Below are 56,739 nucleotides of genomic sequence, written 5' to 3'. Positions count from 1 at the left end.
CAAAGACCCAGGGCACGCGCTGATGGTGGCGGTGGCGGTGCTCATCGTCACTTGCCCCTGTGCGTTGTCGTTGGCCACCCCGGTGGCGATGTTGACGGCAGCAGGTACGCTGGCGCGGCAGGGCGTGCTGGTGCGCAACCTGCAAGGGCTGGAGGCCCTGGCGCAGATCGATACGGTGGTGTTTGACAAAACGGGCACGCTCACGCGCGATGCGATGGCATTGCACACGGTGCGGCTGGCGGGTGGCGATCTGGATCGGGCAAGTGCCTTGTCGTTGGCTGCCGCGTTGGCGCGGCAGTCCTTGCATCCGGCATCGCGTGCCCTGGTGGAAGCTGCTGGCGCGGACGATGGTCGTTGGCTGGTTTCCCATCTGGAAGAGCAGGCAGGGCTCGGTTTGAGTGCTGATGTGCAAGACCGCACGGGGCAATGCCCGCCACGCCGCGTGCGCCTGGGCTCTGCCATTCATGCCGGTGTGATGGCGCGTGAGCCTGGTGCTACCGAATTCGCAGAAGATGCGGACGGCGCTGCGCTGTGGGTCGTCTTGGCCGAAGAGCGCGGTGAGCCAGGCCACGCGCAGACGCTGGAAATGGCCCGGTTTGGATTGGTTGAAGACCTGCGCGCAGAGGCCGCCACGGTGGTGCGTGCGCTGGCCGATGCGGGCCTGGGTGTGCAGATGCTGTCTGGCGACCGCCCAGAAGCGGTGCAGCGCGTGGCTGCGCAGGCGGGTATCACCGAGGCCCGCGGGGCTTGTACGCCGCAAGACAAACTGGCGGCGCTGCAAAGCCTGCAGGCCCAGGGCCACCACGTGGCCATGGTGGGCGATGGCTTGAACGATGGCCCTGTGATGGCGGGAGCCCACGTGTCATTCGCTTTTGGCCGTGCTGTTCCCCTGGCGCGCTCTCGGGCAGATTTCGTGGTGCTGCGGGACAGTTTGACTCAGGTACCCCAGGCAGTGCTGCTGGCGCGCAAAACCTTACAGATTGTGCGGCAAAATCTATGGTGGGCCGCTGGGTACAACGCTCTGTGTGTTCCTTTGGCTGTGGTGGGCTGGATGCCTGCCTGGCTCGCGGGATTGGGCATGGCGCTCAGCTCGCTGTTGGTGGTGCTCAATGCCGCCCGCCTTTCCAAGGGATTGCCAGAGGCGCCGGGTGGCGCTCATGGCGATCCGTCGCCTTCTATTTCGCAGGCAGCAGGGGGTTCATCTGCTGCCGTGTCGTCATTTCAAACTGCGGAGCCCGCCTGATGGACATCCTTTATTTATTGATTCCTCTGTCTGTGGTTCTGGTGCTGATGATCCTGGCCGGCCTGTGGTGGGCCGTGTACCGCGGACAGTTTGAAAGTGTGGAACAAGAGGGGGAGCGCATTCTCCGAGACGGTTGACTTTCGTCAATAACCGCAATGGCAGTCTGGTTAAAACTTGTATCGCAATACAAAGAGGTGTCCGATGGATTTTCCAAAAACAAATGCTGCGCATTACAACGACACGGTCGTGCGTCAGTTCTCAATCATGGCCGTGGTTTGGGGGGTGGTCGGCATGCTGGTGGGCGTCATCATTGCCGCCCAGTTGGCATGGCCAGAACTCAACCTAGGCATTTCATGGCTTAGTTATGGCCGTTTGCGCCCACTGCATACCAATGCGGTGATTTTTGCTTTTGGTGGCTGCGCTTTGTTCGCCACCAGCTACTACGTGGTGCAGCGTACCTGCCAGGTTCGGTTGTTTGCGCCGGCCCTCGCATCGTTCACGTTCTGGGGTTGGCAGTTAGTCATTCTGGCTGCCGCCATCAGCCTGCCGCTGGGTTACACCTCCGGCAAGGAATACGCTGAACTGGAATGGCCTATCGACATCCTGATAACGCTGGTCTGGGTGTCCTACGCCATCGTGTTCTTTGGCACGGTGGGTACGCGCAAGGTCAAGCACATCTACGTGGCCAACTGGTTCTTTGGCGCCTTCATTCTGGCTGTGGCATTGCTGCACCTGGTGAACAGCGCTGCAGTGCCCGCAGGCTTCATGAAGAGCTACTCGGCCTATGCTGGCGTGCAGGATGCCATGGTGCAGTGGTGGTATGGCCACAATGCCGTGGGCTTCTTCCTGACCGCAGGCTTCCTGGGCATGATGTATTACTTCATCCCCAAGCAGGCTGGTCGCCCTGTGTACTCGTATCGCCTGTCGATCGTGCACTTCTGGGCCCTGATCTTCACTTACATGTGGGCGGGTCCTCACCATCTGCACTACACCGCGCTGCCTGACTGGACGCAGTCCGTCGGTATGGTGTTCTCGCTGATTTTGTTGGCTCCCAGCTGGGGCGGCATGATCAACGGCATCATGACCCTGTCGGGCGCATGGCACAAGCTGCGTGACGATCCTATCCTGCGCTTCCTGATCGTGTCCCTGTCGTTCTACGGCATGTCCACGTTCGAAGGTCCGATGATGTCCATCAAGACCGTCAACGCACTGAGCCACTACACCGACTGGACCGTGGGCCACGTTCACTCTGGTGCCCTGGGCTGGGTGGGTCTGATCTCCATGGGCTCGCTGTACTACCTGGTGCCCCGCCTGTTTGGCCGCGAAAAGATGCACTCCATCAAGGCGATTGAACTGCACTTCTGGATGGCCACCATCGGTATCGTGCTTTACATCGCTGCAATGTGGATTGCCGGTGTGATGCAAGGCCTGATGTGGCGCGCTGTGAACCCTGATGGCACGCTCACCTACACCTTCGTTGAAAGCGTGAAGGCTACCTATCCCTTCTATGTGATCCGTGTGGCCGGTGGTCTGCTGTATCTCGGCGGCATGCTGGTGATGGCATGGAACGTGTGGGCAACTGCAATCTCTGGCCGTTCGGTCAAGGTGGCTATCCCCGCCGTGAACACTGCCCACGCTTGAGCCTCAAGGAGCTAACCCATGTCTCAAAACAACAAGCAAGCTTCTGCCGGTTTCAGCCACGAGAAGATTGAAACCAACAACTTCTTGATGATCGTGCTGATCCTGGTGGTGATCGCCATTGGCGGCCTGGTGGAGATCGTGCCCCTGTTCTTCCAGAAGTCCACCACGGAAGCTGTGAAGGGCGTGGAGCCCTACACAGCCACCCAGCTGATTGGGCGTGATGTGTACATCCGTGAGGGTTGCTACAACTGCCACTCGCAGATGATTCGCCCCTTTCGTGCAGAAACCCTGCGCTATGGTCACTACTCGGTGGCGGGTGAGTTTGTGTACGACCACCCCTTCCAATGGGGCAGCAAGCGCACAGGTCCTGACCTGCATCGCGTGGGCGGCAAGTACAGCGACGAATGGCATCGCATCCACTTGAACAACCCACGTGACGTGGTGCCTGAGTCCAACATGCCTGCCTACCCCTGGCTTGAGAAGACCCTGGTCAATCCGGCCGATTTGGCTCCTCGCATGAAGGCGCTGCGCACTGTGGGCGTTCCATACACCGACGCGCAAATCACCGCAGCCGCTGATGAGGTCAAGGGCAAGACGGAGTTGGATGCACTGATCGCCTATCTGCAAGTCATGGGCCGCGCGCTCAAGTAAGGGAGGGTTGGCATATGGACATCACCACCATGCGCATTGTGGCCACGCTGGCTTCAATGGTCTGCTTCATCGGCATCTGGGTGTGGGCCTACATGGGCCGCAACCGTGCCAAATTTGATGAGGCTGCTCGCTTGCCCTTTGAGCAAGAATGAACTCCACCAGAATGAGAAAAACCCATGAGTGACTTCACCAGCAATTTCTGGTCGGTCTTTGTGACCGCGCTGACCCTGGTCGGCATCATTGGCTGCGCCGTGCTGCTTTGGATGGCAGGCCGCAAGAAGGTCGTATCAACGGCCGACAACACTACAGGCCACGTCTGGGATGAAGACCTGGTGGAAATGAACAACCCCCTGCCGCGCTGGTGGGTGTGGATGTTCGTTCTGACCATCATCTTTGGCTTGGGCTACCTGGCTGCCTACCCAGGTTTGGGTAGTTCAGCCGGCAAGCTTGGCTGGACCCAGAAGGGCGAATATGAGGCAGAAGTGGCCAAGGCCAACAAGGAGTTGGAACCCCTGTACGCCCGCTTTGCATCCATGACCCCTGAAGCGATTGCCGTGGACACGCAAGCCAAGGCCATCGGTGAACGCCTGTTCATGAACAATTGCGCTCAATGCCATGGTTCTGACGCCCGCGGCAGCAAGGGTTTCCCCAACTTGGCCGACGGCGACTGGTTGTACGGTGGCACACACGACAAGATCCTGGAAACCTTGCAAAAGGGCCGCATTGGCAACATGCCTCCCATGGCTGCTGCCGTAGGTTCTCCAGAAGATGTGCGTAACCTGTCGCACTATGTGCTCAGTCTGTCGGGTAGCCCCCACGATTCTCTGCGTGCTTCTTTGGGCAAGTCCAAGTTTGGTGCTTGCGCCGCCTGCCACGGCATGGACGGCAAGGGCAATCAGGCTTTGGGTGCGCCCAACCTGACTGACGACATCTGGCTGCATGGCTGGGGTGAAGCAGCGATTACCGCCATGATCAACAATGGCAAGGTCAATCAGATGCCTGCACAGGCAGACAAGTTGACCGAAGCGCAGATCAAGGTGCTGGCCTCGTATGTTTGGGGATTGTCAAACAACAAGGCGCAGTGATGCGAACGCGGGGCGGTGCCTGAGGGCGCCGCCCCTTTGTTGTTTCTGAAGTTTTGGATTAAGTAGAGAGCGCCACCATGAAGCCACCCAGCGAGTCTCCTCGCAAGGTTATTCCTATCGCTCCTGTTGCCGCAGATGGTTCGGAAGTGCCCAGCAGCCAGGTCGAGATCGTCTCCCTGTACGAAGCGCAAAAGAAGATCTACCCGCGATCCATCAGCGGAGTATTTGCCCGGTGGCGCTGGGCGATGGTGTTTCTCACACAACTGGTGTTTTATGGCTTGCCCTGGCTGGAGTGGGGGCAGCGCCAGATGGTGCTCTTCGATTTGGGAGCGCGTCGCTTTTATATCTTTGGCTTGGTGCTGTACCCGCAGGACTTCATCTACCTGACGGGTTTGCTGATCATTTCAGCGCTCTCGCTGTTCCTGTTCACCGCCGTGGCCGGGCGTTTGTGGTGTGGCTTTTCATGCCCGCAAACGGTGTACACCGAAATTTTCATGTGGATCGAGCACAAGATCGAAGGTGATCGCAGTGCCCGTTTGCGCCTGGATGGTGGGCCTTGGACTTTCGAGAAGATCCGCAAAAAATTCTTCAAGCAGATTGTCTGGATCACCGTAGCCTTGTGGACAGGCTTTACTTTTGTGGGCTACTTCGTGCCGATCCGCGAATTGGGTGTGGAGTTGCTGGCATGGCAGGGTGGTTGGCAGATTTTCTGGGTGCTCTTCTACGGGTTCGCTACCTATGGGAACGCTGGCTTCATGCGCGAGCAGGTGTGCAAGTACATGTGCCCTTATGCCCGCTTCCAGAGCGCCATGTTTGACAAAGACACTTTGATCGTCAGCTATGACGTAGAGCGTGGCGAGCCTCGCGGCCCACGTAACAAGACGGTGGATTACAAGGCGAAAGGCCTGGGCGATTGCATTGATTGCACGTTGTGTGTTCAGGTGTGTCCGGTGGGCATCGATATCCGCAAGGGTTTGCAGTACGAGTGCATCGGTTGCGGTTTGTGCGTTGATGCGTGCAATACCGTCATGGACAAGATGAAGTACCCACGCGGGTTGATTCGCTTCACTACCCAGAATGGTGTGGTCAAACGCTGGACCCAATCGCAGATGTTGCGGCGTGTGCTGCGTCCCCGCGTCTTGGTCTACAGTGCCGTGCTTGTCGCCTTGTGTGTGGCGATGTTGGCGAGCCTGGTGACGAGAACACCGCTGAAAGTGGACGTGGTTCGCGACCGGGCCGCCTTGTCGCGCATCGTGGCTGGGGGTAAGTTGGAAAACATCTACCGCATTCAGATCATGAACGCTACCGAAACTCCGCAGCGCTACCGCATAGATGCCAAGGGTCTTGAGGGACTTGAAGTTGTGTCTGAAGTTTCGGTGGAGGTCGATCCCGCTCAGTCTCGCTGGGTTGCTGTGCGATTGCAGGTGCCTTATGGGTCTGCTTCACCTGGGTCTCATCCCATCACCTTTGAAATTGGTGCCGAGGGTGGCGGTGCCCACGTGGCAGAAAAAACCGTATTTTTGGTTCCCAGGTAGTACCGTTCTCATTCAACGTACAAGCCTGACTTAATGGAGTTTGCTATGTCTACTGTTTCTTCCTCAGCCACGCCAGCTGCAGCCCCATGGTGGAAGTTTGGCCATGTGTGGCTGGTATTGGCTGGCCCTTTGGTGGTCATTGTTGCGGGGTTCATTACTTTGTGGCTTGCGATGTCGCGCCCAGATCCTGTGGTCGCGGAGGATTACTACCAGCGAGGTATTGACATCAACAAGACCCTGGAACACCCAGAGAAGAGCTTGGCACCTGCGATGAAAGGGCGCAATCACGCTGCGACCCCGCCAGAAGCGCAGCCGAGGTGATTGTGAAGTCACTCTGGTTCACTGAATTTCGCAACGACCCAATACAAGACCGCAAGGAAACAGCACGATGTGGACACAGCGCCTGATGTGGATTGCCTGGCCAGCCTTTTTGGTGGCAGGTGTGATTGAGATGCTCGTTTTTGCGATGGTGGACCCGCAAGACCTTCACTGGTTCGGGCAGCCCGTCACCTTGTCGAGAACAGGCGTCTACACCTTGGCGTTCTTTGGGTTCTGGGCGCTCACCATGGTGTCCAGCGCGCTCACCACCTTGCTTGCGATGTCTCCCTTTGAGCTGAATCGTTGCCCGGTGCCAGACGAGGAGCGCCCTGACGATTGCCGCAAGCATCCCTCCTGCACTTGAATAAAAAATGCCGCGCTGTATGGCGCGGCATTGTCGGAGGCGTCAGCGAAGTGCTCGTCAGTTGTCCGGCACCTCTGTCGAAAATTTTTCAGTGGCAGGCTTGTTGGTTGTTCACGATGCGGCGTAGGGCATCGGTATCTAGAATGCGGACATGTCTTTGCCGCACTTCCACGGTGCCTTCTTCCACGAACTTGGAGAACGTGCGGCTCACGGTTTCAAGCTTGAGGCCGAGATAACTGCCGATTTCTTCTCGCGTCATTCGCAATACCAGCTCAGATTGGGAGAAGCCTCGCGCGTGCAGGCGCTGCACCAAATTGAGCAAAAACGCCGCCAGACGCTCTTCTGCACGCATGCTTCCGAGCAGAAGCATCACGCCATGTTCACGCACGATTTCACGGCTCATGATTTTGTGCACATGGTGTTGTAGTGCAGTGACTTCGCGCGAGAGCTCCTCTATGCGATCAAACGGCATGACGCAAACTTCTGCGTCTTCCAGAGCTACGGCGTCGCAGGTGTGATGGTCATTCACGATGCCATCCAGGCCAATGATTTCCCCGGCCATCTGGAATCCTGTGACTTGATCGCGACCATCTTCTGTCGCCACGCAGGTCTTGAAGAAGCCCGTGCGAATGGCATACAGCGAGGTGAAAGCTTCTCCATTACGGAAAAGCGTTCCGCCGCGCTTGATCTTGCGCCGCACGGCTACCACTTCGTCGATGCGTTGCAGCTGCTCTTCGTTGAGCCCCACAGGCATGCAAAGCTCACGGAGATTGCAGTTGGAGCAGGCGACTTTGATGGTGAGCGGATTCATGGCGCAGAAACCAGTTGGTTGTTCGAGCATATCGTGCTCGACGAGAGAGGCCGAAGTGCCTCGCACAGTGCTTAGAAGCGGATGATATGCATCAAATTGTCGCTCCACCAGCAGCGGGTTCACTTGATTCAAGTCAAGGACGAAGAGGGTAAGGTGCGGCACAGTAACCGAGTACGCAAGGATATCTCATGACCGCTGTTACCCCAGAACTCCTTACCCGGTTTGATGTGCCGGGTCCCCGATACACCTCTTATCCAACGGCAGACCGTTTTGTGGAGGCTTTTGGTCAGGAGGACTATGCCTTGGCGTTGGCCCAAAGGCATTTGGGGACAGGCTCTAAAGCCATGCCGTTGTCGCTGTATGTGCATATCCCATTTTGCGAGTCGCTATGCTACTACTGCGCTTGCAACAAGATCATTACCAAACACCATGATCGTGCTGATGTCTATTTGCGGTACCTGAGCCGCGAAATTGATTTGCACACGGCCCAATGTGGCGTGGGACAGGTGGTCAGCCAGTTGCATCTGGGCGGTGGGACCCCCACGTTCCTGTCTGATGATGGGCTGCGTGAGTTGATGTCCATGCTCAAGCGCAGCTTCACTCTGGCTCCCGGTGGGGAATATTCCATCGAAGTGGATCCTCGCACGGTCAATGCAGAGCGTCTGGCGCTGTTGGCAGAGTTGGGTTTCAACCGGTTGAGTTTTGGCGTCCAGGACTTCGACTCTGAAGTCCAAAAGGCAGTACACCGTGTTCAGCCCGCAGAGCAAGTTTTTGCTTTGGTCGAATCTGCACGCACCATTGGGTTTGACTCCATCAACGTGGACTTGATTTACGGCTTGCCACGCCAAACCCCTGAGTCATTTGATCGGACGTTGTCACAGATTGCCCAGCTTCGACCCGATCGCATTGCGTTGTACGCATATGCACATCTGCCTGAGCGCTTCAAGCCCCAGCGTCGCATCATTTCAGCGGAGTTGCCCACAGCAGGTGCCAAAGTCGCCATGCTTTCGCGTTCGCTGGATGCATTTATTGACGCTGGCTATGTATACGTCGGCATGGATCATTTCGCTTTGCCTACTGATGCGTTGGCCATTGCAAAACGGCAGGGGCGCCTGCACCGCAATTTCCAGGGATACAGCACCCAACCCGATTGCGATTTGATTGGGCTGGGCGTGTCAGCGATTGGACGCATTGGGGCGACCTACAGCCAAAACGCCAAGACCCTGGATGAGTATTACGATTTCCTTGACCAGGGTCGCCTGCCAGTCGTTCGGGGGCTGGCATTGAACCGGGATGACTTGGTGAGACGCGCTGCGATCATGGCGTTGATGTGCCAAGGTGAACTGCTGATTGAGCCGATGGAGCAGGCATGGCTGATCGACTTCAAAAAGTACTTTGCTGCTGAACTGGACCGTTTGAAGGACATGGAAACCCAAGGTCTGGTGGAGTTGGGCAGTGAAGGGGTTCGAGTGACGCCCATGGGCTGGTTCTTTGTGCGCGGTATTGCGATGGTCTTTGATCGTTACCTGCAGGCCGATCGCACCCGCGCCCGCTTCTCCCGCATCATCTGAGCAGGGCTACGAACAGCATGTCGGCTACTGTTGCATGGACCGCCCTGGTCATGGGTTTGGTGGGTGGTAGCCACTGCTTGGCCATGTGCTCTGCTCCGTGCGCTGCGGTGGTGGGGGCAGGGCGCAAGCCGGAAGGCTTGACTGCGCTTGAGCAGCCTATTCAATGGACAAATAAAAAGCCTCGTTCCGTCCAGCCGTGGTTGCGCACAGGGGTTTTTCATGGGGGGCGCATCGTTGGGTATGCGGCGCTGGGTGCCATCGCGGCCTGGGCCATGGACAGTTTGGCTTGGCTTACACAGCAAACCATGGCACTTAGGCCTTTGTGGACCCTGACGCACGTGGCCATTCTGGCGTGGGGGTTGATGATGCTGATCCAGTCGCGACAGCCAGCCTGGATTGAACAGGCGGGCCGTTCAGTCTGGGGGCGTGTCCAGCCGCTGCTTGGTTCGTCAACAGGTGTGGCCAGTGCTGGCGCATTGTGGGCATTCATGCCGTGCGGTTTGCTCTATTCGGCCTTGCTGGTGGCGGCACTCAGCGGCGGGCCTTTGCAGGGTGCTTGGACCATGGCGCTGTTTGCTGTGGGCAGCGGTCTTTGGCTCGTGGGTGGCCCCTTGGCCTGGCGGTGGGTACGGCAGCGTCTGGGTTCACTGCGGGGTGACTGGGGCACGCGCATCAGTGGCGCTCTTCTCTGCGGTGTCGCCGTGTGGGCGTTGTGGATGGATTTGGTATACAAGCCCTCGCTCTGGTGCCGTTGAGGTGTTCATAGGCCTGAGGCAGCAGCGTTTTCAGGACCGAGCGTGTCGAAGGGCGACCGTGCGCATTGACGTTCGAGCCGCTCCGCATTCCTTTGTGTGGTGAGCCCGCGCTCTGCATACGTCAGGAGCGATTACATCGCAGCTAACGTGAACCAATCTCTCCCTTGTTAAGAGGCTGTCTGCACTGAGCATGCAAAAGACATTTGCATCCGAGGCGAGACACCACGTTCCTCAAGGAAGCATCAGAAGTGGTGATAATGGGCCCCAACAATTGTGGTTCTATTGTTACCTTTTGCTTCCTATTCCCGGGCTGTTGTGAATACGTTCGTTCTCATCGATATAAGCCAATTGCGTATTGGCATGTATATCCAGTTGGATCTGGGCTGGATGCACCATCCCTTTCCGGTGAGCAGCTTTCGTATTGGTTCGGCAGAGCAGATTGCCACTTTGCGCGAATTGGGGCTCACAAGCGTCAAAGTTCTTCCTAAAAAGAGCGATCCAGAGTTTCGCGATGGGTTGCTGGCCACCCCCGCAGATTCATCTGGCAATGCAACTGATGGCTCGGCGGACTCCAGCGGCGCGCCTGCAGAACAGCCCACTTACTCCTCGCCAGGCGAGTCGGCAGCGTTGCGCCGCAGAATGTTGCTCGCAGCTCAGAATGCGTCGCTCCTCGCTTGTGACCGGCGGTTTCGCCAGGCTACCAAGCAATACATGTCGATGGAAAAGCTGGTGGCCCAGCAGCCCCAGCTGGCTCAGGCAGAAGGGCAGTCGCTGGTTGCCGAGTGCGTTACAGACCTTCTGGAAAATGGGGATTCGGCCATTCGCCTTCTTTCCGAGGGGGTAGGAGAACCCGGGGCCTTGCACCCCGTCAATGTGATGGTTCTCAGTCTGCTGCTGGGCAAGGCACTCGGGATGAAAAGCGCCGAGCTTCATGATTTGGGAGTTGCAGCGCTGTTGCATGACATCGGCAAGGTCGGCATGCCGTTGAGCGTCGCTTTTGCCTCACCCGCCATGACGCCCGCAGAGCGTGTGAAGTATGAAAGTCATGTCGCTGCATCGGTCGCTCTTGCCACCCGCATGGGATGGGGCAAGGAAGTCCTCGCGACGATTGCCCAGCACCACGAAATGGTGGATGGTTCTGGATTCCCGCTGCAAAGGCGTGCTTCGGAATTGGGGCGCTCCAGCCAGGTGGTGGCCCTGGTCAACCACTACGACCGCATGTGCAGTCCGGTCGGGGGCGGAGGTCTGACCCCCCACGAAACCCTGTCGATCATTTTTGCGCAGCACAAGGCACGGTTCGATTCTGTAGTGCTCGGCGCTTTCATCCGCATGATGGGGGTCTATCCCCCGGGCTCCATCGTCCAATTGGTGAACGACCGTTATGCCATCGTGGCCTCGGTCAATTCCTCGCGCCCCCTGCGCCCTCGGGTGATCGTGCATGACTCGCGCGTTCCCAAAGACGAGGCTCCGATCTTGGACCTGGAGTCCGTCCCTGAGCTGGGTATTCGTCGCAGCTTGAAGCCATCTCAGTTGCCCCGTGATGCGCTGGACTATCTGTCTCCACGCAAGCGCATCTGCTATTTCTTTGAGCGTGCCGTGAACTCCGACGCTCCTGACACAGAGGCCCAGGCGTCGTGACTTATTCCTTGCCGCAGTCCTGGCTGGACGCGATGCTGGAAGCGGTTTGCCTGGTAGATGAGACCTCCCTGCACATTCTTGCCGCCAACCACGCTGTAGCTGAGCTGGTGGGTAAGCCCGTCCACGAATTGGTAAACACGCCCGTTCAAGGCTTGGCAGCCACTCCACAAGACTTTGCGTTTTGGTCTCAGCCGGTGCAGTCCCTGGCAGAAGGCATTCATTCAGAGACCAGCGTGTTGCATGCCAGCGGTGCCCTCGTGCCTGTGGAGCGAAGCGTACGCGGAGTGACCCTCCCAAATGGAGGAGGGGCTCTCCTCCTGACCATGATAGATCTGACGGCGCAACGTTCTACCGAGCGAGAGCTGGAGACTTTGCTATCGGAATTAAGGGCTACCCTGGACTCCGCGGCAGATGGCATGCTGGTGTGCGCCATGGATGGCAGCATTCGAGCTTTCAACCAGCGGTTGGTCAACATCTGGCGCATCCCTGCGGAGCTGCTCACGCGACGTGATGATCCGGCCGTTTTTGCGCACATGGCAAAACAGGTGCGTGAGGCAGAGCTGTATTCCGAGCGGTTGCGGGAGATTGCTGCCGATCCGATGCAGGAGAGCTCGGACATCCTTGAACTGACCGAAGGCACCGTGCTGGAGCGCCGCTCGGTACCGCAGTTCAGTCATGGTCTGCCGGTGGGCAGGGTGTATTCATTCCGTGACGTCACGCGTCAGGCGGAAACGCAGGCACATTTGCGTCTGGCTGCCCGGGTGTTCGAATCCAGTCTCGACGCCATTTTCATCGCAGACAGCCAGCACCGTATCCTGCGCATGAATCCTGGTTGCCTGAAGCTGATTGGCTCGGCAACAGAGTTGCACGTGGGCCAGCCCGCAGTCTCGCTCTTCGAGCTAGAAAGTCCAGACCGCTGGATGACTGACGTGAAAGCGGGATGGAAGACATCGGGTTTCTGGGAGGGGGAGCTTTGGCTGCCGCGGGTCGGCTTGCCGCCTTGTGCGGTGCAGCTTTCCTGGGTCGTCGTGTACGACGATGGCGGGAAGGTCATGCAGAGCATTGGCTTCATGCGCGATCTGACTGCCCAGCATAACGCTCAAAAGCGGATCAAGGAGCTCGCTTACACCGATGTCCTCACGGGATTGCCCAACCGATTGTTGCTGTCACAGCGCGTGGAAACCGCGATTGCGGATGCGCAGGAGCAGTCTGATGGCTTCGCCGTGTTGTTTTTGGATCTCGATCGTTTCAAGATCATCAACGATTCGTTGGGGCATCCCTTTGGTGACCGGGTTCTTCAGCTGGTGGCGGAGCGACTGCAAACCTGCCTGCGCCAGACCGACATGCTCTGTCGGCTGGGTGGAGATGAGTTTGTGATCTACCTGCATGGAGGAAATGCCACGGTGGCCGAGGGTGTCTCGCGGCGCATTCTGGATGAGATGCTGCGGCCGTTCACGCTGGATGACATGGGTTTCTCCATTCAGTGCAGCATCGGTATTGCGTTGTACCCGCATGATGGCTTGTCACTGGACGATCTGATCAAGCAGGCAGATACGGCCATGTACCGCATCAAGGACAGGGGGCGCGGGAGCTATGGCTTTTACCAACCCCAAATGAATGCCAACTTGCTATCTCGCATGAAGCTGGAGCATTCCATGCGGCAGGCATTGGGATTGGATCGCATGGCTGTGCATTACCAGCCTCAGGTCAATCTGGAGACAGGTCGCATCACGGGTGCCGAAGCCTTGCTTCGGTGGCGGGATCCGGATCTTGGTGCGGTGTCTCCTGCAGTGTTCATTCCTTTGGCGGAAGAGTGTGGCTACATCGTTGCTTTGGGCGCCTGGGTCATGGAGCAGGCCATCCGTCAGTGCGCCGGATGGGTGGAGTTGGGGCACCCCATGGTGGTGTCGGTCAACGTTTCGGCACTAGAGTTCAGGCAGCCTGACTTTATCGATCGGCTGACTGCGTTGCTGGCCACGTACCAGCTCCCGGCTCATTGGCTGGAATTGGAGTTGACGGAAAGCATCCTGCTCCAGGATGCGCATGAGACAGAGCAGCGTCTGAGAGTGCTGGGGGACCTGGGTGTGCGCCTGGCGATTGATGACTTCGGAACGGGGTACTCCAATCTGGGCTACCTCAAGAAGCTGCCTATCCAGAAGCTCAAGGTGGATCAGTCCTTCGTGCGTGGTTTGCCTGAAGATGAGGGCGACCGTGCCATCGTGGGTGCCGTCATCAGCATGGGGCATGCACTGCGCATAAAAGTGGTGGCTGAGGGGGTGGAAACGTTGGCCCAAAAAGAACTGCTGCAGCAAATGGGCTGCGACCAATTCCAGGGTTTTTTGTGTGCCCCGGGCCTTACGCCCGAGGATTTTGGTGAACTGGTGCTCAACCCTGAGCTGGTGCAGCAGCGGATTCAGGGTTGATCAGTTCCCCGGCGCTGCGCCCGGGATCGCTGCGCATCGCAGCGAGCCCACCTATGTAGTCAGAGCCCGCGCGGTCGATGACCCATCAGGACGCGAAGGCGCCCTTCCAGAACATGTAGGCGGCCAAGCCGAAGAGCAGGCTGGCAAACACCCGTTTGAGCTTTTTGACCGGAAGGTTATGGGCTGCCTTGGCCCCCAGAGGGGCAGTGAGCACGCTGCAGGTGGCAATGACGCCCAGAGCAGGTAGCCACACGTAGCCCAAAGAACCTGCAGGCAAAGAGGTAACCGACTGGCCGCTGATCACATAGCCCACCACGTTGGCCAGCGCGATGGGAAAACCAAGGGCAGCACTGGTGGCAACCGCATTGTGGATGGGTACGTTGCACCATGTCATGAAGGGCACGCTGACAAAGCCACCCCCTGCACCGACCAGCCCAGACAGAAAGCCGATGAAGCCACCAGCGCCCAGTTGGCCTGCGGTTCCAGGCATCTGGCGAGTGGGGGCAGGCTTCTTGTCCAGAAACATCTGCACTGCTGAGAAACTCACAAACAGGCCAAAGAAAACGGCGAGGAAGCTGCCTTTGAGCAGTGCGAACACACCGAGGCTGGCCACAAAGCCACCCAGCACAATGCCTGGAGCGAGCTTGGTGACGATGTCCCAACGCACGGCTCCACGCTTGTGGTGTGCACGCACGCTGGATACCGAGGTGAACACGATGGTGGCCATCGATGTGGCGATGGCCATCTTGACGGCCAGGTCTGGTGCCACCTGCCTTGCGCCCAGCAGGTAGGTCAGAAAAGGCACCAGCAGCATGCCGCCACCAATGCCCAAGAGCCCCGCCAGGAAGCCGGTGCACAAACCCAATAAACCCAGCTCAACAATCAATAGGGGATCCAGCATCGAAGAATCACAGGAGGGGCATTGAAGGGGCGTAGAGGCCGCACCCGGGATGATGAGTGGGACCACCAGCCAGGAAGAAGGTGTCTGCGAATGCCACCGAACCGGCATCCTGAACCGGGGGTTCAGGTGGGCGAGGGCAGCCTGACGTTGGGTTCATCTGACGCGAGACGATCACGCTCATCAGGCGATGTACCAAGCCCGTGCTCAGTGAGCATTGGTTCAAGGAAATATAAAGCCCGGCAGCACCGCAGACCCTTGCATTGTAGGCGCTTGGCTATCGCCCTGCAGGCGGATAGGACAGTACCGCGGCGGCGTTCGGGCCGGGTCGCTGGTGCGTACCCAAGATCCAGTCAAATGGTGCATCACCCTGTGACGGTGGGTCAGGGGGAATGCAGAGCGTGGCGATGACCTTGCCCAACGGGGAGGGAATTACAGCAACTGTCCGTCTTGCCCGAGAGCCTGATCCAGCCGACTCAGCAAGCTCTGCAGGCGCAATGTTTCTTCTTCAGTTGGAGCGACTGCAGAGGTGGGTGCTGCGGCTGGCGCAGGTTGCGCGGCTGCCTGGGCTGCGGCGGCATCACGGTCGGCCACTTCAAAAGCCAGGTTCAACGCCGCCAATACAGCAATGCGCTCGCGTGCACGCACCTTGCCTGCATCGCGGATTCGGGTCATGGCCGTGTCCACCCGTTCCACGGCGTCCAGCAAACGTGATTCCTGTCCGTCTGGGCAGGCCAGCAGGTAGCTTTGCTGCAGGATTTGGACCTCGATTTGCTTCATTCGGCGTCCTTGTGGACAGGGGTGACAGGGGCGTTGGCAGGCAGCCGCTCGAGCAGTGCGTCAATCCGGGCGCGAGCCGCGTTCAGGCGCGATTTCAGGGAGTCGCGTTCCTGCGTCAGGGCGCTGACCTGATCTGCCAACAAGGCATTGGTGCGTTGCAACTCGGCGTGGCGCAAGAGCAGGCGCTCGACACGCTCGGCGATCTGGTCGGTGGTGGAGGGTTCAGCCATAGAGATCGCAATTGTAGGGTTGTCTTTTTCGGACGGGGTGCCGCAAGGTTTTAAAATCCGACGGTTGGTGCTCGCAGGCTGGTTCACAGACTGCAGTTCAACGGGAAGCAGGAAGGTAGCCCCATCGCCGTGGCAAGCCCCACCTGCGCTGCCCCCGCAACGGTCAGCAGACGGATCGCCCGATCCCCTCTCCACTCACACGCCACTGGGAGCCTTGAACAAGCCCTGGGAAGGCATTGGAGGGTGCTCTGCCAGCCCGGATACCGGCCAACATGGTGGTTGCCAGCGTTGATGAAAGACGCTGCGCAGCCGTATCACCCAGACGCTGGCGGGGAGGCCGGCACGGGTTATTTGATGATTGCGTTCCCATCATGAAGTACTTCACACCGCGCGCCCGCACCCAGGCGTTGTCGTTCTTGCGCCCCCGTCGGCTGGCTTTGGCCTGTGCAGGGCTGTGCGTTTTCACGGCCCAGGCCCAGGTCAACATGGCAGATTCCGCGCTGCTGGCGCAGAACCTGCGCGCGCCTTCCTTGTCTGAAACCGTCGTCGCTGCCACCCGCATGCAGCAGCCTTTGTCCGACCTGGTGGCCGATGTGTCCATCGTGGACCGCGACAGCATTGAGCGCAGTGGCGCCACAGGCCTGGGTGATTTGCTGGCCCGTCTGCCCGGGGTGGAAATGTCCCGCAATGGCGGCCCTGGCACGACCACCAGCCTCTTTTTGCGTGGTGCCGAATCACGTTTTACCGCCGTGTACATCGATGGTGTGCGCATGGACTCGCAATCCACCGGCGGCGCCGCGTGGGAATCCATTCCGCTCGGACTGATTGACCGCATCGAAGTGCTGCGCGGCCCGGCAGGCGCGGTGTACGGCTCGGACGCCCTGGGCGGCGTGATCCAGATCTTTACCAAACGCGGAGAAAAGGGCTTTGCGCCGTTTGTGTCGGTAGGCGTAGGCAACCGGGGCACCACCAAGCTCGAAGCTGGTGTCAGCGGTGCCAGTGGCACCGTGGACTACGCACTGGGCCTGCTGCGTGACGAGAGCGATGGCTTCAACGCCCGCCCCATCGCTGGCCAGAACCCTGACAAGGATGGCTACCGCAATACCGCCGGCAATGCCCGCGTGGGCGTGCAGCTCAACAGCGTGCACCGCCTCGAAGGCACGCTGATGGTGGGCGACACCAACAGCGGCTACGACAGTGGCCTGGGGAAGGATGACCGCGCCCTGCGCACCATGCATGCGCTGGGCCTCAATTGGCAGGCACAGTGGAGCAGCGCCTACAAAACCAAGTTCAGCGTGACCGATTCGCGCGACGAATACGAAACCAAGCCCTCGGTGTACCTGTCGGACACGCGCCTGCGCGGCTACCTGTTCCAGAACGAATGGCGCGAGGGTGCGCACTTGGTCACAGCCGCGCTGGAGCGCCGCGAAGACCGCCTGGAAAACAACCCCATCGACCGCAGCCGCTCACAAAACGGTGTGGCGCTGGGCTATGGCTACAACGCCGGTGGGCACACGGTGCAGGTCAATGTGCGCCACGACGAAGACAGCGAGTTTGGTGGCAAGGGCACCGGCAGCGTGGCCTATGGCTACGCCATCACGCCCCAGTGGCGCGCCACGGCATCGGTGGGCACGGCCTTCCGTGCGCCCACGCTGTACCAGCGTTTCAGCCAGTACGGCGTGGCTTCACTGAGCCCCGAGACAGCGCGCAACGCAGAGCTGGGCTTGCGCTATGCCCAGGGCAGCAGCAGCTTCTCTGTGGTGGCCTTTCGCAACCGGGTGCGTGACCTGATTTCGTTCGCCGGGGCGGGGCCTTGTGCCTCCACGTTTGGCTGCTATGCCAACACGGCCCGCGCCGAATACAAGGGCGTGACCTTTGCGGCTTCGCACCGCATCGGCCCCGTGCAATTGCACGGCTCGCTTGATGTGCAGCGCCCGCGTGACCTCGACACCGGCAAGCAACTGGCCCGCCGCGCCAAGCACCACGGCACCTTCGGGGCCGATACCGTGGTGGCTGGCTGGACTCTGGGGGCCGAAGTGCAGGCCTCGGGCCGCCGCTTTGACACGGTGGCCAACACCAACGTGCTGGGCGGCTACACCCTGGTCAACCTGTACGCCAGCACCCGCATTGCGCGTGATTACACCCTGCTGGCCCGAGTGGACAACCTGACCGACAAGGACTACCAGCTGGCCCGCAACTATGCCACCGCGGGCCGCACGCTGTTTGTGGGCCTGAAGTGGGCGCCGCAGTGACACCCGCAGTTCCGTTGCAGGCCGCTGCCCGCTGCCCCGCCTTGCTGATTGCTGCCCCGGCCTCGGGGCAGGGCAAGACCACGGTGACGGCGGCGCTGGCGCGCTTGCATACGCGCCGGGGCCTGCGTGTGCAGGTGTTCAAGTGCGGGCCAGACTTTCTGGACCCGCACTGGCACCAGTTGGCCAGTGGCCAGCCTGTGCACCAGCTGGACCTGTGGATGAACGGCGAGGCCGACTGCCGCCAGCGCCTGCATGCTGCGGCGCAAAGCAACGACCTCATCCTCATCGAAGGCGTGATGGGCCTGTTTGACGGCACCCCCAGCGCGGCCGACCTGGCACAGCACTTTGGCGTGCCGGTGCTGGCGGTGGTCGATGCATCGGCCATGGCGGGCACTTTTGGCGCGCTGGCCTTTGGCCTGCAGCACTACCGCCCCGGCATGCCCTGGGCGGGTGTACTGGCCAACCGCGTGGGCAGCGAGCGGCATGCGCAGATGCTGCGCGATGGCCTGCGTGACAGCGCCGACTGGATGGGCGCGCTGATACGCGTGAGCCATGGCGATGCCCCCGCCGCCAGCAAACAGGGCGCCGCCTTGCTGCCCGAGCGCCACCTGGGCCTGGTGGCCGCGCACGAGCTGGCCGACAGCGCCCAGCGGCTGGACGCAGCCGCCGACGCACTGGCCGCCACCCCGCTGGGCCAGATGACCCCGCAAGACCTGCAGCGCTGGGCGGTGGACTTCCCCGCGCCTGACAACACCACGCCTGTGCCCGCCTTGCTTGCGGGCCGCACCGTGGCCGTGGGGCGTGATGCCGCGTTTTGCTTTACCTACGCGGCGAATCTGCAAACGCTGGAGCAACTGGGCGCGCGCGTGGTGTTCTTCTCGCCGCTGGATGATGCCGCCTTGCCCGAATGCGACGCCGTGTGGCTGCCCGGCGGCTATCCCGAGCTGCACACCGAACGCATCGCAGCCAATGCCGGCATGAAGGCCAGCCTGATGGCCCATGTGCTGCAGCGCAAACCCCTGTGGGCCGAGTGCGGCGGCATGATGGCACTGTTCGAATCCATCACGTTGACGGACGGCACCCAGCACCCTGTGTGGGGCCTGCTGCCCGGCCATGTCACGGTGCACAAGCGCCTGGCCGCGCTGGGCCCGCAGCAACTGGTGGTGGATGGGCACACGCTGCGTGGGCACACCTTCCACTATTCCACCGCGCAAAGCGATGCACCTGTGGCGTCGCGCACCTCGCGGCCTGATGAGCCCGTGGCGGCCGATGCGGGCGAGGCGCTGTACCACCTGGGCAGCATCCACGCCAGCTATTTCCACGCCTGGTTCCCCTCCAATCCGGTGGCGGTGGCGCGGCTGCTGGGTGGGGCCGTGGCATGAGCAGTGCCGTGCTGCAACCCTGCCGCTCCGAACTGATCCTCGGCGGCCAAAAAAGCGGCAAGTCTCGCCGCGCCGAGCTGCTGGCGCGTGACTGGCTGGCCCAATCGCCCGCGCACAACGCGCTGCTTATCGCCACTGCCCAGCCGTGGGATGGCGAGATGCGCGAGCGCATTGCCCGCCACCAGCGCGACCGGGCCGAGCGCGTGCCCGGCCTGCAGACGCTGGAAGAACCCCGCGACCTGGCGGCTGCCCTGGCAACGCACAGCACCGCGCACACGCTGGTGGTGGTGGATTGCCTCACGCTGTGGCTGACCCACTGGCTCATGCCTGCAGGTGATGAGGATCTGGATTTGAAGCAAAAACAGGCTCTGGCGCTTGACTGGAAAGCGCAAGCAGCTCACTTTTTGATAGCGATTGAGCAAGCCCCAGGCCCTGTGGTGCTGGTGGGCAATGAGATTGGCCTGGGCGTCATTCCCATGGGCCGCGAAGTGCGCGCCTTTGTCGATGCGCTGGGCGTGCTCAACCAGCAAGTGGCGCAGGCGTGCGAGCGCGTCACGCTGATGGCGGCCGGCTTGCCGCTGACCTTGAAAGAACCCTTGCGATGAAACCCACCCCCGTGCGCCGCATTTTGATGGTGCTGGCCATCGTGCTGTTGTTGCTGGTGCTGATGGTGCTGATGGTGTCGCTGGCGCGCGCGCAGGGCGCTGCGGCGAATGCGTCGCCCATTGCCACGGGCGTGCGCGTCACAGACGACCGGGGCCGCACCGTGGCTTTGCCCCAGGCGCCACTGCGCATCGTCAGCCTGCTGCCGTCGCTGACCGAAACCGTCTGTGCGCTGGACCAGTGTCACCGCCTGGTGGGCGTGGACCGTTATTCCAATTACCCTGCCAGCGTGCAGAAGCTGCCCAAGGTGGGCGGTGGGCTGGACCCCAACATCGAGGCCATCGTGGCCCTGCGGCCCGACGTGGTGGTGATGTCCGTCTCATCCCGCGCAGGCGAGCGGCTGGAGGCGCTGGGTGTGAAGGTCGTCACGCTGGAGCCCAAAACCCATGCCGACGTGCAGCGTGTGCTGGCCACCATGGCCCGCCTGCTCGGCCAGCCCGACGATGCCGCGCGCAAGGTGTGGCGCGTGATCGACGCTGCTGTGTCTGCCGCCGCCCAGAGCCTGGCGCCCGAGGCCCGCAACACCCGCGTGTACTTTGAAGTGAGCCGTGGCCCCTACGGCGCGGGCGAGTCGTCGTTCATTGGCGAGACGCTCACGCGCCTGGGCGTGAAGAACATCGTGCCCGCATCGCTCGGGCCCTTTCCGCGCCTGAACCCCGAGTTTGTGGTGCGCGCCAACCCCGACCTCATCATGATGGGCAACCGTAGTATGCAGAACATGGTGCCGTACCCAGGGTGGGACACCATCAAGGCCGTGCGTGAGCAGCGCCTGTGCGTGTTTGGGCCGGACGATTCGGACACCGTGGTGCGCCCCGGCCCCCGCATGGCCGAGGCCGCCCGGCTGATGGCCCAGTGCATCAACGACAAGATGGCCCGCCAGCCCAGGCCCGTGGCGGCCCGGCCATGAGCGAATCCACCATGCCCCCAGCCGCTGCCCGCAGCCCCACGCCCCACGCCCGCATTGCCACGGCACGCCAGCGCGCAGCCTGGCTGTTGCTGGGCTTGATGGCGCTTTCCGTGCTGCTGGCGGGGCTGGGCGCCAGCGTGGGCAGCACGGGTTTTGACAGCGTGCTGCGCCTGGCCGACGACCCCCTGGCCGCTCGCATCGTGTGGGACATTCGCCTGCCGCGCAGCCTGGGCGCCTGGCTGGCGGGGGCCTTGCTGGGCCTGGCAGGCGCCGTGGCACAGGGGCTGTTTCGCAACCCGCTGGCCGATCCGTTTTTGCTGGGCAGTGCCTCGGGCGCATCGCTGGGTGTGGCTTCAGCCCTGGCGTTGTTTGGCGTGGCGCCAGCCACGGTGTGGCTGGCCAAGCTGGGCCTGACGGGCGCTGCCTTTGTGGGCGCCGTGTTGGCCGTGCTGCTCACGCTGCAACTGGCGCGCGGCGTGCAGCACACCCTGCGGCTGCTGCTGGCCGGGGTGATCGTGGGCGTGGTGCTGGGCGCCGTCAAAGACCTCATCACGCTGGCCGCGCCCGACATCATTCCGTCCATGCAGGGCTTTAACCTGGGCAGTGCGGGCTTCATGGGCTGGGCCTCATGCGTGCTGATGGCTGCGGCCTGGTGCGTGTGCGCTTTGGCGGCCTGGGTGTTCAGCCGCGCGCTCGATGGCCTGAGCCTGGGCGAGGCCACGGCCGCCAGCCTGGGCCTGCCGCTGGCCCCCATGCGTCTGGCGCTGGTGGCTGTGCTGGCCCTGGCCACCGGCACGGCCGTGGCGCAGACGGGGCTGATCGCGTTTGTGGGCTTGGCTGCGCCGCACCTGGTGCGCTCCATGGCCAAAGTCACCCACGCCTGGCTGGTGCTGCTGGCCAGCCTGATGGGCGGCGTGCTGCTGATGGGTGCCGACGTGCTGGCGCGTTGGGTGATCGCCCCGCAAGAGCTGCCGGTGGGCGTGCTCACCGCCGTGCTGGGCGGTGGCTACCTGCTGTGGCTGATGCACCGGCGCACCGGCCAAGGGGGCGTGCTGTGACCATGTTGCATGCTCCTCAATTGATAGCTATCCACGCCCACCAGATGGGCGCTAGCGTGGGTCCGTGTCCTGTGCTGCAAGACATTCATCTGCCGCTGCTGGCGGGGTGCTGGACGAGCATCGTCGGCCCCAACGGCGCCGGCAAATCCACCCTGCTGCGCGCACTGGCGGGGCTGATGCCACACACCGGCACGGTGCACCTGCTGGGCCGCGAGCTGGCCGACTGGCCCCGGCGCGACAAGGCGCGGGCGCTGGCATGGCTGGGGCAGAACGAAGCGGCGGCCGATGATCTCACCGTGTATGACGTAGCCATGCTGGGCCGTCTGCCGCACCAGCCCTGGCTGGCTCCGCCCAGCGCCGCCGACCACGCCGCAGTAGAGCAAGCCCTGCGCGCCACCCACGCGTGGGATTGGCGCCAGCGCACGCTGGGCGGCCTCTCGGGTGGCGAGCGCCAGCGCGTGCTGCTGGCCCGCGCCTTGGCCGTGCAGGCGCAGGTGCTGCTGATGGACGAACCCCTGGCCAACCTCGACCCCCCCCACCAGGCCGACTGGCTGCTGCTGGTGCGCGCCCTGGTGGCCGAAGGCAAGACGGTGGTGAGCGTGCTGCACGAGGTATCGATGGCGCTGCAGGCCGACCATGTGGCCGTGCTGGCGCGCGGGCGCATCGTGCACCACGGCGCCGCGGCAGACCCCGACACACACCGTGCGGTAGAGCGCGTGTTTGACCACCGCATTGCCATCCACAGCGTGGCCGGGCAATGGATGGCGCTGCCGCGCTTGCATCCCACGGCTTCGCCGCATTCCCCCGATTTGAACGAGAACCCCACCCATGCAAATTGAAGCCGCCCCCACCGAGAAGCGCTACGAAAAACCCGAGGGCGAACGCCGTGGCCTCATCATCGTCAACACCGGCGATGGCAAGGGCAAAAGCACCGCAGCCTTTGGCCTGGCCCTGCGCGCCCATGGCCGGGGCAAGGCCGTCAAGATCTACCAGTTCATGAAAGTGCCCACCGCCCGGTTCGGCGAGCACCGCATGTTCGAGCAGATCGGCATCCCCATCGAAGGGCTGGGCGACGGCTTCAGCTGGAAGAGCCAGGACTTGGAGCATTCCGCCCAACTGGCCCGCGATGGCTGGGAAAAGGCCCGCGCCACCATCATGGGGGGCGAGCATTTCATGGTGGTGCTCGATGAGATCACCTACCCGCTGATTTACGGCTGGCTGCCGCTGGAAGGCGTGCTGCAAACCCTGCGCGACCGGCCCAAGGACGTGCACGTGGTGCTCACCGGCCGCCGCTGCCCCGAAGAGATCAACGAGCTGGCCGACACGGTGACCGAGATGAAGCTCATCAAGCACGCCTTCAAGGCAGGCGTGCCTGCACAGCGCGGCATTGAGGACTGAGCTGAGGTTTCGGCTTCGCACCCGGCAGCCTGGTGCGGTGCCGGGGCGTGCCAGTGACCGTCAACAGGCTTTTACAGCCCGTAGAACCCCTTGATGAAATCCCAGGCTTCTTGCGGGTCGTCGGTATAGAGGAAGAGGCCCAGGTCTTGGGGCGAGATCGTGCCTTCTTCGACCAAGGCCTCGAAGTTGATGAGCTTCTTCCAGAAGGCGGTGCCAAACAGCACGATGGGCACCGGTTTGGCTTTGCCGGTTTGCACCAGCGTGAGCACTTCAAACAATTCGTCGAGCGTGCCAAAACCGCCGGGGAAAGCCACCAGAGCTTTGGCGCGCATCATGAAGTGCATCTTGCGCAGCGCGAAGTAGTGGAACTTGAAGCTTAGCGACGGCGTGATGTACGGGTTGCCGTTTTGCTCATGGGGCAGGGCGATGTTCAGGCCCACGTTCATGGCACCCGTGTCGTGCGCGCCGCGATTGGCCGCTTCCATGATGCCGGGGCCGCCGCCGGTGCAGATGTACAGGCGTTCGGCTTCAGGCTTGCCATTGCTGTATTGCGCCACCAGGCGTGAGAACTGGCGGGCCAGGTCGTAATGGCGGGCGTTGCGCACGTCGCGCTTGGCCAGTGCGATGCGGGCTGCGTCGCCGCTGGCCTCGGCATCGGTCAAGCGCTGCTGGGCTGTCTCCGGGTCTACAAACCGGGCGCTGCCGAACACCACTACGGTGCTTTCAATGCCTGCTTCGGCCTGCCCCAGGTCGGGCTTGAGCATTTCGAGCTGGAAACGGATGCCGCGCGTTTCCCGGCGGAAGAGGAATTCAGGGTCAGCAAAAGCAATGCGATAGGCGTCGGCTTGCAGCGGGTTTCCGTTGGTGGTGTGTGCGTGCAGCTCTGCCCAGGCATCGGCCAGGCGGCGTTCGTTGAGTTGGGTGTTGGCTTCCATGGTTTTAGCGTCGGATAGGGTCACAAAAGGAATGGCGAGTGCTTTGGCGCGCGGCCTGCTTTGATAGTGAAAAGTGACGTCAAGGCAGGTGTGTCAAGCGCGATATGCTATCAAAAATGTAGCGTTGTGCAGCCCCACGATGGTGAGCAGCAGTGAGCCCAGCAAGTGAGCAGCGGCGGTGCCCAGGGCCAGCAGGTAGCGCTGCTGTTGCAGCATGCCCACCACTTCGGCAGAAAAGCTGGAGAAGGTGGTGAGCGCGCCCAGAAAGCCGGTGACCAGCGCCAGGCGCCAGGCCGGGTCCAGCTGGGGCAGGGCCTGGAACACGGCCACACACACACCAATGAGGTAACCCCCGATGAGGTTGGCCACCAAGGTGCCCCAGGGGATCAACCCGCCGGGGCTGAGCCACAACCCCAGGCGCCAGCGGGCCAGTGCACCCAGGCTGGCACCGATGCAAATGGCAAGGGGAGCGATCATGGCGCGATTCTAGTGCTCAAGCGGGGGTGGATTCAGCACAATTTCGTGCCGCAAGCTCGTCCATCAAGCGCAAGGCGCTATCAAATCAGGAGCTTTTGCGCGGGCTACCGGCCGGGGCGCTGAGGTTGGGGGGCACGTTGTCATTGGCCTGCCGCGCACGAAACAGCGCCGCGCGCATCAGAAAAATCGTGCTCACCGGCACGGTGATGGACACGAAGGCGGCAATCAGCAGGGCGTGCAGCGCCAGCTCGCCGCTTTCCATCGAAAAGTACAGCACTGAACCCCACACAATGCACCAGCAGGCCAGCGTCGAGATGATGGCCGGTGCGTGCACCCGCTCGAAGAAGGTGGGCAGGCGCAGCAGGCCGATGGTGCCCAGCAGCGCCAACCCGGCGCCCAGCAGCACCAGCGCCGCCACCAGCCATTCGGCCCACAGGGGCAGGGCAGCCACGGCAGCGGGGCTCATTCGATCACCTCGCCACGCAGCAGAAATTTGGCCATGGCCATGGTGCTCACAAAACTCAGCAGCGCCAGCAGCAGGGCGGCTTCAAAGTAGTTCTTGCTGCTGTAGTGCAGGCCCAGCACCAGCATCAGCAACATGCCGTTCAGCGCCATGCAGTCCAGCGCCAGTACGCGGTCTTGGGCCGAGGGGCCTTTGAGCATGCGCAGCAGCGCGCAACCCATGGCCAGCGCCAGCATGATGAGGGCCAGCGGCAGGGCCCATTGCAGCACGGGGGTCATTCAAAAATCTCCATGAGGGGGCGTTCGTAGCGCTGTTTGACATGGGCGATGACGGCCTCGGGGTCGTCCAGCTCCAGCACATGCAGCAGCAGGGCGCTGCGGTCCAGCGCCAGCTCTGCCCAGGCCGTTCCGGGGGTGATGCAGACGATCATGGCCAGCGTTGCCAGGGCGTTGGGGTCGCGCATCTCCAGGGGAATGCGCACGAAACCCGCAGGGTGCTTTCGGGAACTGGGCCGCAGCAGCAGCCGCACCACCGCCAGGTTGGACTGGGTGGTATCAACCACCACCGTGCAGGCCAGCTTGAACGCAGCCCAAGGGCTGTGGATGTGCACCGGCAGCGGGCGCAAACCGGCCGTGAGGCGGGGAATGGCCAGGGCCAGCAGCGTACCAAGCAGGATGTGCCCTGCACTCATCGAACGGTTGAGCAGCAGCCACAGCACCAGCAGCGCGATGGAAAGCACAGGCGTGGGCAAGAGGGCGTGGACGATGCGTTTCATGGCCTGGTTTCTTGCTGCGACCCTGCGGGTGCGGCCGTGGGGTTGGGAACGGGCTGGGCAGACATGACGGCACGGATGTAACCCGCCGGTGCATGCAGCGCGTTGGCGGTGGCCTCGGTGTAGCGCAGCACGGGCCCGGCCTTCCAGGCCAGGGCTGCACACATCAGCACCAGCAGGGCCACTGGCAGGCCTTCCATCACCAGCAGCTTGGGTGCAGCGCGGTCGTGTGCTGACCAGAAATGCAACACACCCACCCGTGTGAGCGCCACCAGGGCGAACAGACCCGACACCAGCATCAACCCCACCATGACCCAGCTGCTCATGGCCAGCGGGGCACCCGCCGTGCCCAGGCCCAGCGGATTGAGCAGGGCGTGGATGAGCGCAAATTTGCCGATGAAGCCCGACAGCGGCGGCAGCCCCGCGACCACCAGCGTGCAGGTGATGAAGGCCAGCCCCAGAAATGCGGCCGCAGCGGGAATGACCTCGCCGATCACTTCCTGTTCATCGTCATCCAGCGGCGCAGAGGCGCTGTGCACCAGGTCGGCCGAGAGGAAGGGGGCGTCGTCCTTGCGTTCATAGGGGGCCACGCTGAAGCCGTCGTTGCGCCAGCGCTCAATCAGGTCGGTGAGCAGGAACAGCGCACTCACGGCCACGGTGGAGCTGAGCAGGTAGTACAGCAGGCCCCCGGTGAGCTGGTTGTGGCCCATGCCCACGGCCGCCAGCAGCGTGCCCGATGAACTGATGGCGGCAAAGCCCGCCAAGTGCCCCAGCCGCTGCGAGCCCAGCATGCCCACCGCGCCAAATGCCATGGTCACCATGCCGCCACCCACCAGCCAGGCACTGCCGAACTGGGCCGATGGGCCGGCATCGGGGCTGAACAGCAAGGTCCACAGGCGCAGGATGACGTACACGCCCACCTTGGTCATCAGCGCAAACAGTGCGCCTACGGGGGCGGTGGCGGCGCTGTAGGCGGGCACCAGCCAGAAGTTGAGCGGCCACAGGGCTGCCTTGATGAGAAAGGCCACGCCCAGAATGGCGCAGGCCGCGTGCAGCAGCCCCCGGTCGGTGCTGGCCACACCAGCGATGCTGCGGGCAAGGTCTGCCATGTTGAGCGTGCCGGTGATGCCGTACAGCATGGACGCGCCAATCAGGAACAGCGAAGACGCCGCGAGGTTGATGGCGATGTAGTGCAGGCCCGCAGACACGCGCGGGCGGCCCGAACCGTGCAGCAGCAGGCCGTACGAAGCGGCCAGCATGATCTCGAAAAACACGAACAGGTTGAACAGATCTGCCGTGAGAAACGCCCCGGCCAGCCCCATCAGCTGTAGCTGGAACAGGGGGTGAAAATGCACCCCGGCCCGGTGCCAGCGTGCGCTGGCGTAGGCGGCTGCTGCCAGTGCCACGCTGTAGCACAGCACCAGCATCATGGCCGAGAGCCTGTCCAGCGCCAGCACAATGCCAAAGGGCGCCGGCCAGTTGCCCGGCAGGTAGATACCCAGGCTGCCCGGCATGCCTGGTTGCTTTGCTTGCAGCAACAACAGCACGGCGACCAGCAGCCCCAGCGCGGTGGAGCCCAGGTTGAGGGTCACCTTGCTGCGCTGCTGCTCTTCGCGCAGCAGCAGCATCAGCCCCGCCGTCAGCAGTGGCAGCACGATGGGAACCAGGATGAGGTGCGGCATCCAGTGCGAGGCCACAAAAGAGAGGATGGCGTTCATGGTTGGCGCCCTCCGGGGCTGGCTAGTCCGGATGGAGAGGGCTGCGCCGTGCCTTGTCCTTGCCCCTCTGGGGTGGAGCGAGGAAGGGCGTCGTGGTATGAGTCCTGGTAGGAGTCATGCCAGTCGCCCGCATCTTCGGCGTGTGTGCCATCCACATGGTCGGTGCCCGCCAGGCCGCGCGATGCCAGCAAGACCACCAGGAAAAGGGCCGTCATGGCGAAACCGATGACGATGGCCGTGAGGGCCAGCGCCTGGGGCATGGGGTCGGCATAGTGCGCCAAGTCTTGCGGCAGGCCGGGCTGCAGCACAGGCTCCTTGCCGATGGCCAGGCCCAGCCGCCCCATGCTGAAGATGAACAAATTGACCGCGTAGGACAGCAGGGCCAGGCCCATGATGACCTGGAAGGTGCGGGGACGCAGCAGCAGCCAGACACCCGAACCAGTGAGTACCCCGATGGCCAGGGCCAAAACCATTTCCATCATTGGCCTCCTTGGGGATGGGGTGTGAAAGGCGCGCGGGCCGCTGAGGACCCAACCGGTGAATCCATCGGTGGAACTGTTGTTGTGCTCGTGGATGCCGCTTCGGCGGCCTCGGCTTCGTCTGCCTGCACGCGCGCGTGGAATCGGTGGCTACGCACCGATTGGTGGGCAATGGCCGTGAGGATGAGCAGGGTGGAACCCACCACCAGTGTGAACACGCCAATGTCAAAGAACAAGGCGCTGGCAATGTACACCTCGCCCACCCACGGCCAGTAGAAGTGGGCGGTGTGGCTGGTGAGGAACGGATAACCAAACCACCAGGAGCCCAGCCCCGTGGCCAGGGCCACGAGCATGCCGGTGCCAATCCAGCGGCGGGGGTAGAGCGCCAGATGGGCTTCCACCCAGGTTGTGCCTGAAACGATGTATTGCAGCAGCAGCGCTACCGAAAACAGCAGCCCGGCCACAAAGCCGCCGCCCGGCTCGTTGTGCCCGCGCATGAACAGGTAGACCGCCACCAAGGTGGCAAAGGGCAGCAGCAGCCGCACCAACACGGCAGGCACGGTCAAATAGCCCACGGCGGTGTCGGCGGTCTGGCGTGGGTTGGCCAGATCGGTGGCCACATCGGGCGGCAGCGCGCGCTGTTGTGGTGGCAAGTCCATGACTTCACGCGCGGGCCGGAAGCGCCGCAGAAGGGCATACACCGTGAGGGCCACGATGCCCAGCACGACAATTTCTCCGAAGGTGTCGAAGCCCCGGAAGTCCACCAGCATCACGTTGACCACGTTGGTGCCCCCGCCCTCGCTCAGTGCCCGCTCCAGGAAGAAGGTGGAGGTGCTTTCAGGGAAGGGGCGGCTCATCATGGCCAGCGCCAGCACCGTCATGCCCCCACCGGCCGCTATGGCCAGGGCCATGTCACGCCAGCGGCGCAGCAGGGTGCGTCGCTCCTGCGCTTGTGAGGAGGGGCGCAGATTTTCGTCACGCTTCGGTAACCAGCGCAGTCCCAGCAGGATCAGGATGGTGGTGACCACCTCCACCACGATCTGTGTGAGTGCCAGGTCGGGCGCAGAGAACCACAGGAACGTGATGCACACGCAAAGCCCCGCAGCCCCGGCCAGCGTCAGGGCCGCCAGGCGGTGGTATTTGGCCTGCCATGCAGCCGCCACGGCGCAGGCACCGCCAATCATCCACAGCACCGCAAAGACGGGTGACAGTGGCAAGCCAGCGCGGTCGCCAATGTGCAGGCCGCGCAACCAAAGTGGCCAGCTGCTGGCCACCACGGCAGCAGCGACCAGCCACAGCATCTGCCACTGCAGCCGCTTGGTGGACAGGGCGCGGCGGCCATTGCGCCCGCCCAGGCTCAGGCGCGCCAGCGCACCCGCAAACAGGCGTTCGCCGTCAATCCGGTGCATCAGCGGTGGTGCGTCGAGCGTGCCTTTGGCGCGTTGCCAACGCAACAAGGCATACAGCACGATTCCGCCTGCCAGTGCCACCAGGCTCATCACCAGCGGCATGTTCACCCCATGCCAGATGGCCAGGCTGTATTCAGGCAAGTCGCCGCCCACCACGGGCCGTGCTGCCGCTGCCAGGAAGGCGCCGACCGACCATGCGGGCAGCGTGCCCACAATCACGCACACCAGTACCAGCAGTTCCACGGGCACGCGCATCCAGTGCGGGGGCTCGTGGGCCGTGAGGGGAAGATCGGTGGCGCGTGGGCCCCAAAACACGTCTACCGTGAAGCGCAGCGAATAGGCCACGCTGAACATGCCCGCCACCGTGGCGGCCACGGGCAGCAACCACTGCAACCAGGGGGTGGCGTCTACCAGCACAGCCTCGGCAAAGAACATCTCTTTGGACAAAAAGCCGTTGAGTAGCGGCACCCCCGCCATGGCGGCACTGGCCACCATGGCCAGCGTGGCGGTGATGGGCATCATGCTGCGCAGGCCCGACAGGCGGCGGATATCGCGCGTGCCGGTTTCGTGGTCAATGATGCCCACGGCCATGAACAGCGACGCCTTGAAGGTGGCGTGGTTCATGATGTGGAACACGGCGGCCACGGCGGCCAACGGGCTGTTCAGGCCCAGCAGCAGGGTGATGAGGCCCAGGTGGGAGATGGTCGAATAGGCGAGCAGCCCTTTGAGGTCGTTCTGGAACATGGCCGCATAGCCGCCAATCAGCAAGGTGCACAAGCCCGCACCGCCCACCAGCCAGAACCAGGGCTCGGTGCCGCTGAGCACCGGCCACAGCCGTGCCAGCAAAAAAACCCCCGCCTTGACCATGGTGGCCGAGTGCAGGTACGCCGACACGGGGGTGGGCGCAGCCATCGCACGCGGCAGCCAGAAGTGAAAGGGGAACTGCGCGCTCTTGGTGAGTGCGCCCATCAAAATCAACACCAGCGCCGTGAGGTACAGCGGATGCGCCTGGATTTTGGCGGCCGAGGCCAGCACTGTGTCCAGGTCATAGCTGCCCACGATGTGGCCGAGCACCAGCATCCCCGCCAGCATGCACAGCCCGCCCGTGCCGGTGACCGTGAGCGCCATGCGGGCGCCTCGCCTGGCGTCTTTGCGGTGGTGCCAATACCCAATCAGCAAAAATGAGAACAGGCTGGTCAGTTCCCAGAACAGAGCGATCTGGATCAGGTTGCCCGACAGCACCACGCCCACCATGGAGCCCATGAAGGCAAGGAAGAACGAGAAGAAGCGAGGCACCGGGTCGGCCGCGGACATGTAGTAGCGCGCATAGAGCACCACCAGGCTGCCCACCCCCAGAACCAGCAAGCAGAACATCCAGGCAAACCCGTCCAGCCTCAGCGTCAGGTTCAGCCCGAGCTGGGGAATCCATTCAATGTGCTGAATCAGCACGCCGCCATTGGCAATGTCTGGAAAGTACAGAGCCGCCTGGATGGCGCAAAACACCGCGACGAGACCCGCCAAGGTGGACTCGGTGTTCCGCGCATTGGTCGGCAGGATGGCAGCCAGCAGGCTGCCAATGAATGGGAGGAGTACGAGGGTGGTCAAAGACATGCGCGGCCCATTCTATAAGGTAGGCATTCGCACTGAAAAAATAGGGCGGTATGGGCTTGGGCCATTGCTCCGCCCGAGCAGTCACGGCACTGCGAAGCTGCGCGCACCACGTCGCACGCACGATCTCGGAACCCTCGCGGAAAGGAGCGAGGCTTTCTTTTGACGCAGTACGGGCTGCTACGCCCTGAGTTCAGGGCTTGGGCTGCGCAGCAGGTGACTGGCTTGCAGGCTCGGCGGCCTGACTTGCGGGCGAAGCACTTTTGGATGGTGCCTGCCGTGGTGCAGTGCCTTCCTTGCTCTTGGCTTTGGCTTGTGCCCTGGCCCAGGCTGCCGCGTTGAAGCGTTTGCCTTGCACGGTCAGCCCGCCTGCCGAGAACTTGGTCGCAGTCTTGTCGCCGATACCTTTGACGCGCTCAATCAAGTCAGTCCAGTCTTTGAACTCGCCCTTCTCGCGTTCGGCCAGGATCCGCTGGGACAAGCCCGGGCCAATGCCATTGATGCCGTCCAGGTCTGCCTCGGTGGCCTGGTTCACATCCACGGCAGCAAAGGCCGCGGCAGCAAAAAAGAAAGCAACGCAAAAGAAGAGTTTTTTGAGCATGGTGATCGGCCTGAAAACGAAAACTGACAAGGAGCGTGCTGGTACGCCGGGCTCAGAGTTCTTCCACCCGGCGTGCGGGGTAGCTGTCCCAAGTCTGGCAACCGGGGCATTGCCAGAAATGCTGGCGGGCTTCAAAACCACAGGCGGCGCAGCGGTAGCGAGTCAGGGGCTTCACCGCATGTTCCAGAGCGCGCTGGATCTGTGGGTGGAATTCTTCATGTTCCAGCTTCTCTGCCGACAGCCATTTGGCCGCCGCGACCAGGGAGCGCTCCTTGTCCAGGTGCTGCACATACCTCACCCGCGCGGTGGCTTGGGTGGCGTCATTGGCGGCTTCCATGGCCACAATGCTTTCCAGAACATCCAGGCTGGGTGATTGCTCGTAGTGCGCTACCAGCCGTGCGAGCACTTCTGCCTGGCGGCCAGTGGCGTTGCCAGCCTCCACCATCAGAGGGGCTGCCAAGGGCAGGGCGGCAGGGGCCCGTTCGCCCAGCGTCTGCAGGGTAGCCAGCACGGCATCCGGTTGGCCCATCAGTTGCTGTAGCCGTGCCAACTCAATGCGGGCCCGGGCAGCGTCGGGCGCAGCCGCAATGGCTTGTTCAAGCAGCGCCTTCGCACCTGCACGATCACCTTGCACGCTCAGCGCCAGGGCTTGCTCGCAGAGGTAATGGGCTTGTCGGGTGCTGAAGTCGCCCTGGTCTGCGGCATGCATTTTTTGAGCAATGCTGGCTGCGTGCGACCAGTCGCGTGAACGTTCGTAAATGGCCAGCAAGGCAAGCCGTGCCTGGGCCTCGAAGGGCGTACCCTCCAGGCGGTTGAGGGCGTCCTCGGCGCGGTCGAGCAAGCCGGCCTTCAGAAAATCAAGGGCCAGGGCATGCTGGGCACGCTCCCTGTCGGCAGGTGTCAGGTCGCCACGCGAGAGCAGGTGCTCGTGCACACGCACCGCCCGGTCGTACTCACCACGGCGGCGAAACAGGTTGCCCAGCGCAAAGTGAAGTTCCGAGGTGTCGGGGTCGTTCTGCACGGCCTCGATGAAGGCATCAATCGCTTGGTCCTGCTGCTCGTTCAGCAGAAAGTTCAGGCCCTTGAAGTAGGCCTTCGGGGCTCTGCGGTTTTCTGCACGCAGCTGGCGCAGATCGAACCGCGAGGCCAGCCAGCCCAGCACAAAGGCCAAGGGCAGCCCCAGCAGCATCCAGGTTGCATCAAATTCCATGAACGGGCGGGTATTCGTTAGGTGCAGGGGGAACTGCTGGAGCAGACGCTGTGGTCTGCGCAGGGGGCGTGGTTGCCGCCGTTTGCTGCGCCTTCAGCGCGATGTTGCGATGCCGCCACCAGCGCGGCACCATGCCCAGCACCCCGGTGACCAGCCCCGCTGCAAACGCAGTCAGCACCACCAACACCAGTGGCGCCCGCCATTGCGTGCCAAAGAAGAAGTGAACGGTGGCGTCTTGCTGGTTGTTCAGCGCAAACGCAAACAGGGTAAAGAAAATGGCCGCTTTCAGCAGCCACAGCAGGTATTTCATGGCGTCCCCGGTGGTGCGGAGATTCTACGTGCAGCGCCTGGGCTGACTGTCTGGGCCGCCTCAGCGTTATTTTCGAGCGCTGTGGAGAAGTATGAATGCTCAAAATTTAATAGAAATTGCCTGCAGCGCCCGTGAATAAAGCGCGAGGTGCTATGAATTTTGATGCTGCTTGCGTGCCGTGCCGTGTAGTGGCATGGGGCCTGAGTGCCAGATCTGCCGCGCTTTGCCGGACTGCCCGTACCGCGTGTGGTTTTCGCAGCGCTGATCTTTGAACAGGTTCTTGGGGCTGCTCAAGGTTGCACGTCGAGGGGCTGGGTGCGCCGGTCTACCGCTTCGCGCAGGGCTTTGCCTGGCTTGAAGTGGGGTACGCGCTTTTCAGGGATCGCCACGGCTTCGCCGCTGCGTGGATTGCGGCCCATGCGAGGAGGGCGGTGATTGACGGAAAAACTGCCAAAGCCCCGAATCTCGATCCGATGGCCTTTGACCAAGGCTTCGCCCACGGCGTCCAGGATGGTCTTGACGGCGAATTCAGCGTCCTTGTGCGTGAGTTGGCCAAAGCGGGCGGCCAGTTCTTCGACGAGGTCAGAGCGGGTCATGGAGTCTTGGGGCATCGCGTTATCCAATGAGAACGGGCGCATAAGAAACCCACCACGCCGGGAAATTTGAGGTTTCCCGAGCGGCGGGCACTTGTGCGCCCGATGTTGCCAGCTGGCCGGTTACCCGGCCAGAAGCGGCTTTACTTTTCCGAATTGTCCAGCTTCGCGCGCAGCAGGGCGCCCAGGCTGGTCGTGCCGGCGCTTTCGCGGCTCGATTGCTGGCTCAGGCTGGCCATGGCTTCTTGCTGGTCAGCTTGGTCCTTGGCCTTGATCGACAGCTGGATGTTGCGGGTCTTGCGATCCACGTTCACCACCACGGCTGTGACTTCGTCGCCTTCCTTCAGCACATTGCGGGCATCTTCCACGCGGTCGCGGGAGATTTCCGAAGCGCGCAGGTAGCCGACGATGTCGTCGCCCAGGTCGATTTCAGCGCCACGGGCGTCCACGGTCTTGACCTTGCCGGTCACCGTTTGGCCCTTGTCGTTCACGGTCACGAAGGTCGTGAATGGGTCGCCGTCGAGCTGCTTGATGCCCAGGGAGATGCGTTCGCGGTCCACGTCCACAGCCAACACGATGGCTTCGACTTCCTGGCCCTTCTTGTAGTTGCGAACAGCGGCTTCGCCGGGCTCGTTCCAGGACAGGTCGGACAGGTGCACCAGACCGTCGATGCCGGCAGCCAGACCCACGAACACGCCGAAGTCGGTGATGGACTTGATCGGGCCCTTCACGCGGTCACCGCGCTTGGTTTCCTGAGCAAACTCTTGCCATGGGTTGGCCTTGCACTGCTTCATGCCCAGGCTGATACGGCGCTTGTCTTCGTCGATTTCCAGAACCATGACTTCGACTTCGTCGCCCAGCGAAACCAGCTTGGCGGGAGCGATGTTCTTGTTGGTCCAGTCCATTTCAGACACGTGCACCAGGCCTTCGATGCCGGGCTCGAGTTCGACGAACGCGCCGTAGTCGGCAATGTTCGTGATCTTGCCGAACAGGCGGGTGCCTTGGGGGTAGCGGCGGTTCACGCCCATCCATGGGTCGTCGCCCATTTGCTTCAGACCCAGGGACACGCGGTTCTTTTCGGTGTCGAACTTCAGGATCTTGGCCGTGATTTCCTGGCCAGCGGTCACCACTTCCGATGGGTGACGCACGCGGCGCCATGCCATGTCGGTGATGTGCAGCAGGCCGTCGATGCCGCCCAGGTCAACGAATGCACCGTATTCGGTGATGTTCTTGACCACGCCTTGAACGATGGAGCCTTCTTTCAGGGTTTCCATCAACTTGGCGCGTTCTTCGCCCATGGAAGCTTCCACCACAGCGCGGCGGCTCAGCACCACGTTGTTGCGCTTGCGGTCCAGCTTGATGACCTTGAATTCCATGGTCTTGTTTTCGTACGGCGTCAGATCCTTGATCGGACGTGTATCGATCAGCGAACCGGGCAGGAATGCGCGGATGCCGTTGACCAGAACGGTCAGACCGCCCTTGACCTTGCCGCTGGTCGTGCCAGTGACGAATTCGCCGGATTCCAGGGCCTTTTCCAGGCTCATCCAGGAAGCCAGACGCTTGGCGGTGTCACGCGACAGGATGGTGTCGCCGTAACCGTTTTCGATGGAGCCGATGGCCACCGAAACGAAGTCACCGACTTGGACTTCAACTTCGCCCTTGTCGTTCTTGAACTCTTCCAGCGGCACGTAGGCTTCGGACTTGAGGCCAGCGTTCACGACCACGAAGTTGTGCTCAACGCGCACGACTTCAGCGGTGATGACTTCGCCTGGGCGCATTTCCGTACGCTGCAAGGATTCTTCAAAAAGGGCGGCAAAAGATTCGGACATGTGTTTCCTTGCCACAAACAGGATTCCGGTAGCACCATTGCTACCGTTTTTATAGCTGCTTGCGGTGGTTTTTTGCGGTGTGACCGCGGGTTAAGTTAAAAAAAACCAAACCGCCTGTGCGCTGACGCGCGGTAGGGGCGGAATGGGCTTGGCAGGGCCTTGCGACCCGCCTTGTCAGCCTTGCGCAGGGGCTGCGAAAGGTTGACGCTCCAGCCACCAGTTCATCACCTGATTGACGGCTTGTTCAATCGTCAAAGTGGAGTTGTCCAGGACCAAAGCATCTTGCGCTGGCTTGAGAGGAGCCACGCTGCGGGAACTGTCCCGTGCGTCGCGCGCTTCCAAATCGGCACGAAGGTCATCGATGTTAGCTTGAAAACCCTTTGAAATCAACTGTTTATACCGCCGCTCGGCCCGGCAGGCTGCACTGGCAGTCAAAAACACCTTCAAAGGGGCGTCTGGGAAGATCACGGTGCCCATGTCGCGCCCGTCTGCCACCAGACCGGGCAGGCGCTGGAAGCTGTGTTGCAGATCTACCAGCGCCGTGCGAACGGAGGGCAGGGCAGACACGCGTGATGCGTTCATGCCCGCCTCTTCGGTGCGTATGGCATCGGTCACGTCTTCATTGCCCAGATAAACACGGCCACCGTCAAAGCGCACTGGCAAGCTCTTGGCCAATTGGGCGATGGCTGTTTCATGGGCTGGATCAATCACCAAGCCCGCCTGGAGTGCTGCGTAGGCCGTGATGCGGTACATGGCCCCTGAATCGAGAAAGTGGTACCCGAGGCGCTTGGCAACTTCTGCCGCGACGGTGCCCTTGCCGGAAGCGGTAGGGCCGTCAATACAGATCACTGGAATGCGCTGAGCGGGCAGCACAGCGGTGCCGAGGAAGGCCTCGAAGTAATCCGGGAACGTCTTGGCCACGCATTTGGGGTCTTCAATGCGCACCGGCAACTGGGCTGGGTTGAAGGTCGCCAGTGAGAAGCACATTGCCACCCGGTGGTCGTCATAGGTGTGGATGCTTGCGGCTTTCCAGTGCTCAGTGCTGGCAGGTGGCGTGATCAGGATGTAATCGGCGCCTTCCTGCACGGTGGCCCCCAGCTTGCGCAGCTCATTGGCCATGGCCGCAATACGATCGGTTTCCTTGACGCGCCAGCTGGCAATGTTGCGCAAGGTGGTGGTGCCCGTGGCGTAGAGCGCCATCACGGCCAGGGTCATGGCTGCGTCAGGGATGTGGTTGCAGTCCAGATCAATGGCCTTGAGGGGCCATGCACCCCGCTGCACCTCCAGCCAGTTGGGGCCGCCGGTGACTTTGGCGCCCATGGCCTGGGCTGCTTCCACAAAGCGGATGTCGCCCTGGATCGAGTCCAGCCCCACGCCTTGAATCTTGATGGAGTTTGAGGCTTCAGCGCTTGATGCTATTGCGCCAAGTGCTATGAAATAGCTAGCAGAAGAGGCATCCGCCTCCACGTAGATGCTGCCGGGCGACTGGTACTGGCTGCCTGCAGGGATGGTGAACCGCTGCCAGTTGTCGTGGTGGACCTGAATGCCGAACCGCGCCAGCAACTGCAGGGTGATGGCGATGTAGGGCTTGGAGATTAGCTCTCCCACCACTTCAATGTGTACAGCGGTCTGGGTGGCGACCAAGGGCAGCGCCATGAGCAGCGCTGTGAGGAACTGGCTCGACACATCCCCACGCACCTGGATGGGATGGTTCAGTGCCAGTGCAGGAACTCCGTTGCTGTGCGCGATGCGCAGCGGAGGGTAGCCGGGATTGCCCAGGTAGTCGATGTGGCAGCCCAGTTGCCGCAGGGCATCCACCAGGTCGCCAATGGGGCGTTCGTGCATGCGCGGCACGCCCGAGAGTTCAAACTCGCCACCCAGCAGCGCCAGCGCAGCGGTCAGTGGGCGCATGGCCGTGCCTGCATTGCCCATGAACAGGCTGCAGGGCGACACGGGTTTGCGTCCACCCAGGCCGGTAATGCGCACCGTGCTACCTGATTCTTCGACTTCGCAACCAATCTGGCGCAAGCCGTCCAGCATGACGCGCGTGTCGTCTGATGCCAGCAAGTCGTACACCGTGGTGGTGCCCAGGCTCAAAGCGGAGAGCAGGAGAACCCGGTTGGAGATGCTTTTGGAGCCAGGCAGCAGCACTTCACCCGCAGCCGCATCCAGCGCGGGGAGATCAAGGAAAGCGGTAGTGAACATTTAAGGTTGCTTGGATGTGCGTTGTGCACCCATGCGCCAGTGGGCGCGGGTTTCGCTGGCCAGGGTGAGCATGTCTTCCAGTGCCTGGGCGTTGCCACTGGAGATGGCTTGTTCCAGCTGCGCCAGCGCTTGCTGAAAGAGCTTGGATTGCGCCAGCAGCTCATCACGGTTGGCCAGCATGATGTCGCGCCACATCTTCGGCTCGCCAGCCGCGATGCGTGTGAAGTCCCGGAAACCAGGGCCGGCCAATGACAGGTAATCGTCCCCCTCGGGCTGGCCGGTGAGGGTGTTCATCATCGCGAATGCCAGCAGGTGGGGCAGGTGGCTGACGGCAGCAAAAGCGCTGTCATGCGACTCAGGCGACATGCTGCTCACCCGGCAGCCAATGGCTTGCCACACTTCTTGCGCCTGCAGCAACTGCGCGGTGAGTGTGCGTTCCGTCGGGGTCAGGATGACCTGGCGGCCGTAATACAGCTCAGCGTCTGCATGTTCCACCCCTGCCACTTCGCGGCCGGTGATGGGGTGTGCTGGCACGAAGGAACCCACCTGATCACGCAGCGCACGCCGTGCAGCCTGCACCACGTCGGCCTTGGTTGAGCCCACATCCATGATCAGCATCTGGGGGGTGACCAAGTGCTTGATGGCCTTGAGCGTGGCTTCGGTCGCAGCCACAGGCACAGCCACCAGCACGATGTCAGCGCCTGCCACGGCGAGCAGGGCGGAGGGAGCCTCTACATCGATGACGCCGAGCTGGCGAGCCCGGTCGGTGGTGGAGGGCGACTTGCTGTACCCCACGACGCGCTTCACCAGCCCCGCCTTTTTCAGCGCCAGTGCGAAGGAGCCGCCCATGAGGCCGCAGCCGATCAATCCCAGTTGTTCAAACATGGATCGACTCTCCTCACGCAGTGACCGGGTAGGTACCCAGCACTTTGTAGAAGGCGCACAGGCTGCGCAGTTCTTCCAGCGCCCGGCCTACATGGGGCTGTGCGGGATGCCCGTCCAGGTCGATGTAGAAATAGTATTCCCACTGACCGGTGCGCGCGGGGCGCGACTCAAACCGAGTCATGGATACCCCATGGTTCTTCAGCGGCACCAGCAGGTCATGCACAGCTCCGGGCCGGTTGGGCACCGAAACAATCAGGCTGGTGCAATCTTTGCCGGAAGGTGGTGGGGTCTGCAGCGTGTGCGGCAGGCAAATGATGGCAAACCGCGTGCGGTTGTACGCATCGTCCTGGATGGCGTGCGACACGATGTGCAAGCCAAACTGACTGGCAGCCCGTTCGCTGGACAACGCGGCCCAGGCTGGATTGGTGGTGGCCAGGCGTGCGCCTTCGGCATTGCTGGAAACAGGGCGGCGCTCTGCATGCGGCAAGTGCTTGGAAAGCCATGCCTGGCATTGGGCCAAGGCCTGGGGGTGCGCCAACACCGCTTCGATGTTGTCCAGAGAATTGGTAGTGCGCAGCAGGTTGTGGCGCACCAGCAAGCTCACCTCGCCCACCACATGGGTGGGGGTGTGCAGGAACAAATCCAGTGAACGAGTGACCACGCCTTCAGTGGAGTTTTCAACACCCACCACACCGTACTGGGCGCTACCCGCGGCGGTGGCATGAAAGACTTCGTCGAAGTTAGCGCAATACATCAAGTCGGCCGCGCCGCCAAAGAACTCGATGGCTGCCTGCTCGCAGAAAGTGCCTTCTGGCCCCAGCACGGCGACACGCTGGGGCGATTCAAGCGCCAGGCAGGCCGACATGATTTCGCGCCAGATGGCTGCCACATGCGCGCCCTTGAGTGGGCCTGGGTTGGCTGTGGTGATCTTTTCAATGACCTGGGCAACGCGATCTGGCCGGAAGAATGGCGTGCCTTCGCGCTTCTTGACCTCGCCCACTTGCTCGGCCACCAGCGCCCGCTGGTTCAGCAGCGAGAGCAGTTGCTGGTCGATGGTGTCGATCTGCACGCGCAGGCTGGCGAGATCAGGGGATGCTTGCGGAGTATTCATGGGTGGGGGCGTGGGTGGCAGCCGCTCAGGCGTGCTTTTGTTCAAATTCTCGCATGTAGGTCACCAGCGCCTGAACGCCCTCCAGGGGCATGGCGTTGTAGAGGCTGGCACGCATACCGCCCACGGACTTGTGGCCCTTGAGTTGCAGCAGACCGCGTTCGCGGGCTCCGGTCAGGAATGCCTCGTTGCGGCTTTCATCGCGCAGGAAGAACGGGATGTTCATGCGCGAGCGGCAGTTCACTGCCACTTTGTTCACGTAAAACTGGGAGTTGTCGATGGCGCTGTAAAGCAACTCGGCCTTGGCAATGTTGCGCTGCTCGATGGCGGCGATGCCCGCCAAACCACCTTCGCGCTGGCGCTTGAGCCACTGGAAGGTGAGGCCGGCCATGTAGATGCCCCAGGTGGGCGGTGTGTTGTACATCGACTGGTTGTCCGCGACGATCTTGTAATCGAACGCGCTGGGGCAGATCGGCAGGGCGTGCCCGAGCAGGTCTTCGCGCACAACCACCAGCGTCAGGCCGGCGGGGCCGAGGTTCTTTTGGGCGCCGCCGAACGCGACCCCCACGCGCGACCAGTCCACACCGCGCGAGGCCACGTGGGAAGAGAAGTCGATGACCAACGGTGCATCGCTACCCAGGCTCTGGAGATCCGGCAGTTCATGAAACTCCACCCCGTGGATGGTTTCATTGCTGCACAGGTGTACATAGCTGGCGCCCTTGCTCAGTTGCCATGTTGATGGCGCTGGCAGGGTGGTGAACCCGGACTCTTGTCCCGAGGCCGCAATGCGCGATTCCGATGCGTACTTGAGCGCTTCTTTTTGAGATTTTTGGCTCCAGCCGCCCGTCACCACAAAGTCCACCGTCGCTGCGCGCGAAAGATTCAGCGGAACGATGGCGTTTTCCGCCAAGCCACCGCCTTGCATGAACAGGATCTTGAAATTGGCAGGTACGGCCAGCAGTTCGCGCAGATCGGCTTCGGCCTGCTCGTAAATCGAGATGAATTCCTTGCCCCGGTGGCTCATCTCCATCACGCCCATACCACTGCCGTGCCAGTTGAGCATTTCAGCAGCGGCTTGTTCAAGGACTTCGGCAGGGATGGCGGCCGGGCCGGCGGAGAAGTTGTAGGGGCGGTTCATCGGTTAATGATAAAAAGAGCTTCCGGCGCTTGCTGAGTAAGCGGTAGAAGCTCTGATTTTGATAGCAATTGCAGCCAAGGCTAAAAGCCGTGGCTGCGGCTTGGCGGTCAAGCCTCAGGCGTTGTGCCGCCTTCGCTGGCGTTACCGCCTTCAGATTCATCACCAGCCTCTGTGGCTGAATCCGGCGCGTTGGCATCGTTTTCCACAATGCGCTGCAGGCCGCTGAGCTTGGAGCCTTCGTCCAGTGCAATCAGCGTCACGCCCTGCGTGGCGCGGCCCAGCTCGCGGATCTCGCTCACACGGGTGCGCACCAGCACGCCCTTGTCGGTGATCAGCATGATCTCGTCGTCAGCATGCACCAGCGTGGCGGCAACGACCTTGCCATTGCGCTCGCTTTGCTGGATGGCGATCATGCCCTTGGTGCCACGGCCGTGGCGCGTGTATTCGACGATGCTGGTGCGTTTGCCATAGCCGTTTTCGGTGGCGGTGAGCACGCTTTGGCTTTCGTCTTCGGCCACCAGCATGGCGATCACGCTCTGGCCTTCTTCCAGCATCATGCCGCGCACACCGCGCGCCGCACGGCCCAGCGGACGCACATCGTTTTCGTCAAAGCGCACGGCCTTGCCGCCGTCGCTGAACAGCATCACGTCATGTTTGCCATCGGTGAGGGCCGCGCCGATCAGGTAGTCGCCGTCATCCAGGTTCACGGCAATGATGCCGCCCTTGCGGGGGTTGTTGAACTCGTCCAGCGCTGTCTTCTTCACGGTGCCCATGCTGGTTGCCATGAACACAAAGTGGTCGGCAGGGAAGCTGCGCATGTCGCCGGTGAGCGGCAGCACCACGTTGATCTTCTCGCCGTCTTGCAGGGGGAACATGTTGACGATAGGGCGGCCACGCGATCCACGCGAGCCTGCTGGCACTTCCCACACCTTGAGCCAGTACAGGCGGCCGCGGTTGGAGAAGCACAGGATGTAGTCGTGCGTGTTGGCGATGAAGAGCTGGTCGATCCAGTCGTCTTCTTTCGTAGCCGTAGCCTGCTTGCCGCGGCCGCCACGCTTTTGGGCGCGGTATTCGGACAGGGGCTGGCTCTTGATGTAGCCGGTGTGGCTCAGCGTCACCACCATGTCGGTGGGGGTGATCAGGTCTTCGGTGGAGAGGTCCTGCGCACTGTATTCCACGATGGAGCGGCGTGCGCCCAGCTTGTGCTGGCCGAACTCCTGCTTGATCGATGTGAGCTCTTCGCCAATGATGGTCGAGACACGCTCGGGCTTGGCCAGGATGTCCAGCAGGTCTTCAATGACCGCCATGACTTCCTTGTACTCGGCCACGATCTTGTCTTGCTCCAGGCCCGTGAGGCGCTGCAGGCGCATCTGCAGGATTTCCTGTGCCTGCGTTTCAGACAGTCGGTACAGGCCGTCCTGGCCCATGCCGAATTCTTTTTCCAGGCCCTCAGGGCGATAGTCGTCGGCGTTGATCACGCCGCCATCGGCGCGCGTGCGGGTCAGCATCTCGCGCACCAGTTTGCTGTCCCAAGAGCGGGTCATCAGCTCAGCCTTGGCCACTGGGGGGGTGGGGGCGTTGCGGATGATGGCAATGAAATCGTCAATGTTGGCCAATGCCACGGCCAAGCCTTCGAGTACGTGCCCGCGATCACGGGCTTTGCGCAGCTCGAACACCGTGCGGCGTGTCACCACTTCGCGGCGGTGCTGCAGGAAGACGCTGATCAGGTCCTTGAGGTTGCACAGGCGGGGTTGGCCGTCAATCAGCGCCACCATGTTCATGCCGAATGTGTCCTGCAGCTGCGTCTGCTTGTACAGGTTGTTCAGCACCACCTCGGGCACTTCGCCGCGCTTGAGTTCGATCACCAGGCGCATGCCGGATTTGTCCGACTCGTCCTGGATGTGGCTGATGCCTTCGATTTTCTTCTCGTGCACCAGCTCGGCCATGCGCTCCTGCAACGTCTTCTTGTTGACCTGGTAGGGCAGCTCGTCCACGATGATCGCCTGGCGCTGGCCACGGTCGATGTCCTCGAAGTGGCACTTGGCACGCATCACCACCTTGCCGCGCCCGGTGCGATAGCCATCCTTCACACCATTGATGCCGTAGATGATCCCGGCCGTGGGGAAGTCAGGCGCGGGAATGATCTCCATCAGCTCATCAATGGAAGCATCCGGGTTGCGCAGCATGTGCAGGCAGGCATCCACCACTTCGTTCAGGTTGTGCGGTGGAATATTGGTGGCCATGCCCACCGCAATACCTGCTGACCCATTCACCAGCAGGTTGGGCAGCTTGCTGGGCAATACCAGCGGCTCTTTTTCGCTGCCGTCGTAGTTGGGGCCGAAATCGACCGTTTCCTTGTCGATGTCGCCCAGCATTTCGTGAGCAATTTTGGCCAGGCGGATTTCGGTGTACCGCATGGCAGCGGCGTTGTCGCCGTCCACCGAGCCGAAGTTGCCCTGACCGTCCACCAGCATGTGACGCAATGAGAAGTCTTGCGCCATCCGCACGATGGTGTCGTACACCGCCGAGTCTCCGTGGGGGTGGTACTTACCAATCACGTCGCCAACGATACGGGCCGACTTTTTATAGGGTCGGTTCCAGTCGTTGTTGAGTTCGTGCATTGCGTAAAGCACGCGCCGGTGCACCGGCTTCAAGCCGTCTCGTGCGTCAGGCAAGGCCCGGCCTACGATCACGCTCATCGCGTAATCGAGGTAACTGCGCCGCATTTCTTCTTCAAGACTGATCGGCAGGGTTTCTTTGGCAAACTGGGTCATTTGGACGGCGGAGGCAGCAAAGGAGAGCCATTTTAGGCTTAGATGCTTGTAGCGCCCGAGCAACATATGAGGGCTATTGCGGTTTTGTCCTACGGTGCCTTATGAAGTAGAGCCGCTTTTCGCCTGTTACGTATGGCACAATCGTTTCAACGTTTTTGGTGGTGGTCACCCTAAGCGTCCTGATTCGCAGCGCGGCTGCGGCTTTTTCCCCAAGAGGAGAACCATGAAGAAACTGAACAAAGTGGCGATGTTGTTTGCCTCTGCAGCGCTCGCAACCGCCGCTGGCGCACAAACTGTAGACAACTGGAAGAACGGTTCCGGCGATCTGGTCTGGAAGAACGGCACCAACGAACTGTGCTGGCGCGATGCCAACTGGACGCCTGCTACGGCAGCTCCTGGCTGTGACGGCGCTATCGCTGCCAAGCCAGCTGCAGCCCCTGCAGCCGCACCTGCAGCAGCCCCTGCAGCTCCCGCCGCCGCGGCTCCTGCCGCAGCAGCCCCCGCTGTTGCCGCTCAAAAGGTTACCTACGCTGCTGACGCATTCTTCGACTTCGACAAGTCGGTCCTGAAGGCAGAAGGCAAGGCCAAGTTGGACGATCTGGTCTCCAAGGTCAAGGGTATCAACCTGGAAGTGATCATCGCTGTGGGTCACACTGACTCCGTGGGTTCCGATGCTTACAACCAAAAGCTGTCTGTGCGTCGTTCCGAAGCTGTGAAGGCTTACTTGGTGTCCAAGGGCATCGAAAAGAACCGCGTGTACACCGAAGGCAAGGGCGAAAAGCAACCTGTGGCTGACAACAAGACTGCCGAAGGCCGCGCCAAGAACCGTCGCGTGGAAATCGAAGTGGTCGGCACCCGTGCTACCAAGTAATCTCTGATTACTCCAAAAAAAGCCCCGGTGACGGGGCTTTTTTTATGTCCAGATGATTTGTACATCCTCGATAGGGCATAGGTCCTTGGGGGAAAATGGCGATATGACTGAAGCACTCAACGCAGACCCTGCAGAATTGGCCAAGTTCTCAGACTTGGCCCACCACTGGTGGGACCCAGAGAGCGAATTCAAGCCTCTGCACCAAATCAATCCTCTTCGCTTGGACTGGATTCACGCCCTTGCTGACCTGAACCAGAAACGAGTTCTGGACGTTGGCTGTGGGGGCGGGATATTGGCAGACTCCATGGCGCGCAAAGGAGCAAATGTCACCGGGATTGACCTGGCATCCAAGTCACTTAGGGTTGCGCAGTTACATGCCTTGGAAACAGGCACTCCGAATATTCAATACCGGGAAATCAGTGTCGAGGCGCTCGCGCAAGAGCAGCCCGCCAGCTTTGATGTGGTGACTTGCATGGAAATGCTGGAGCATGTTCCAGATCCCGCCTCTGTGGTGCGGGCCTGCGCTGAATTGGTGAAACCCGACGGATGGGTGTTCTTCTCGACTTTGCACCGCAGTGCCAAGGCTTTCATGCTCGCTATCGTAGGGGCGGAATATGTTCTCAACATGCTGCCCCGTGGCACCCACGAATATGCCAAGATGATTCGACCCAGTGAGTTGGCCGCTAGCTGCCGCGAGGCAGGGTTGGACCTGGTTGGCACAAAAGGGATGGAATACAACCCGATAACCCAGCGGTATGCCCTGACTACAGACACCAGCGTCAACTACATGCTGGCAGCACGCAAGTTTTCCTGAAATCCACGCTATGTTCAAAAACGTTGCTGCTGTCCTGTTTGACTTGGATGGAACCTTGGTGGACAGCGCGCCCGATCTTGGGGCTGCGGCTGACAAGATGCGAACGGATCGAGGCTTGACGTCTTATTCCTTGGATCACTACCGGCCCATGGCTGGCGCTGGGGCGCGGGGCATGTTGCACAAGGCGTTTGACATGACGCCTGAGCACCCCGACTTTCCCGCCATGCGTGAAGAGTTCTTCGTCAATTATGAGAACCGGTTGACCGAGTTGACCTCGGTATTCGACGGTGTGGAGCATTTGTTGCAATCTCTTCAGGCCCGAGGTTTGCCTTGGGGCATCGTTACCAACAAATCTGCCCGCTTTACTGATCCGCTGGTGCGGGCCACTGCGCTGTTTGCATCCGCTGGTGTGGTGATCAGTGGTGACACGACACCCCACGCCAAACCGCATCCGGCTCCGCTACTGGAAGCGGCTAGGCGCCTGGGAGTGGAGCCTATCCGCTGTGTCTACGTCGGTGATGATGAGAGAGACATCGTGGCAGGGCATGCTGCGGGCATGTCTACTGTGAGCGCAACATACGGCTACTTGGGTGCGCATTCCGATGTTTCCAGCTGGAATGCGCATGCTTCAATTAATTCTCCAGTCGAGCTCTTGCAATGGATCGCTGTGGCCTAAAATAGGACGCATGGGGCTGTCCTGGTTTCGACGTGGGTTCGGAATCGGTGTGGTGCATGTCGAGCTTGAGTCACGCTCGTAAATCTCGATTTAAAAAACTAACTGCAAACGACGAACGTTTCGCACTCGCTGCTTAATTGCCAGTGAGCCTTGCAACAGTTGGCCGATGGGCTGGGCAAGGGGGTTCTGAGCAATCAGTGCCTCCCGGCTGCAAGGATAATTACATGGGCTGGCCTTGATCCGGGTACCTTGGGTCGAGGTAAGAAAATAGGGTGCTGGCTGTGGGTGTAGCGTGCGACTGCGCGATATTCATGGCGAGATTTAAAACAGACCGCTAAACATGTAGATCTGCTCGATGAAGGCTGACGGACGCGGGTTCAATTCCCGCCAGCTCCACCACCCACCTGTATAAAGGGGTTCAATGAAGTTCATTGAACCCCTTTTTCTTTTGTTAAATCAACAACTTAGAGTCTTATGTCGTCTAAGGAGATTTAGCTGCTGCTAATGCTTGGTGGGGGAACGAGTGGGGGAACAAAGCGGGGGTAATGGTAAATTTACCCCCATTGTTCCCCCACTTCCCTCTGTGGAGGGCTTTCTAAAGAGGCTTTGTTTCCCCATGTTGACTGATGCTCAGTGCAGAAACGCTACTTGTTCCCCCGGCGCTAAAAGAGAGAGATATGCAGATTCAGGAGGTCTGTACTTGGAGGTTAGCCCTGCAGGCTCTCGTCGTTGGTTTTGGAAGTATCGCAAGGACGGTAAAGAGGGACGTCTAGCTTTGGGTAGCTACCCCCAGGTCAGTCTGACGGCTGCACGCAGAGCGCGTGACGCGGCTAGACTCCAAAAAGCAGAAGGTGTCGATCCGGCCAAGGCAAGAAAAGTTGAAAAGCTGGTCAACCCTACCGGCGTTGGCAGCACCTTCAAGGCCGTAGCGCTTGAATGGCACGGCAAGCAGGTCGCCCGCTGGAGTCCCAGTCATGCTAAGCGAATGTTCAGTCAGCTAGAAAGAGACCTTTTTCCTTGGATTGGCGATCGAGAGATGTCTGAAATCCAGCCGATGGAACTGTTGGCCGTTCTTCAAAAAGTTGAAGCCCGAGGTGCTCTTGAGACAGCTGACAGAGCACTCATGCTGTGTCGTCAAATTTGGCGCTACTGGCTCCCCACAGCCACAAATACACAACGAGACATCACAGAAGGTCTGAAAGCACGGCTGACACCATACCGAGGGACCAACTTTCCTGCGATAGTCGAGCCAGAACGCTTTGGCGATCTATTGCGCGCCATGTATGCCTATAAAGGCGGGCCATTTGTTCGCACAGCGTTGCTGCTAGCTCCTTTGCTTTACCAGCGCCCAGGCAATCTGCGAACAATGGAATGGGCTGAGTTGGATTTGGATGCTGCCCTTTGGACCATTCCTAGTGCGAAGATGAAGCGCACCGTCGAGGAAAAAGAAAAGGGCGAGCCTCATGTTGTTCCACTGCCGAAGCAAGCAGTAGCGTTACTGCGCGAACTTTTGCCACTGAGTGGACGTGGGAAGTATGTTTTCCCTGGGCAGAGAGATCACGATCGCCCAATGTCAGACAACTCGGTACGCACCGCGCTGTACAGCTTAGGTTATGGCGATGAGCAAAGTTGGCATGGTTTTCGCGCCAGCGCCAGAACGATGATGGTAGATCAGCTTGACCTCGATCCACTTGCTATTGAGGCCAATCTTGCACACGCTGTCAAAGATTCCAACGGTCGGAGTTACAACCGAACCAAGTACTTGGCAAAAAGATTTGAACAAATACAGCAGTGGGCTGATTACCTCGACCAATTGCGTATCGCGAGCAATGTGCCCAACCGAACAAAACTTCAGGTCGCATGACTGCGAGATGCAATAACCTAATGATTATTAAGAGGATGCAATGAACTACGCAGCTATGCTCTTGCAGCTTCAAAAGACTATACCCAGCTTGTCTGCGCTATACGTGTTTGGATCGCAAGCCTCAGGCCTTGCGGGTCCAGACAGTGACCTAGACTTGGCGGTGTTGGCAGATGGGCCACTTGACACAGAGGAGCTTTGGGATTCGAGCAATCAGCTGGCCAGTATTGCCAACTGTCATGTTGATTTACTTGACTTGCGCGCTGCGTCCACTGTGATGCAGTACCGAATCATCACTACTGGTACGCGTTTATGGAATAAGGGCAGCCAAGCTGCACTATATGAATGTTTCATTCTCAGCGCTAAAACTGCACTCGATGAAGCCCGTGCGGGGTTGCTGCAAGACATTGAAAGAACTGGCAAAGTCTATGTTTGATGAAGTCCTGATGCTGCCACTTAAAAGGTGTAGTTATTAGAAATACGAGGAGCAGCTAGTACAAGGCGTATTGCAGAGCCAGCGCTAGCAGTGAGCTAAGAACTCCAGAAAAAAGGTGCAACATCAGTACTTCGATTTGCAGATGTGACCGGCAGCATCGCTGCATAGGAGAAGTAGCAGCGGCAGGCTGCTTCAGGCTGATTACGGATCTTGATGTGAATCGACCCTCTTGATGGTCCATCAGGATGGCTGCAGCAACAGGGATATGTATTTCCCCATCATGCTCATGAAGTGTTTGACGACCTTGTTAGGTAATGAGATTTTGGAGGAAGTTAGTAAGAGCCTTCTTGGGATCATCCTCGTCAGACACGATCATCTCGATACCCCATTGCCTCAGCACTTCTTCTGCTGCTGGGTTTGGGCGATGAGTGAAGACGTAGGACTTGGGTCTAACGGAGGCTAGCGGTGAACGTCCCCACATTTCCGTCAGTCGATAGAACAGAAGACGGATGTTGAAGTCCGTCAGGCTATAGCCGATGAAGAGGACGGAATTGCTCAGTACGTCGTTGCGTAGCTTGATATCCAGTGGCGTATCGAAGTTCAGTCGTTGGTAGTAGCTGGTTTCATCGAGAACGATCGACTCGTCGGCGGCAAAGTCGCCATGGAACTTGATGATCTGCCGGTGCCCCTCCCTAGCGGCGACCATGTCCGCTACGCTGGCAATCCTGTCGTACTTCACGCCAAACTCAGCGTGGGCGATTTCAAGCCAACGATCGTAGTTTGTGGTGTAGATTCGTGAGAAATTCCCCTGAGTGATCAATCTATGAATATCAGACGCCTTGATGTCTGTGGATGGCTTATGCCACTCCCGATCCATCCAGCTTCGCAACTCGCCGAGTCCGCCCCTCTTCTTTTTGTAAAACTCAGCAAGGGTCTGGTAGTTCCCGTAGGTGGCAAACACTTCCGGGTCATAGCCTAGTTCCTTCGCGATCTGCGAAATTAACTGGCCCCAACTTGGCAAGCCAAGGTTCGCGGATACTCCCGCACCAGCGAACAGCATCAGCTTGCCGCAGCGGTGCGCTTCAAGAAGTTCTGCTTTCATCTCATAACTTTCGTAGCGTTCAGGTGGGCGGCGAACTTATCCAACGCTTTACGGCGCATTGAGATGTTGTCTTTGTCGGTGCCCATCTCGGCAAATGTCATCGTGCTGCCGTCAGGGATGAAGACGCAGTCCCACTGAAAGTCCTCCGGGCCGGCAGGCATGCGAGGAACAGTGCCTTCGATGGCGCCCTCGAACAGGTGTATTTCGCGCCCGTCGCAGTACCCGAGCACAGTCTTTGCTGTGACCTTGTCATCACCAAGGCCAGCCACGAGGTTAGCAAAGCGCGTGGCTTCTAGATGATCCCAAAATATCTGAGTCAAGCCTGCGGGGAGGTCGTTTAGTCCCCCAAGGTACAGTCCTGTGTGCTCAACAAACAGTGGGCGGCCGATTTCTTGGAAGGCCTTGATCAGTTTGTCCCTTACGAGAGCTTGGACGTCTTGCGTCTGCAGTTCCTCGATCTTTCTGGATACCGGAACGATGTCCACGCCGACTGGGGTAAGGATGCGTTGCACTTCCTCAATCTTGTGTTTGTTGCCGGACATAAATCGAATCTTCAATTCAGACCCTCCATGAATGAAAAACGTTTGGCGACCTCGTACTGCTGCAGCATGTCGCAGATGGAGAGTCCCTCGGTCATGGCTGCAGCCTGGTCGTCGATCAAGCCGCGTTGATGGATTGCAGGGTTGTCGGAGCAAATCACGAACGGCACGCCGTGGCGCCGGAATTCCTGCAAAGGGTGTGCCTCATTGCGAGGAACTGCACCTGTGAGTCGGTTACTGATCGGACAAACCTCGATGCAAACCTCCTTGGCGGACAACAGATCTAGCAGATAAGGATCCTTGCCAGCAGCCGTGCCGTGGCCGATCCGATCTGCGTGAAACAGTTCCACGGCCGTACGGACGTTCTCCACGCGGCCGGTCTCTCCGGCATGGATGGTAATGCCGAGGCCGTACCGCTCCTTGGCCTCTCGAAACATTGTGGGTAACTCGGCTGAGAAAGGAATCTCTTCATCTCCGGCAAGGTCGAGTCCCACGACATCCTTGGGCCGTCCGAGATCCTCATATGCCTGCAAGAGGGTGGAGAGATTGGAGGCGCTATAGTCACCTCGCGTCACGGTGAGGATCAAGCCCCGCTGGATGCCGTAGTGCTGAGCCGCGTTGCCGGTCGATTCGACGAGATGTTCCAATGCTTGCACAGGCGTGCAATTCTGAAGTCCGGTCAGATACAAAACGCTGCTGCGAAGCTCAACAAACCGAACGGAGTGCTCTGCTAGGTTAGCAAGAATAGCGTGGGAGAGGCGATCGAGGTTTATGCGTTTCTTGGGGAAGAGTCGCAGCACCTGCCAAGGCGTGAGATATTCCGTCAGCGAATTGCACGGCCTCAGGCGGACCATATCACGCTCGAAATCAAATCCATTCGGAAGCGACGTTGCCTCATCGGCCAGGATGTCTCGGATGGTCGACAAAGGTATTGCGCCGTTCATGTGCACGTGTAGCTCACCTCGGTTATGCACGTGCGCTTGTGCTCCGTCGTCATCTGCGCTTTCAGATCCAGCCAATATCCCAGGCAGATCAAGTTGCCGTTGAATCAATCTCTCTCCCTGAATCTTCTTCTGGGCGTTTGCCCTTTTTTGAGTTTAGCGTCAGATCTGCTACGCGCGGCTATCGGATTGCAACATAAGCCGAGTCGCTTTGACCGTTTTGATGCATTAACTGCGCGCGCTCGACAGTCGATTTTGATACATTTTGTCGCAAATGACTTATATTTCGCGGGAGATGTCAGCTTTCGGCTCTCCTGGAATATCAAGGCTGGGTTGCCGCCGTTCACCTCAGAGGTACCAATGACTGCTGCTACCGAAAGCAGTCATTGCCCAAGGACTTTCGAGAAGGTCCGCTCTACCCCTTAAAGCTGCCAGTGGAATCTGACCATTGCCAAGTGACTGCTTTGGCGTGTGCTGACCTTGTGCTATCGACCCATTGCTGCCGTCCCTGCCTCATGAACCTATGTCCGTTGTACAGCGATTCCGGCCGGAGGCAAGCAAGGTGTTGATGGCGACTGTGGGGCAGAAGCGAACCCTCAGGCCCCTGGCAGGCTAGTCTAGGTGCAAGCGCTGCAAGACCGATTACCGAGATAAGGAGGCAGGGGTCGCGCGGTTACCAGGCACACGAAGGAACAGAACCGTTCGCACATCATTCGGAGAGATCTTTCGCCTGATAACTCCAAAACACTCCGTGACATGCGGCAGGCCTGGCTCCCTAAGCGAAAGGTCCAAGGTTGCAAGCACTCCAAGACGTACATCAGTCGCCGTGTAGGCAGATGCCTGTTTGGAGTGAGGACGGACGCTAAAACGCGACCACCGCGTCAGCGTTGCTCTCTTGACCTCAAGAATGAACCTGAATCCGTCCAGTGGCAGGTAGATATCAGTTCGTCCACTGGCTACTCCTGGCACCTCCAACAAGACTGAAGGCATAACACCCAAGAGATAGTTGTAGAGGTCAAATTGAAGCTCGGACTCGCCCGGTAGCTTTGAGCGGTCATGAACTCGTGACAGGTACGCCATATGTCCATGAAATGCGCTGGCATCAGTGCGTGATGTGAGAAACTTGCAGAGACGGACGACGAGCAAGTCAAACCAGCTCTTCACTTTGCCTGTGTAGTCAGGGGCCCCATCCAGGCGTTTACGGACCTTATCTACCATGCCTTGCTCAATGACGGACAAAGGCACAACAGCTATGGCATGGCCCTTCAAAAAGGACACAATAGTCTCAGTGTCCTGGGTGCCTAGACTGGCCGTTACGCTCTCGAGAAGGTCGGATGGCCATGTCGCCGCCTTCTCTAGTGTTTTCCCGGCGAAGCACTTAAGCTTGCTAGGCGCGACTCAATCAAGCTCCGACCTTGGGTGGAGAGTATCGAGGAAGCACTCCCCTGGAGCCAAGTCTTCATCATTCCGACCAAGCGTCCTTGCTGCGCGGCAGGGCTAAAGCCCGATGGAGAGCGATATTCATTAGACTCGTTACCTGGCACCCTGACGGCCCGAACCTTCTCGAACAGCTGGATAGCTCCAGCCAAAAATGAAAAGGGGTCTTGCTTTTGGGTGCCGTTGAGCGTCGAAAGTAAGGGGACCCACTCCAGCTCAGCTTCGGGCGGTGGATGAAGCCAAGCGGCACCTGCGCGTGACGGGTTGTAGGCAACAACCCACTGGGCTGCATCATTGAGAGCAGTAAGGTCGGGAGCCTGTTGATCCTCAGAGAACCGGAGGGCATGTGCGAGCGCAGCTGCTACAGTGCCGTACATTCTGGCCCGTGGCGCCTCCTCGGCAAATTTTGCGCTCTCGTCAAACCAGAGTGCAGATTTTGCGAGACATGCGCTCATAGAGGCGAAATCCTCGCTTCTAAAGGCGTTCGCCATCTCCACGAACCCCAACTCCTGCCTCGCCTCAACTCCACACACTAAGCTCTGGGATAGAGTCACGAGCGAATCGACGGCGTGAGTCCAATTCAAGTGGTCGTGAAGTACCGAAACAATGCGGCAAAGCTTTGCTTTTACCCAGTCGTCGTCGATATCGACCAGGCGCATCACGCCAGAGATCGCGAGCGGTCCGTACTGTGACGCTCGCAGGGCAAAGCGTGTGAGCCCAGCGACAGCCTCAATTCGTATAGCAAGCGATGAGTCGTCGTCACCAGTTCGACCATCCAGCGCTTTGGCATAGGGGCCGAGCTCTTCGCAACCGCTCTCTGCTATGGCGTCGATAGCGTGAATCAGCGCATCTCGCCACTGGTTGCGCTTAAGGCCAAAACAGATTGTCCGGGTGACCGATACAGGGTCGTCCAGATCCTGCCATACCTTGAAGAGCATCTCTACGACATCGCCAAAAAGTGGAGAGGTGACGAGCGCCTCCCCCTCAGCCATCAGCTCAGCTTCGGAGAAATCTTGGTCAGAGATATAGCCACCCTCCGACAGAGTCGCGATAAGGCGATCCTGTAACGGAGTTTGTGCAGTCCACATACGGTCGTTCCGCCCTGATCACCAGAGCGTTTTGCCAGCTGCTGCCAGCAGGCATCGCTCTTCAGGGAAGTGCTGCAGGGCACGAGCCGTGCCACGGAAGGCCATGAACAACTGAAGGTTCACATCAGCAGCTAGCTCCGAGAGGGCTGCGAGCATCTCTTCAATGTTCGCGTCCGCCATCTCTTCCTTAGCCGGTGAGTCGATGATGAGCAATCCGGGGTGACGGCCAGCACCAAACTGCTGCGATGCCTGCAGAAGGGCGATGACAGTCGCGATGCGTACGCGCAGGCGTTCGCCAGATGCGAGTTTCCCAAAAGTCGATTCACTGCCGCCCTTGTGGATTTCCACGTTGGCATTTCGCTTCAGGACCACCTGCTCAACATCGCGCATACCCAGGCGAACGAGCAAGTCCTTGATCAGCTCCCCGCTACGTTCAAGCATCTCTTTCGCAGCGTTCTCTACCTCGGTCTTTGCGACTTCAGTGGCATGCGAAAGAATGACAAGTTCATCTTCCTCTCCGCCATCAGCCTGTACAAGCGTCTTGATGGCCTCGATAGTGCCTTGAAGACGAGCGGCTTCCAACTGGAGCTTCTGCTCTTCCAACGCTGTACCTGAGGCCGATAACCTTGCAAGAATGAACGCCGTCTCATCCAAATCCTTGCGGCTCTTCTCGAAGCTCTGATTGAGTTCGCCTGCCTTTTGAGTGACTGCCTTGAGGTCTCGCGTTAACTTCGCGATAGCTTTCGTGAGGTTGGTTTTCAGGGCTTCATAGTCGATCGCGATGCCTTCCTCGACTTGGGTAAGGCACACGGCGCATGCTCCTGTAGTGCGTTCATTTTTCTGCCTAGCCGCACTGAAGGCCTGGGTACACCGCGGGCAGCAGGTAGGAGAAAGCCTCCCCAGAAACCGCGTAGCCGCCGCTTCCTCCTCAATTGCTAGAAGTTCGCGCTTCTTCGTTAGGAGTTCCTCTTGTCCAGCGGCGACCTCCGCATTGACAACAGTAGTAGCTACCTTTAGCGAGGTCACTTGGTATTCGAGGCCTGTGAAGGCCTTGCGGACCTTTTCGAGCTCTGCAAGAGCGGTTTCGCGCGCCTGACCAGAGGCAATAAGTCTGGCGATCTCGGCAAGCCGCTCTTCCATCTGGCCCACAGTCCGATTGCCAAATTGCGCAAGTTTGCGCTTGCGGGCTTGCACCAGCGAGTCCGCTACGCGCTTTGCTGCCCGGGCTTGGAACAAGGTCGTTGCCCAAGGGATCCCCAAGAAGACCTGAAGCAACCTTTGGGCATGGTCTGTGCCGACTGTGTCCCCAATGAGCGCCGTGCTGTCGCTGTCGAAAAGAAGGGCCCCTGTATAGGCAGCCCATCCGTCCGAGTACATGACAGTCTTCTCTTGCGAAGCGATCTCGCGTGAAGTCGCGATAGGCTCGAGATGAAGGGCATCAAGCATGACGCTGTTCATTTGGGCCTTAAAGGACTCCGGCGAAGCGAAAGCTAAAGAATGGATGATGCTTCCATCCTGGTTGAGCAGGTCAATGTTTCCGTGAGGCTTGCCGCCATTGACCTCGAACACCACTCGCACATGGCGCTCACCTGCCAGGAATTCGGCATGTACATGCTCCAGCCAACCCTGGACAGTGGTTGTCAAAGATTTCGGCTCGCCACGCAGTGCCCAAAGCATCACCTGAAGGACACTGGACTTCCCTGCAAAGTTGGAGTCGGTGGCGATAACGTTGACTCCCAGTTCGTTAGGAGCCCAGTGGAAGCTGAAAGGCTGAACGTCGCCCAATATATTTTTATGACCAGAGAAGGCAAGCTTCTTAAGACGCAAGGACTTCGCAATGGGAGGCGTGGGCGAGTCGACGATGTTGTGGCGCGCGAGAACCGCTAGCACCTCGTCGAGCTTCCGCCCGGAGCTTGCAGCTACCTTGTCAGCATATGTTTCACTCAACCTAGTCTCCTCACTTGAGTTCATCCAATCGTTTTTTCACTCGAGCACTGATGGGCCCAATGACGTGACCCCAGCGTGCCTCGTCGTACTCAGCTTGCTCATACTGTCGCTTCTTGAGCTCTTCCCCACTAGCAGCCCCCGCTACCAATGCAACCAGCGCCGCTCTATCGCGGTACCAAGCAAGGTGGGAAGACTCAGTCGCAAGCTGGTCGCAAAGCTTCCTTCCCTCCTCCAAGAGGAAAAAATCGGTGCGGCCAATAGTCCCCTCGGGCTTGACGACGCGCTTGACACTAGCCAAACCCAATGAAACCAAATGGGACATTGAGTCATCAATCCGTTCCCATGCACCAAAGAAAAACCGCATCATGTGCATTCGACGTACGTCAGGCTCGTCGCCCCTCATGACTTTAAAGGCCTCATTTAGATAGCCTTCATCTGGAGCCTTCTCGTGCATGACAAGAAGTTCTGCAGCTAGATAGTCCGGACAACGCACCCAAAAATCCAGCGCCTGAAGCCGTTTCTCGGCCTTGATTACAGCGACAGACCCGTTGGGAGCCCCTGAACCAGGCTTGGTGCCAGCTTTGTCAAGAATGAAAAGAATCCGGACCGCATCCCGCTTACGAGTCGTGTGTTCAAGTGCGCGCTCCACGCTATCCCCCCAAAAAACTAGGAGCCCTTTTTACAAGGATCTGTAACCCAATGATACATAGAACATATTGGCAATGGGCCATTGTCAAAATGAGGGATCCTTGATGATGATCCGTAATGGACGCACTGACATCTCCTAACCTGTTTCGCTGAACGTCTCTGTTCAACTTGAAACAGTCGCCTGCGGGAATAATTTTAGGACTGCATCTGGCCGACTACGGCACTTTAAAGCTAACCCAGTTAGCAGCCGTTCGCCAGCGAA

General features: G+C 60.3%; 52 protein-coding genes, 1 other RNA gene, 1 pseudogene and 1 riboswitch (1 of these 55 only partly in view). Of the genes and pseudogenes, 26 read left to right on the top strand and 28 right to left on the bottom strand.

Annotated elements, in window-relative coordinates:
* The 9 genes from AADJ04_RS02830 to AADJ04_RS02790 form a co-directional block, all read left to right on the top strand.
* Positions 1-1,243: the 3' end of a cation-translocating P-type ATPase gene (locus AADJ04_RS02830; protein WP_341238675.1), read on the top strand. 1,271 nt of this gene lie to the left of the window's left edge; only the last 1,243 of its 2,514 coding nucleotides appear in the window; its start codon lies off the left edge, out of view; the stop codon is at positions 1,241-1,243.
* A complete protein-coding gene (gene ccoS, locus AADJ04_RS02825) occupies positions 1,243-1,380 on the top strand; it encodes a cbb3-type cytochrome oxidase assembly protein CcoS (protein ID WP_044398643.1) in 138 nt (45 codons plus the stop codon). The genes AADJ04_RS02830 and ccoS overlap by 1 nt, the downstream gene beginning before the upstream one ends.
* Before the next feature lie 64 nt (positions 1,381-1,444).
* Complete coding sequence (gene ccoN, locus AADJ04_RS02820; RefSeq protein ID WP_066782460.1) at positions 1,445-2,884, top strand: cytochrome-c oxidase, cbb3-type subunit I; 1,440 nt, start codon at positions 1,445-1,447, stop codon at positions 2,882-2,884.
* Positions 2,885-2,902: 18 nt separating this feature from the next.
* Positions 2,903-3,535: a cytochrome-c oxidase, cbb3-type subunit II gene (gene ccoO / locus AADJ04_RS02815; RefSeq protein ID WP_341238674.1), complete on the top strand. Its 633-nt coding sequence runs from the start codon at positions 2,903-2,905 to the stop codon at positions 3,533-3,535.
* Positions 3,536-3,549: 14 nt separating this feature from the next.
* Positions 3,550-3,687: a cbb3-type cytochrome c oxidase subunit 3 gene (locus AADJ04_RS02810; RefSeq protein WP_044398638.1), complete on the top strand. Its 138-nt coding sequence runs from the start codon at positions 3,550-3,552 to the stop codon at positions 3,685-3,687.
* A gap of 24 nt (positions 3,688-3,711) precedes the next feature.
* Entirely contained in the window at positions 3,712-4,620 is a 909-nt protein-coding gene (gene ccoP / locus AADJ04_RS02805; RefSeq protein WP_044398636.1) for a cytochrome-c oxidase, cbb3-type subunit III, read from the top strand.
* A gap of 77 nt (positions 4,621-4,697) precedes the next feature.
* Entirely contained in the window at positions 4,698-6,155 is a 1,458-nt protein-coding gene (gene ccoG, locus AADJ04_RS02800; RefSeq protein ID WP_312781502.1) for a cytochrome c oxidase accessory protein CcoG, read from the top strand.
* A 45-nt stretch (positions 6,156-6,200) separates the two neighbouring features.
* Positions 6,201-6,476, top strand: a complete 276-nt coding sequence (locus AADJ04_RS02795) for a FixH family protein (RefSeq protein ID WP_044398696.1) — start codon at positions 6,201-6,203, stop codon at positions 6,474-6,476.
* Between the two features lie 67 nt (positions 6,477-6,543).
* On the top strand, positions 6,544-6,837 hold the full coding sequence (locus AADJ04_RS02790) for a hypothetical protein (protein ID WP_066782455.1): 294 nt from the start codon (positions 6,544-6,546) through the stop codon (positions 6,835-6,837).
* An 88-nt stretch (positions 6,838-6,925) separates the two neighbouring features.
* Here the strand turns inward: AADJ04_RS02790 and fnr are convergent, their stop codons facing one another.
* Entirely contained in the window at positions 6,926-7,648 is a 723-nt protein-coding gene (gene fnr / locus AADJ04_RS02785) for a fumarate/nitrate reduction transcriptional regulator Fnr (RefSeq protein ID WP_066782453.1), read from the bottom strand.
* Positions 7,649-7,836: 188 nt separating this feature from the next.
* On the opposite strand from fnr, the gene hemN reads away from it, so the two are divergent.
* The 4 genes from hemN to AADJ04_RS02765 all read left to right on the top strand — a co-directional run bounded on the left by hemN (position 7,837) and on the right by AADJ04_RS02765 (position 14,035).
* Positions 7,837-9,219: an oxygen-independent coproporphyrinogen III oxidase gene (hemN, locus tag AADJ04_RS02780; RefSeq protein WP_044398629.1), complete on the top strand. Its 1,383-nt coding sequence runs from the start codon at positions 7,837-7,839 to the stop codon at positions 9,217-9,219.
* A gap of 17 nt (positions 9,220-9,236) precedes the next feature.
* Entirely contained in the window at positions 9,237-9,974 is a 738-nt protein-coding gene (locus tag AADJ04_RS02775) for a sulfite exporter TauE/SafE family protein (protein WP_341238673.1), read from the top strand.
* A 315-nt stretch (positions 9,975-10,289) separates the two neighbouring features.
* Positions 10,290-11,612, top strand: a complete 1,323-nt coding sequence (locus AADJ04_RS02770) for a DUF3391 domain-containing protein (RefSeq protein ID WP_341238672.1) — start codon at positions 10,290-10,292, stop codon at positions 11,610-11,612.
* Between the two features lie 32 nt (positions 11,613-11,644).
* Complete coding sequence (locus AADJ04_RS02765) at positions 11,645-14,035, top strand: EAL domain-containing protein (protein WP_341238697.1); 2,391 nt, start codon at positions 11,645-11,647, stop codon at positions 14,033-14,035.
* Positions 14,036-14,120: 85 nt separating this feature from the next.
* On the opposite strand, the gene AADJ04_RS02760 is transcribed toward AADJ04_RS02765, so the two are convergent.
* The 3 genes from AADJ04_RS02760 to AADJ04_RS02750 form a co-directional block, all read right to left on the bottom strand.
* The gene (locus tag AADJ04_RS02760) at positions 14,121-14,936 is read right to left on the bottom strand and encodes a sulfite exporter TauE/SafE family protein (protein WP_044398622.1); all 816 of its coding nucleotides are present in this window, start codon (positions 14,934-14,936) and stop codon (positions 14,121-14,123) included.
* A 429-nt stretch (positions 14,937-15,365) separates the two neighbouring features.
* The gene (locus tag AADJ04_RS02755; protein WP_066693610.1) at positions 15,366-15,713 is read right to left on the bottom strand and encodes a cell division protein ZapA; all 348 of its coding nucleotides are present in this window, start codon (positions 15,711-15,713) and stop codon (positions 15,366-15,368) included.
* Positions 15,710-15,943, bottom strand: coding sequence for a hypothetical protein (locus AADJ04_RS02750; protein WP_066782403.1), 234 nt, complete (start codon positions 15,941-15,943; stop codon positions 15,710-15,712). The genes AADJ04_RS02755 and AADJ04_RS02750 overlap by 4 nt, the downstream gene beginning before the upstream one ends.
* A gap of 48 nt (positions 15,944-15,991) precedes the next feature.
* A riboswitch (cobalamin riboswitch) is annotated at positions 15,992-16,230 on the top strand.
* A gap of 198 nt (positions 16,231-16,428) precedes the next feature.
* Between AADJ04_RS02750 and AADJ04_RS02745 the strand changes: the two genes are divergently transcribed.
* From AADJ04_RS02745 to cobO, 7 genes are read left to right on the top strand one after another with little or no spacing between them, the layout of a single operon-like run.
* On the top strand, positions 16,429-18,195 hold the full coding sequence (locus AADJ04_RS02745; protein ID WP_341238696.1) for a TonB-dependent receptor: 1,767 nt from the start codon (positions 16,429-16,431) through the stop codon (positions 18,193-18,195).
* Entirely contained in the window at positions 18,192-19,577 is a 1,386-nt protein-coding gene (locus tag AADJ04_RS02740) for a cobyrinate a,c-diamide synthase (protein WP_341238671.1), read from the top strand. Before AADJ04_RS02745 ends, AADJ04_RS02740 begins: the two co-directional genes overlap by 4 nt.
* A complete protein-coding gene (locus AADJ04_RS02735) occupies positions 19,574-20,182 on the top strand; it encodes a bifunctional adenosylcobinamide kinase/adenosylcobinamide-phosphate guanylyltransferase (RefSeq protein ID WP_341238670.1) in 609 nt (202 codons plus the stop codon). Before AADJ04_RS02740 ends, AADJ04_RS02735 begins: the two co-directional genes overlap by 4 nt.
* The gene (locus tag AADJ04_RS02730) at positions 20,179-21,147 is read left to right on the top strand and encodes a helical backbone metal receptor (RefSeq protein WP_341238669.1); all 969 of its coding nucleotides are present in this window, start codon (positions 20,179-20,181) and stop codon (positions 21,145-21,147) included. The genes AADJ04_RS02735 and AADJ04_RS02730 overlap by 4 nt, the downstream gene beginning before the upstream one ends.
* 11 nt (positions 21,148-21,158) lie before the next feature.
* Entirely contained in the window at positions 21,159-22,205 is a 1,047-nt protein-coding gene (locus AADJ04_RS02725; RefSeq protein ID WP_341238695.1) for an iron ABC transporter permease, read from the top strand.
* 2 nt (positions 22,206-22,207) lie between these two features.
* Positions 22,208-23,044, top strand: coding sequence for an ABC transporter ATP-binding protein (locus AADJ04_RS02720; RefSeq protein ID WP_341238694.1), 837 nt, complete (start codon positions 22,208-22,210; stop codon positions 23,042-23,044).
* Positions 23,034-23,603: a cob(I)yrinic acid a,c-diamide adenosyltransferase gene (cobO, locus tag AADJ04_RS02715; protein WP_142080998.1), complete on the top strand. Its 570-nt coding sequence runs from the start codon at positions 23,034-23,036 to the stop codon at positions 23,601-23,603. The genes AADJ04_RS02720 and cobO overlap by 11 nt, the downstream gene beginning before the upstream one ends.
* Before the next feature lie 71 nt (positions 23,604-23,674).
* Here cobO and AADJ04_RS02710 read toward each other — a convergent pair whose 3' ends face one another.
* From AADJ04_RS02710 to gyrA, 18 genes and pseudogenes are all read right to left on the bottom strand, one after another.
* Positions 23,675-24,538 (bottom strand): TIGR00730 family Rossman fold protein, encoded by an 864-nt coding sequence (locus AADJ04_RS02710; protein WP_341238668.1) that lies wholly within the window; start codon positions 24,536-24,538, stop codon positions 23,675-23,677.
* A 93-nt stretch (positions 24,539-24,631) separates the two neighbouring features.
* Positions 24,632-25,015 carry a fluoride efflux transporter CrcB gene (gene crcB / locus AADJ04_RS02705; protein ID WP_288484648.1) on the bottom strand — a complete coding sequence of 128 codons (384 nt, stop codon included), beginning with the start codon at positions 25,013-25,015 and terminating at the stop codon, positions 24,632-24,634.
* An 85-nt stretch (positions 25,016-25,100) separates the two neighbouring features.
* Positions 25,101-25,481 (bottom strand): monovalent cation/H(+) antiporter subunit G, encoded by a 381-nt coding sequence (mnhG, locus tag AADJ04_RS02700; protein ID WP_066693592.1) that lies wholly within the window; start codon positions 25,479-25,481, stop codon positions 25,101-25,103.
* Entirely contained in the window at positions 25,478-25,756 is a 279-nt protein-coding gene (locus AADJ04_RS02695) for a K+/H+ antiporter subunit F (RefSeq protein ID WP_044398599.1), read from the bottom strand. The genes mnhG and AADJ04_RS02695 overlap by 4 nt, the downstream gene beginning before the upstream one ends.
* Positions 25,753-26,244: a Na+/H+ antiporter subunit E gene (locus AADJ04_RS02690; protein WP_341238693.1), complete on the bottom strand. Its 492-nt coding sequence runs from the start codon at positions 26,242-26,244 to the stop codon at positions 25,753-25,755. Before AADJ04_RS02690 ends, AADJ04_RS02695 begins: the two co-directional genes overlap by 4 nt.
* A 5-nt stretch (positions 26,245-26,249) precedes the next feature.
* Positions 26,250-27,968, bottom strand: coding sequence for a monovalent cation/H+ antiporter subunit D (locus AADJ04_RS02685; protein WP_341238667.1), 1,719 nt, complete (start codon positions 27,966-27,968; stop codon positions 26,250-26,252).
* Between the two features lie 137 nt (positions 27,969-28,105).
* Positions 28,106-28,447 (bottom strand): annotated as a pseudogene (locus tag AADJ04_RS02680) (Na+/H+ antiporter subunit C); the annotation flags it as partial.
* Complete coding sequence (locus AADJ04_RS02675; RefSeq protein ID WP_341238666.1) at positions 28,447-31,467, bottom strand: monovalent cation/H+ antiporter subunit A; 3,021 nt, start codon at positions 31,465-31,467, stop codon at positions 28,447-28,449. The gene AADJ04_RS02675 and the pseudogene AADJ04_RS02680, both read right to left, overlap by 1 nt.
* A 190-nt stretch (positions 31,468-31,657) precedes the next feature.
* Positions 31,658-32,065, bottom strand: coding sequence for a helix-hairpin-helix domain-containing protein (locus tag AADJ04_RS02670; protein WP_341238665.1), 408 nt, complete (start codon positions 32,063-32,065; stop codon positions 31,658-31,660).
* 52 nt (positions 32,066-32,117) lie between these two features.
* A complete protein-coding gene (gene lapB, locus AADJ04_RS02665) occupies positions 32,118-33,275 on the bottom strand; it encodes a lipopolysaccharide assembly protein LapB (protein WP_341238664.1) in 1,158 nt (385 codons plus the stop codon).
* Entirely contained in the window at positions 33,265-33,585 is a 321-nt protein-coding gene (locus AADJ04_RS02660) for a LapA family protein (protein WP_198846283.1), read from the bottom strand. Before AADJ04_RS02660 ends, lapB begins: the two co-directional genes overlap by 11 nt.
* Positions 33,586-33,875: 290 nt before the next feature.
* The gene (locus tag AADJ04_RS02655) at positions 33,876-34,196 is read right to left on the bottom strand and encodes an integration host factor subunit beta (RefSeq protein ID WP_066697945.1); all 321 of its coding nucleotides are present in this window, start codon (positions 34,194-34,196) and stop codon (positions 33,876-33,878) included.
* Between the two features lie 125 nt (positions 34,197-34,321).
* A complete protein-coding gene (rpsA, locus tag AADJ04_RS02650; protein WP_142080983.1) occupies positions 34,322-36,007 on the bottom strand; it encodes a 30S ribosomal protein S1 in 1,686 nt (561 codons plus the stop codon).
* Positions 36,008-36,181: 174 nt separating this feature from the next.
* Positions 36,182-38,212, bottom strand: a complete 2,031-nt coding sequence (locus AADJ04_RS02645) for a bifunctional 3-phosphoshikimate 1-carboxyvinyltransferase/cytidylate kinase (RefSeq protein ID WP_341238663.1) — start codon at positions 38,210-38,212, stop codon at positions 36,182-36,184.
* A complete protein-coding gene (locus AADJ04_RS02640; protein ID WP_066697951.1) occupies positions 38,213-39,097 on the bottom strand; it encodes a prephenate dehydrogenase/arogenate dehydrogenase family protein in 885 nt (294 codons plus the stop codon).
* A 13-nt stretch (positions 39,098-39,110) separates the two neighbouring features.
* Positions 39,111-40,208: a prephenate dehydratase gene (gene pheA / locus AADJ04_RS02635; RefSeq protein ID WP_044398580.1), complete on the bottom strand. Its 1,098-nt coding sequence runs from the start codon at positions 40,206-40,208 to the stop codon at positions 39,111-39,113.
* Positions 40,209-40,233: 25 nt separating this feature from the next.
* A complete protein-coding gene (gene serC, locus AADJ04_RS02630; RefSeq protein WP_341238662.1) occupies positions 40,234-41,343 on the bottom strand; it encodes a 3-phosphoserine/phosphohydroxythreonine transaminase in 1,110 nt (369 codons plus the stop codon).
* Positions 41,344-41,450: 107 nt separating this feature from the next.
* Positions 41,451-44,117, bottom strand: a complete 2,667-nt coding sequence (gene gyrA / locus AADJ04_RS02625; protein ID WP_341238661.1) for a DNA gyrase subunit A — start codon at positions 44,115-44,117, stop codon at positions 41,451-41,453.
* 223 nt (positions 44,118-44,340) lie between these two features.
* Between gyrA and ompA the strand changes: the two genes are divergently transcribed.
* The 6 genes from ompA (at position 44,341) to AADJ04_RS02595 (ending at position 48,775) form a co-directional block, all read left to right on the top strand.
* On the top strand, positions 44,341-44,988 hold the full coding sequence (ompA, locus tag AADJ04_RS02620; protein WP_066697959.1) for an outer membrane protein OmpA: 648 nt from the start codon (positions 44,341-44,343) through the stop codon (positions 44,986-44,988).
* A 103-nt stretch (positions 44,989-45,091) separates the two neighbouring features.
* Complete coding sequence (ubiG, locus tag AADJ04_RS02615) at positions 45,092-45,802, top strand: bifunctional 2-polyprenyl-6-hydroxyphenol methylase/3-demethylubiquinol 3-O-methyltransferase UbiG (protein WP_341238660.1); 711 nt, start codon at positions 45,092-45,094, stop codon at positions 45,800-45,802.
* A 10-nt stretch (positions 45,803-45,812) separates the two neighbouring features.
* Positions 45,813-46,478 (top strand): phosphoglycolate phosphatase, encoded by a 666-nt coding sequence (gph, locus tag AADJ04_RS02610; RefSeq protein ID WP_198846290.1) that lies wholly within the window; start codon positions 45,813-45,815, stop codon positions 46,476-46,478.
* Positions 46,479-46,490: 12 nt separating this feature from the next.
* Positions 46,491-46,877: a transfer-messenger RNA gene (ssrA, locus tag AADJ04_RS02605) on the top strand.
* Between the two features lie 217 nt (positions 46,878-47,094).
* Complete coding sequence (locus AADJ04_RS02600; protein WP_341238659.1) at positions 47,095-48,342, top strand: integrase arm-type DNA-binding domain-containing protein; 1,248 nt, start codon at positions 47,095-47,097, stop codon at positions 48,340-48,342.
* Positions 48,343-48,382: 40 nt separating this feature from the next.
* A complete protein-coding gene (locus tag AADJ04_RS02595) occupies positions 48,383-48,775 on the top strand; it encodes a nucleotidyltransferase domain-containing protein (protein ID WP_341238658.1) in 393 nt (130 codons plus the stop codon).
* Between the two features lie 307 nt (positions 48,776-49,082).
* On the opposite strand, the gene AADJ04_RS02590 is transcribed toward AADJ04_RS02595, so the two are convergent.
* The 6 genes from AADJ04_RS02590 to AADJ04_RS02565 all read right to left on the bottom strand — a co-directional run bounded on the left by AADJ04_RS02590 (position 49,083) and on the right by AADJ04_RS02565 (position 56,478).
* On the bottom strand, positions 49,083-49,877 hold the full coding sequence (locus tag AADJ04_RS02590; protein WP_341238657.1) for an SIR2 family protein: 795 nt from the start codon (positions 49,875-49,877) through the stop codon (positions 49,083-49,085).
* Positions 49,874-50,434 (bottom strand): non-canonical purine NTP pyrophosphatase, encoded by a 561-nt coding sequence (locus AADJ04_RS02585; RefSeq protein ID WP_341238656.1) that lies wholly within the window; start codon positions 50,432-50,434, stop codon positions 49,874-49,876. Before AADJ04_RS02585 ends, AADJ04_RS02590 begins: the two co-directional genes overlap by 4 nt.
* Positions 50,431-51,366: an adenosine deaminase gene (locus tag AADJ04_RS02580; protein WP_341238692.1), complete on the bottom strand. Its 936-nt coding sequence runs from the start codon at positions 51,364-51,366 to the stop codon at positions 50,431-50,433. Before AADJ04_RS02580 ends, AADJ04_RS02585 begins: the two co-directional genes overlap by 4 nt.
* A gap of 1,346 nt (positions 51,367-52,712) precedes the next feature.
* A complete protein-coding gene (locus AADJ04_RS02575) occupies positions 52,713-53,882 on the bottom strand; it encodes a hypothetical protein (protein WP_341238655.1) in 1,170 nt (389 codons plus the stop codon).
* Positions 53,883-53,900: 18 nt separating this feature from the next.
* The gene (locus AADJ04_RS02570) at positions 53,901-55,829 is read right to left on the bottom strand and encodes a hypothetical protein (protein WP_341238654.1); all 1,929 of its coding nucleotides are present in this window, start codon (positions 55,827-55,829) and stop codon (positions 53,901-53,903) included.
* A 10-nt stretch (positions 55,830-55,839) separates the two neighbouring features.
* On the bottom strand, positions 55,840-56,478 hold the full coding sequence (locus AADJ04_RS02565; RefSeq protein ID WP_341238653.1) for a hypothetical protein: 639 nt from the start codon (positions 56,476-56,478) through the stop codon (positions 55,840-55,842).
* Positions 56,479-56,739: the final 261 nt, after the last annotated feature.

Origin of the sequence: uncultured Acidovorax sp. (genome assembly GCF_964021665.1) — a bacterium.
GTDB classification, from domain to species: domain Bacteria; phylum Pseudomonadota; class Gammaproteobacteria; order Burkholderiales; family Burkholderiaceae_C; genus Acidovorax; species Acidovorax temperans.
This window is presented reverse-complemented; position numbering and strand designations above follow the sequence as displayed.

Excerpts from the sequence above, each read along its gene's own strand:
- ccoS (WP_044398643.1), top strand. The coding sequence starts at position 1,243 with ATGGACATCCTTTATTTATTGATTCCTCTGTCTGTGGTTCTGGTGCTG.
- ccoN (WP_066782460.1), top strand. The coding sequence starts at position 1,445 with ATGGATTTTCCAAAAACAAATGCTGCGCATTACAACGACACGGTCGTG.
- ccoO (WP_341238674.1), top strand. The coding sequence starts at position 2,903 with ATGTCTCAAAACAACAAGCAAGCTTCTGCCGGTTTCAGCCACGAGAAG.
- AADJ04_RS02810 (WP_044398638.1), top strand. The coding sequence starts at position 3,550 with ATGGACATCACCACCATGCGCATTGTGGCCACGCTGGCTTCAATGGTC.
- ccoP (WP_044398636.1), top strand. The coding sequence starts at position 3,712 with ATGAGTGACTTCACCAGCAATTTCTGGTCGGTCTTTGTGACCGCGCTG.
- ccoG (WP_312781502.1), top strand. The coding sequence starts at position 4,698 with ATGAAGCCACCCAGCGAGTCTCCTCGCAAGGTTATTCCTATCGCTCCT.
- AADJ04_RS02795 (WP_044398696.1), top strand. The coding sequence starts at position 6,201 with ATGTCTACTGTTTCTTCCTCAGCCACGCCAGCTGCAGCCCCATGGTGG.
- AADJ04_RS02790 (WP_066782455.1), top strand. The coding sequence starts at position 6,544 with ATGTGGACACAGCGCCTGATGTGGATTGCCTGGCCAGCCTTTTTGGTG.
- fnr (WP_066782453.1), bottom strand. The coding sequence starts at position 7,648 with ATGAATCCGCTCACCATCAAAGTCGCCTGCTCCAACTGCAATCTCCGT.
- hemN (WP_044398629.1), top strand. The coding sequence starts at position 7,837 with ATGACCGCTGTTACCCCAGAACTCCTTACCCGGTTTGATGTGCCGGGT.
- AADJ04_RS02775 (WP_341238673.1), top strand. The coding sequence starts at position 9,237 with ATGTCGGCTACTGTTGCATGGACCGCCCTGGTCATGGGTTTGGTGGGT.
- AADJ04_RS02765 (WP_341238697.1), top strand. The coding sequence starts at position 11,645 with ATGCTGGAAGCGGTTTGCCTGGTAGATGAGACCTCCCTGCACATTCTT.
- AADJ04_RS02760 (WP_044398622.1), bottom strand. The coding sequence starts at position 14,936 with ATGCTGGATCCCCTATTGATTGTTGAGCTGGGTTTATTGGGTTTGTGC.
- AADJ04_RS02755 (WP_066693610.1), bottom strand. The coding sequence starts at position 15,713 with ATGAAGCAAATCGAGGTCCAAATCCTGCAGCAAAGCTACCTGCTGGCC.
- AADJ04_RS02750 (WP_066782403.1), bottom strand. The coding sequence starts at position 15,943 with ATGGCTGAACCCTCCACCACCGACCAGATCGCCGAGCGTGTCGAGCGC.
- AADJ04_RS02745 (WP_341238696.1), top strand. The coding sequence starts at position 16,429 with ATGGCAGATTCCGCGCTGCTGGCGCAGAACCTGCGCGCGCCTTCCTTG.
- AADJ04_RS02735 (WP_341238670.1), top strand. The coding sequence starts at position 19,574 with ATGAGCAGTGCCGTGCTGCAACCCTGCCGCTCCGAACTGATCCTCGGC.
- AADJ04_RS02730 (WP_341238669.1), top strand. The coding sequence starts at position 20,179 with ATGAAACCCACCCCCGTGCGCCGCATTTTGATGGTGCTGGCCATCGTG.
- AADJ04_RS02725 (WP_341238695.1), top strand. The coding sequence starts at position 21,159 with ATGCCCCCAGCCGCTGCCCGCAGCCCCACGCCCCACGCCCGCATTGCC.
- AADJ04_RS02720 (WP_341238694.1), top strand. The coding sequence starts at position 22,208 with ATGTTGCATGCTCCTCAATTGATAGCTATCCACGCCCACCAGATGGGC.
- cobO (WP_142080998.1), top strand. The coding sequence starts at position 23,034 with ATGCAAATTGAAGCCGCCCCCACCGAGAAGCGCTACGAAAAACCCGAG.
- AADJ04_RS02710 (WP_341238668.1), bottom strand. The coding sequence starts at position 24,538 with ATGGAAGCCAACACCCAACTCAACGAACGCCGCCTGGCCGATGCCTGG.
- crcB (WP_288484648.1), bottom strand. The coding sequence starts at position 25,015 with ATGATCGCTCCCCTTGCCATTTGCATCGGTGCCAGCCTGGGTGCACTG.
- mnhG (WP_066693592.1), bottom strand. The coding sequence starts at position 25,481 with ATGAGCCCCGCTGCCGTGGCTGCCCTGCCCCTGTGGGCCGAATGGCTG.
- AADJ04_RS02695 (WP_044398599.1), bottom strand. The coding sequence starts at position 25,756 with ATGACCCCCGTGCTGCAATGGGCCCTGCCGCTGGCCCTCATCATGCTG.
- AADJ04_RS02685 (WP_341238667.1), bottom strand. The coding sequence starts at position 27,968 with ATGAACGCCATCCTCTCTTTTGTGGCCTCGCACTGGATGCCGCACCTC.
- AADJ04_RS02675 (WP_341238666.1), bottom strand. The coding sequence starts at position 31,467 with ATGTCTTTGACCACCCTCGTACTCCTCCCATTCATTGGCAGCCTGCTG.
- AADJ04_RS02670 (WP_341238665.1), bottom strand. The coding sequence starts at position 32,065 with ATGCTCAAAAAACTCTTCTTTTGCGTTGCTTTCTTTTTTGCTGCCGCG.
- lapB (WP_341238664.1), bottom strand. The coding sequence starts at position 33,275 with ATGGAATTTGATGCAACCTGGATGCTGCTGGGGCTGCCCTTGGCCTTT.
- AADJ04_RS02660 (WP_198846283.1), bottom strand. The coding sequence starts at position 33,585 with ATGAAATACCTGCTGTGGCTGCTGAAAGCGGCCATTTTCTTTACCCTG.
- AADJ04_RS02655 (WP_066697945.1), bottom strand. The coding sequence starts at position 34,196 with ATGCCCCAAGACTCCATGACCCGCTCTGACCTCGTCGAAGAACTGGCC.
- rpsA (WP_142080983.1), bottom strand. The coding sequence starts at position 36,007 with ATGTCCGAATCTTTTGCCGCCCTTTTTGAAGAATCCTTGCAGCGTACG.
- AADJ04_RS02645 (WP_341238663.1), bottom strand. The coding sequence starts at position 38,212 with ATGTTCACTACCGCTTTCCTTGATCTCCCCGCGCTGGATGCGGCTGCG.
- AADJ04_RS02640 (WP_066697951.1), bottom strand. The coding sequence starts at position 39,097 with ATGTTTGAACAACTGGGATTGATCGGCTGCGGCCTCATGGGCGGCTCC.
- pheA (WP_044398580.1), bottom strand. The coding sequence starts at position 40,208 with ATGAATACTCCGCAAGCATCCCCTGATCTCGCCAGCCTGCGCGTGCAG.
- serC (WP_341238662.1), bottom strand. The coding sequence starts at position 41,343 with ATGAACCGCCCCTACAACTTCTCCGCCGGCCCGGCCGCCATCCCTGCC.
- gyrA (WP_341238661.1), bottom strand. The coding sequence starts at position 44,117 with ATGACCCAGTTTGCCAAAGAAACCCTGCCGATCAGTCTTGAAGAAGAA.
- ompA (WP_066697959.1), top strand. The coding sequence starts at position 44,341 with ATGAAGAAACTGAACAAAGTGGCGATGTTGTTTGCCTCTGCAGCGCTC.
- ubiG (WP_341238660.1), top strand. The coding sequence starts at position 45,092 with ATGACTGAAGCACTCAACGCAGACCCTGCAGAATTGGCCAAGTTCTCA.
- gph (WP_198846290.1), top strand. The coding sequence starts at position 45,813 with ATGTTCAAAAACGTTGCTGCTGTCCTGTTTGACTTGGATGGAACCTTG.
- AADJ04_RS02600 (WP_341238659.1), top strand. The coding sequence starts at position 47,095 with ATGTTGACTGATGCTCAGTGCAGAAACGCTACTTGTTCCCCCGGCGCT.
- AADJ04_RS02595 (WP_341238658.1), top strand. The coding sequence starts at position 48,383 with ATGAACTACGCAGCTATGCTCTTGCAGCTTCAAAAGACTATACCCAGC.
- AADJ04_RS02590 (WP_341238657.1), bottom strand. The coding sequence starts at position 49,877 with ATGAAAGCAGAACTTCTTGAAGCGCACCGCTGCGGCAAGCTGATGCTG.
- AADJ04_RS02575 (WP_341238655.1), bottom strand. The coding sequence starts at position 53,882 with ATGTGGACTGCACAAACTCCGTTACAGGATCGCCTTATCGCGACTCTG.